52 protein-coding genes (2 of these 52 cut by a window edge) are annotated in these 57,671 nt (G+C 38.4%); 24 read left to right on the forward strand and 28 right to left on the reverse strand.

Features of this window, described 5'->3' with window-relative positions:
• The 6 genes from RM549_RS10045 to RM549_RS10070 all read right to left on the reverse strand — a co-directional run.
• Window positions 1-1,943: the 5' portion of a hypothetical protein gene (locus tag RM549_RS10045; protein ID WP_311684329.1), read on the reverse strand. Its footprint begins 640 nt before the window's first position; the window shows 1,943 of its 2,583 coding nt (coding positions 1-1,943); it begins with the start codon at window positions 1,941-1,943; its stop codon lies off the left edge, out of view.
• 15 nt (window positions 1,944-1,958) lie between these two features.
• Entirely contained in the window at window positions 1,959-2,465 is a 507-nt protein-coding gene (locus tag RM549_RS10050) for a DUF4402 domain-containing protein (protein ID WP_311684332.1), read from the reverse strand.
• Between the two features lie 9 nt (window positions 2,466-2,474).
• Window positions 2,475-7,007 (reverse strand): DUF8693 domain-containing protein, encoded by a 4,533-nt coding sequence (locus RM549_RS10055; RefSeq protein WP_311684333.1) that lies wholly within the window; start codon window positions 7,005-7,007, stop codon window positions 2,475-2,477.
• A gap of 56 nt (window positions 7,008-7,063) precedes the next feature.
• Window positions 7,064-7,891 carry a fimbrial biogenesis chaperone gene (locus tag RM549_RS10060; RefSeq protein WP_311684335.1) on the reverse strand — a complete coding sequence of 276 codons (828 nt, stop codon included), beginning with the start codon at window positions 7,889-7,891 and terminating at the stop codon, window positions 7,064-7,066.
• Window positions 7,892-7,980: 89 nt separating this feature from the next.
• Window positions 7,981-8,481 (reverse strand): DUF4402 domain-containing protein, encoded by a 501-nt coding sequence (locus RM549_RS10065; RefSeq protein WP_311684336.1) that lies wholly within the window; start codon window positions 8,479-8,481, stop codon window positions 7,981-7,983.
• A gap of 77 nt (window positions 8,482-8,558) precedes the next feature.
• Window positions 8,559-9,110, reverse strand: coding sequence for a DUF4402 domain-containing protein (locus RM549_RS10070; protein ID WP_311684337.1), 552 nt, complete (start codon window positions 9,108-9,110; stop codon window positions 8,559-8,561).
• A 531-nt stretch (window positions 9,111-9,641) separates the two neighbouring features.
• On the opposite strand from RM549_RS10070, the gene RM549_RS10075 reads away from it, so the two are divergent.
• Both RM549_RS10075 and RM549_RS10080 read left to right on the forward strand, forming a co-directional pair.
• Window positions 9,642-10,061: a DoxX family protein gene (locus tag RM549_RS10075; protein WP_311684339.1), complete on the forward strand. Its 420-nt coding sequence runs from the start codon at window positions 9,642-9,644 to the stop codon at window positions 10,059-10,061.
• 160 nt (window positions 10,062-10,221) lie between these two features.
• The gene (locus RM549_RS10080; RefSeq protein WP_311684341.1) at window positions 10,222-11,619 is read left to right on the forward strand and encodes an amidohydrolase family protein; all 1,398 of its coding nucleotides are present in this window, start codon (window positions 10,222-10,224) and stop codon (window positions 11,617-11,619) included.
• A gap of 60 nt (window positions 11,620-11,679) precedes the next feature.
• Here RM549_RS10080 and RM549_RS10085 read toward each other — a convergent pair whose 3' ends face one another.
• Both RM549_RS10085 and RM549_RS10090 read right to left on the reverse strand, forming a co-directional pair.
• On the reverse strand, window positions 11,680-12,009 hold the full coding sequence (locus RM549_RS10085; RefSeq protein WP_311684346.1) for a hypothetical protein: 330 nt from the start codon (window positions 12,007-12,009) through the stop codon (window positions 11,680-11,682).
• Between the two features lie 233 nt (window positions 12,010-12,242).
• Complete coding sequence (locus tag RM549_RS10090; RefSeq protein WP_311684351.1) at window positions 12,243-13,079, reverse strand: OmpA/MotB family protein; 837 nt, start codon at window positions 13,077-13,079, stop codon at window positions 12,243-12,245.
• 405 nt (window positions 13,080-13,484) lie between these two features.
• Between RM549_RS10090 and RM549_RS10095 the strand changes: the two genes are divergently transcribed.
• Together RM549_RS10095 and tamL are read left to right on the forward strand one after the other, a co-directional pair.
• On the forward strand, window positions 13,485-18,542 hold the full coding sequence (locus RM549_RS10095) for a translocation/assembly module TamB domain-containing protein (protein ID WP_311684353.1): 5,058 nt from the start codon (window positions 13,485-13,487) through the stop codon (window positions 18,540-18,542).
• Window positions 18,532-20,832 carry a translocation and assembly module lipoprotein TamL gene (gene tamL, locus RM549_RS10100; protein ID WP_311684355.1) on the forward strand — a complete coding sequence of 767 codons (2,301 nt, stop codon included), beginning with the start codon at window positions 18,532-18,534 and terminating at the stop codon, window positions 20,830-20,832. Before RM549_RS10095 ends, tamL begins: the two co-directional genes overlap by 11 nt.
• 7 nt (window positions 20,833-20,839) lie before the next feature.
• Here tamL and upp read toward each other — a convergent pair whose 3' ends face one another.
• Window positions 20,840-21,499: a uracil phosphoribosyltransferase gene (gene upp / locus RM549_RS10105; RefSeq protein ID WP_311684357.1), complete on the reverse strand. Its 660-nt coding sequence runs from the start codon at window positions 21,497-21,499 to the stop codon at window positions 20,840-20,842.
• Window positions 21,500-21,682: 183 nt separating this feature from the next.
• On the opposite strand from upp, the gene RM549_RS10110 reads away from it, so the two are divergent.
• The 4 genes from RM549_RS10110 (at window position 21,683) to def (ending at window position 25,002) form a co-directional block, all read left to right on the forward strand.
• Window positions 21,683-22,216, forward strand: coding sequence for an SRPBCC family protein (locus tag RM549_RS10110; protein WP_311684358.1), 534 nt, complete (start codon window positions 21,683-21,685; stop codon window positions 22,214-22,216).
• Window positions 22,217-22,309: 93 nt separating this feature from the next.
• Window positions 22,310-22,939: a hypothetical protein gene (locus RM549_RS10115; protein WP_311684359.1), complete on the forward strand. Its 630-nt coding sequence runs from the start codon at window positions 22,310-22,312 to the stop codon at window positions 22,937-22,939.
• 259 nt (window positions 22,940-23,198) lie between these two features.
• Window positions 23,199-24,266, forward strand: a complete 1,068-nt coding sequence (locus tag RM549_RS10120; RefSeq protein ID WP_311684361.1) for a hypothetical protein — start codon at window positions 23,199-23,201, stop codon at window positions 24,264-24,266.
• 94 nt (window positions 24,267-24,360) lie between these two features.
• On the forward strand, window positions 24,361-25,002 hold the full coding sequence (def, locus tag RM549_RS10125) for a peptide deformylase (protein ID WP_311684363.1): 642 nt from the start codon (window positions 24,361-24,363) through the stop codon (window positions 25,000-25,002).
• Here def and RM549_RS10130 read toward each other — a convergent pair whose 3' ends face one another.
• The gene (locus RM549_RS10130; RefSeq protein ID WP_311684365.1) at window positions 25,003-26,247 is read right to left on the reverse strand and encodes an APC family permease; all 1,245 of its coding nucleotides are present in this window, start codon (window positions 26,245-26,247) and stop codon (window positions 25,003-25,005) included.
• 214 nt (window positions 26,248-26,461) lie between these two features.
• Between RM549_RS10130 and RM549_RS10135 the strand changes: the two genes are divergently transcribed.
• The 4 genes from RM549_RS10135 (at window position 26,462) to RM549_RS10150 (ending at window position 30,081) form a co-directional block, all read left to right on the forward strand.
• On the forward strand, window positions 26,462-27,520 hold the full coding sequence (locus RM549_RS10135; protein WP_311684367.1) for a helix-turn-helix domain-containing protein: 1,059 nt from the start codon (window positions 26,462-26,464) through the stop codon (window positions 27,518-27,520).
• An 81-nt stretch (window positions 27,521-27,601) separates the two neighbouring features.
• A complete protein-coding gene (locus RM549_RS10140; RefSeq protein WP_311684369.1) occupies window positions 27,602-28,060 on the forward strand; it encodes a universal stress protein in 459 nt (152 codons plus the stop codon).
• Between the two features lie 71 nt (window positions 28,061-28,131).
• Window positions 28,132-28,452 carry a Crp/Fnr family transcriptional regulator gene (locus RM549_RS10145; protein ID WP_311684371.1) on the forward strand — a complete coding sequence of 107 codons (321 nt, stop codon included), beginning with the start codon at window positions 28,132-28,134 and terminating at the stop codon, window positions 28,450-28,452.
• A 513-nt stretch (window positions 28,453-28,965) separates the two neighbouring features.
• Entirely contained in the window at window positions 28,966-30,081 is a 1,116-nt protein-coding gene (locus tag RM549_RS10150) for an alkene reductase (protein WP_311684373.1), read from the forward strand.
• A gap of 107 nt (window positions 30,082-30,188) precedes the next feature.
• Here RM549_RS10150 and RM549_RS10155 read toward each other — a convergent pair whose 3' ends face one another.
• On the reverse strand, window positions 30,189-31,205 hold the full coding sequence (locus RM549_RS10155) for a zinc-binding alcohol dehydrogenase family protein (RefSeq protein WP_311684375.1): 1,017 nt from the start codon (window positions 31,203-31,205) through the stop codon (window positions 30,189-30,191).
• A 316-nt stretch (window positions 31,206-31,521) separates the two neighbouring features.
• Between RM549_RS10155 and RM549_RS10160 the strand changes: the two genes are divergently transcribed.
• The 5 genes from RM549_RS10160 to RM549_RS10180 all read left to right on the forward strand — a co-directional run bounded on the left by RM549_RS10160 (window position 31,522) and on the right by RM549_RS10180 (window position 36,553).
• Window positions 31,522-31,971, forward strand: a complete 450-nt coding sequence (locus RM549_RS10160; RefSeq protein ID WP_311684377.1) for a cold-shock protein — start codon at window positions 31,522-31,524, stop codon at window positions 31,969-31,971.
• Window positions 31,972-32,109: 138 nt separating this feature from the next.
• On the forward strand, window positions 32,110-33,432 hold the full coding sequence (locus tag RM549_RS10165; RefSeq protein ID WP_311684379.1) for a DEAD/DEAH box helicase: 1,323 nt from the start codon (window positions 32,110-32,112) through the stop codon (window positions 33,430-33,432).
• A 56-nt stretch (window positions 33,433-33,488) separates the two neighbouring features.
• Entirely contained in the window at window positions 33,489-34,442 is a 954-nt protein-coding gene (locus RM549_RS10170) for an EamA family transporter (protein WP_311684381.1), read from the forward strand.
• 9 nt (window positions 34,443-34,451) lie between these two features.
• Window positions 34,452-34,943 carry a peptide-methionine (S)-S-oxide reductase gene (locus tag RM549_RS10175; RefSeq protein ID WP_311684383.1) on the forward strand — a complete coding sequence of 164 codons (492 nt, stop codon included), beginning with the start codon at window positions 34,452-34,454 and terminating at the stop codon, window positions 34,941-34,943.
• A 179-nt stretch (window positions 34,944-35,122) separates the two neighbouring features.
• Entirely contained in the window at window positions 35,123-36,553 is a 1,431-nt protein-coding gene (locus RM549_RS10180) for a pyridoxal phosphate-dependent decarboxylase family protein (RefSeq protein ID WP_311684385.1), read from the forward strand.
• Between the two features lie 324 nt (window positions 36,554-36,877).
• On the opposite strand, the gene RM549_RS10185 is transcribed toward RM549_RS10180, so the two are convergent.
• The 4 genes from RM549_RS10185 to RM549_RS10200 all read right to left on the reverse strand — a co-directional run bounded on the left by RM549_RS10185 (window position 36,878) and on the right by RM549_RS10200 (window position 40,647).
• Window positions 36,878-37,609: a LytR/AlgR family response regulator transcription factor gene (locus RM549_RS10185; protein ID WP_311684387.1), complete on the reverse strand. Its 732-nt coding sequence runs from the start codon at window positions 37,607-37,609 to the stop codon at window positions 36,878-36,880.
• Window positions 37,606-38,685, reverse strand: a complete 1,080-nt coding sequence (locus RM549_RS10190; protein WP_311684389.1) for a sensor histidine kinase — start codon at window positions 38,683-38,685, stop codon at window positions 37,606-37,608. Before RM549_RS10190 ends, RM549_RS10185 begins: the two co-directional genes overlap by 4 nt.
• Before the next feature lie 16 nt (window positions 38,686-38,701).
• Window positions 38,702-39,169, reverse strand: coding sequence for a hypothetical protein (locus tag RM549_RS10195; protein ID WP_311684391.1), 468 nt, complete (start codon window positions 39,167-39,169; stop codon window positions 38,702-38,704).
• Between the two features lie 959 nt (window positions 39,170-40,128).
• On the reverse strand, window positions 40,129-40,647 hold the full coding sequence (locus RM549_RS10200) for a DUF4251 domain-containing protein (RefSeq protein WP_311684392.1): 519 nt from the start codon (window positions 40,645-40,647) through the stop codon (window positions 40,129-40,131).
• A 476-nt stretch (window positions 40,648-41,123) separates the two neighbouring features.
• On the opposite strand from RM549_RS10200, the gene hpf reads away from it, so the two are divergent.
• Window positions 41,124-41,423: a ribosome hibernation-promoting factor, HPF/YfiA family gene (hpf, locus tag RM549_RS10205; RefSeq protein ID WP_311684393.1), complete on the forward strand. Its 300-nt coding sequence runs from the start codon at window positions 41,124-41,126 to the stop codon at window positions 41,421-41,423.
• A gap of 69 nt (window positions 41,424-41,492) precedes the next feature.
• On the opposite strand, the gene RM549_RS10210 is transcribed toward hpf, so the two are convergent.
• Window positions 41,493-43,529, reverse strand: coding sequence for an aconitate hydratase (locus tag RM549_RS10210; RefSeq protein ID WP_311684395.1), 2,037 nt, complete (start codon window positions 43,527-43,529; stop codon window positions 41,493-41,495).
• A 142-nt stretch (window positions 43,530-43,671) separates the two neighbouring features.
• Between RM549_RS10210 and RM549_RS10215 the strand changes: the two genes are divergently transcribed.
• Complete coding sequence (locus RM549_RS10215) at window positions 43,672-44,262, forward strand: hypothetical protein (protein WP_311684397.1); 591 nt, start codon at window positions 43,672-43,674, stop codon at window positions 44,260-44,262.
• Between the two features lie 121 nt (window positions 44,263-44,383).
• Here the strand turns inward: RM549_RS10215 and RM549_RS10220 are convergent, their stop codons facing one another.
• The 12 genes from RM549_RS10220 to RM549_RS10275 form a co-directional block, all read right to left on the reverse strand.
• Window positions 44,384-45,100 carry a hypothetical protein gene (locus RM549_RS10220; RefSeq protein WP_311684399.1) on the reverse strand — a complete coding sequence of 239 codons (717 nt, stop codon included), beginning with the start codon at window positions 45,098-45,100 and terminating at the stop codon, window positions 44,384-44,386.
• A 76-nt stretch (window positions 45,101-45,176) separates the two neighbouring features.
• Window positions 45,177-45,764 carry a 4'-phosphopantetheinyl transferase family protein gene (locus RM549_RS10225; RefSeq protein ID WP_311684401.1) on the reverse strand — a complete coding sequence of 196 codons (588 nt, stop codon included), beginning with the start codon at window positions 45,762-45,764 and terminating at the stop codon, window positions 45,177-45,179.
• Window positions 45,761-46,015: an acyl carrier protein gene (locus RM549_RS10230; protein ID WP_311684403.1), complete on the reverse strand. Its 255-nt coding sequence runs from the start codon at window positions 46,013-46,015 to the stop codon at window positions 45,761-45,763. The genes RM549_RS10225 and RM549_RS10230 overlap by 4 nt, the downstream gene beginning before the upstream one ends.
• A gap of 123 nt (window positions 46,016-46,138) precedes the next feature.
• The gene (locus tag RM549_RS10235) at window positions 46,139-47,422 is read right to left on the reverse strand and encodes a beta-ketoacyl-[acyl-carrier-protein] synthase family protein (RefSeq protein WP_311684405.1); all 1,284 of its coding nucleotides are present in this window, start codon (window positions 47,420-47,422) and stop codon (window positions 46,139-46,141) included.
• 61 nt (window positions 47,423-47,483) lie between these two features.
• Window positions 47,484-47,930 (reverse strand): 3-hydroxyacyl-ACP dehydratase FabZ family protein, encoded by a 447-nt coding sequence (locus tag RM549_RS10240; RefSeq protein ID WP_311684407.1) that lies wholly within the window; start codon window positions 47,928-47,930, stop codon window positions 47,484-47,486.
• A gap of 20 nt (window positions 47,931-47,950) precedes the next feature.
• Complete coding sequence (locus RM549_RS10245; protein ID WP_311684410.1) at window positions 47,951-48,745, reverse strand: SDR family oxidoreductase; 795 nt, start codon at window positions 48,743-48,745, stop codon at window positions 47,951-47,953.
• Complete coding sequence (locus RM549_RS10250) at window positions 48,739-49,791, reverse strand: type III polyketide synthase (RefSeq protein WP_311684412.1); 1,053 nt, start codon at window positions 49,789-49,791, stop codon at window positions 48,739-48,741. Before RM549_RS10250 ends, RM549_RS10245 begins: the two co-directional genes overlap by 7 nt.
• 8 nt (window positions 49,792-49,799) lie before the next feature.
• Window positions 49,800-50,519, reverse strand: coding sequence for a methyltransferase domain-containing protein (locus RM549_RS10255; RefSeq protein WP_311684414.1), 720 nt, complete (start codon window positions 50,517-50,519; stop codon window positions 49,800-49,802).
• Window positions 50,516-51,640, reverse strand: a complete 1,125-nt coding sequence (locus RM549_RS10260; protein WP_311684416.1) for an NAD(P)/FAD-dependent oxidoreductase — start codon at window positions 51,638-51,640, stop codon at window positions 50,516-50,518. The genes RM549_RS10255 and RM549_RS10260 overlap by 4 nt, the downstream gene beginning before the upstream one ends.
• 76 nt (window positions 51,641-51,716) lie before the next feature.
• Complete coding sequence (locus RM549_RS10265) at window positions 51,717-52,418, reverse strand: YiaD family glycine zipper/OmpA-like lipoprotein (protein ID WP_311684418.1); 702 nt, start codon at window positions 52,416-52,418, stop codon at window positions 51,717-51,719.
• Window positions 52,419-52,428: 10 nt separating this feature from the next.
• A complete protein-coding gene (locus RM549_RS10270; RefSeq protein WP_311684420.1) occupies window positions 52,429-52,908 on the reverse strand; it encodes a lipocalin family protein in 480 nt (159 codons plus the stop codon).
• An 82-nt stretch (window positions 52,909-52,990) separates the two neighbouring features.
• On the reverse strand, window positions 52,991-53,152 hold the full coding sequence (locus RM549_RS10275; RefSeq protein ID WP_311485615.1) for a DUF1328 family protein: 162 nt from the start codon (window positions 53,150-53,152) through the stop codon (window positions 52,991-52,993).
• 490 nt (window positions 53,153-53,642) lie between these two features.
• Between RM549_RS10275 and RM549_RS10280 the strand changes: the two genes are divergently transcribed.
• From RM549_RS10280 to ppk1, 5 genes are all read left to right on the forward strand, one after another.
• The gene (locus tag RM549_RS10280) at window positions 53,643-54,593 is read left to right on the forward strand and encodes an isopenicillin N synthase family dioxygenase (RefSeq protein ID WP_311684497.1); all 951 of its coding nucleotides are present in this window, start codon (window positions 53,643-53,645) and stop codon (window positions 54,591-54,593) included.
• Window positions 54,594-54,596: 3 nt separating this feature from the next.
• A complete protein-coding gene (locus RM549_RS10285; protein WP_311684422.1) occupies window positions 54,597-54,953 on the forward strand; it encodes a translation initiation factor in 357 nt (118 codons plus the stop codon).
• Window positions 54,954-54,982: 29 nt separating this feature from the next.
• The gene (locus RM549_RS10290) at window positions 54,983-55,915 is read left to right on the forward strand and encodes a DUF1835 domain-containing protein (RefSeq protein ID WP_311684426.1); all 933 of its coding nucleotides are present in this window, start codon (window positions 54,983-54,985) and stop codon (window positions 55,913-55,915) included.
• 1 nt (window position 55,916) lies between these two features.
• Entirely contained in the window at window positions 55,917-56,786 is an 870-nt protein-coding gene (locus RM549_RS10295; RefSeq protein WP_311684428.1) for a nucleoside phosphorylase, read from the forward strand.
• Window positions 56,787-56,854: 68 nt separating this feature from the next.
• Window positions 56,855-57,671, forward strand: the beginning of a protein-coding gene (ppk1, locus tag RM549_RS10300; protein ID WP_311684430.1) for a polyphosphate kinase 1. Its footprint extends 1,235 nt past the window's final position; only the first 817 of its 2,052 coding nucleotides appear in the window; its start codon is at window positions 56,855-56,857; its stop codon lies off the right edge, out of view.

Here is a 57,671-nt window from a genome sequence, read left to right on the forward strand (position 1 = left end):
CTACCACGTGCAGATTGCACGAAGGAAGAATTCCTGTTTCCAATACGCGAAGTAAGTGCCGTCTGGGCAAAATCAAAAGTATATCTTAGTCCGATTTCAAAAATATGTGCATCACGTATAAAGTTATTTTCGTAAGCCACGTTAAAGAAGCCGCCCTTAAAAATTGGCCGTTCCAACTCCAGTATAGCATTGTTTACCCGGTTTCTGCTGAAATCATATTGTAACTGAGGAGAAAGCAGGAATTGATTTGGCAGTCGGTAAGTTTGCGAAATGGAGCTGTAAATCGTCGGATTTTTTGTCCTGTCATTGTAAATTCCGTAGGTAGTAAGGTTGGTGCTCACGCCCATGATTGCTCCGGAAAGTAATAATTGAGCTGTAGTAAATTCTGTAGTAGGCATTAGAATCTGATTGATGCTAAACCTGCTAAACATAGAGAAATTTTTGCCGCGGATTGGCGCCGACAAACTTATTTTCCGTTCTTCCAGATAATTATAGATTATCGCCGTCTGGTCCTCGTGATATTTGATGTAGTTAAGATCTACCTGAACGTTTCCCGGCGTACGATAGCTAAGAAGACCTTCACCTTTCACGCCGTACATATATTGTCCGGAAAAGAGCAAATTCGAAGCCAGCCGTACAGAAGAACTTACAAAAGGCATCACTTCACCGCTCTCCACTTCAGATAAATATTCCACACCACCACCAATTGTAATACCATTGCTTAAGCCATAATTAAAATTTAGCCGGGAAAACCTTCTGTTGTCTTCATCTTCAACAACACCGGCGCTAAGGGTGTATTCCAGCTCATTCTTCGGAACAAAATTATACGGAATATTGATCATCCTTTCTTCCACGCGCTCTTCTCCCCATGGCCCGTAAAACCGGAGACTTACTGCCGTGTTCCCATACATCAGCGGGACCTCAAACGTATAAAATCCGGAAGCGTCAGCTTCAGCAAAATCAATAAGAATATTATTTACATAGAGCTCCACAGTCCAGCGAGGTTCAGTATAATCACTAAGGATATAGCTTCCAAAAGACCTGCGGTTTTGCATTGGCGTGTTACTCACCTGCACCCCCGCAACCGGCGCAAAAAGTGAAGAAGTAGCCCTGGTAAAAATACGTCCTGCGGTTACTTGTTTAAAAATCGTATTATCGTTGTTTACATAGCGCCACTGGTAGAACTGATTGCGGCTGTCAAAGGGAACACGGGTGGAATAATTGAGCATCAGGTTGGTTTCACCACCTAGAAACATGGTTCCTAATCCCAGTGTAAGCCGATTGTCATTTTCTATATCGCTTTGCTGCGTGGTAATGACTCCCCAATCCAGAGTACCCGGTTTAAAAAACGGATTCCTGCGGGCAATAGCGGTATCTGGCGTAACTATTCCTTTGACAAGATCCAGGTTTTCGCGCATCTTTTTAAGGCGCATTTCCTTTATCGCAGGGAGCTCAAGATCTGTTTCAAGTTTCACCGAAAGACTTCGGAAAGAAAAGTTGGTGTTTAGTCCGAAGATTTCTCCGAAGTAATCAGATTTCAGGTATAATCCGGTTGGGGTTTGAATAAAGTCTGACTCCGAAAGATTGTAAGTTTGGTTCTTATAGGAGATTTCGTTGGCTACAGGATTTATCTGGTACGTGGAATCGGGATGAATGATGAATCCGGAGATAACATTATCGTTTTCTTCATTTTTTATTTTCAGGAAATCGAAAAGCTCCTTTACGGGTAAAAATGCGTCCTGGTCTTTTATTGCAATAGGAAGTTCAATTACTCCCATTTTAGGAATATTTACTTCAACTGCCAGTTCATCATATTCGGGTAAATTTTCCTGTGCGTTAAGCTTTGAAAAATTCAGTATAGAGCATAGCGCCAGTAAAAAAAAGAAAATTATTTTTTTTCCGGCTAATCCAATAAAGAAGAAAGTAGGGGAATTTTCTTGCATAAAGCGGATTTGCTCTTACTGATGATTAAAGGTTAAAGTGAAAGTACCGCTGTAACGCCCCGAAAGATTTACGGCATTAGCAGGAATATTTAAAGTTCCACCTACAAAAACAGCATTGGTGGATGGGGGATTAGCACTGGTAATAAAGGGATTCCCTGTACTAAAACTATTTATGTCCAGATAAATTTCACCTCCATTGGAACCGGTAAGTGTGATATTAGTTGGCGCATTAATTTGGATAATGGTTCCGGGATTTGCCGTAACATCAAAGAGGGCTGCAGATGGCGATTCTCCCATATTTAATAAAACAACATCTCCAGTAGGAGTCCTTACACCACTGTGATCTACAGTAACGGTGCCTACGCCAGGTCCTGCGGTAAAACTTCCGAAGTTTAGAAACTGGGAAGTGTTTACTTCTACCGTTATCGGGATTGGCGGATTCTCCTGGGCACCGGCATTTGTGGCTGAAATGATTACCAGTGCAAAGACAAAAAATCTAAAATATAAGTCCGAAAATCGCATACTGATCTTTTAGTTCTTTATAAGTACTTTTTTTGAGAAGCGACGATCGCCCACATATAGATTAATAAAATATACCCCGGGACTGGTTATCGCGCTAAACTCCACTGTTTCCTGCCCTGTGCCTTCTTTCACCTGAAGGATTTGGCCAGTTACAGCACTGGCTCTTAGCATACCTTTCTGCCCATCTTCAAGATTCAATCTCACTTTTAAACTGCCGTCTCCGGTTTCCAGGCTAAATGGTTCATCAAATGCAATGGCAGTATCTGTAATTTCCTCTTCGGAAAAAATTAGGTGGAATCTGCTGTTGTTTTCCCCTCTTTCTATACTGAAGGAATAGCTGGATTCCTCCATTAAATTCTGACCTATTTTTTTCTCCTGATCAATAAGATAAACATTGAAGTTAAGCGGAAGGTTCTGTATATCCTGAAGTGTTATAGTCATTTTTTCGCTCTTTTCAGCTTTAATACCAAGAGGGATTTTTGTGTAATTGCGGGTGTCCGGAAAGGGTAGTCCGTTAATAGATAATTGCTTTTTATCTGTACTGATGCTGTATAGGTTTGGAACGCTTACATCTGTATTCATTATTTTGTGGGCGTCTTTTTCCTTCTCAAAATCTGTGCTGGACTGCGGAGAGAAATAAATGACCATAGCATCATTATTTTCAGTATTTCCAAATCTGGCGCTGAATCTTAACAGTGGTTTTAATTCCGGTTCCCTGGTTTTCAAAAACGGCTGACTAAAGTTGTTTATCCTCACCGAATTTGTCATTCCAAAATTGGCATTTACCAAATCGGCTCCTGTATCACTATCGCTTACTTTTACAAAGAAGCCCTGCATGGATGGAATAATATTAGAAGCTTTTCCATCACTGGCAATTCCGTCGACGTAGGAAGTGTAAGTTCCGGTATATCTATTGGTACTTCCGGCGGTAAAAAAGTAAATTCCGTTATCAATATTTGTTTTGGTCCAGCCACTGGTTGCATCCCAGTCAATAGGAGAAGGGTAGGGGTTGCCCACCAGGTGGAAACCTTTAGTGTATTGCTTATTGTTATTTGCAAGGCTTTTTGAAAAAGTTCCATTATTAACTTCTCCGGTAAGTTCCACAGTTACAGGATCTGTAGTACTTCCAAAATTAACAGCGTAGCCTTCCATAGTATTTAAAGCCGAAGTGGAAGTGGTATAAGCTTCCCATCCGCTGGCATGCGTGCTGAGTGTGTCAGCAATAGGAGTTGTGATTTCCCGGTTTTCGTCGTAACGATAGAAGTTAGGGAAAGTAGCAGTTAAATCCACATAAGGCGAGAAATCTCCAACTGTAGCAGGTTGAACCGGAGAGCTGAAGTATTTGTAACCAAAGGCTACATCCATAAACCGCTGCATATCGACCAAACCTGTAACTTCTCCGCTCCCGGAGCCATCTATAAGGGCAGTTTGAACTGCGTCTGAAATTAGGGTAATGTTTCCACCAGTTTCAAAATTGCCATTTTCGGCCTTTAGAATTCCGGTGAGTTCGATAGTTGCTGTGGAAGTTACTCCTGCGGTATTGTTAATAGTCAGGTTTTGTATCCGGTTATTCGCAAAAGCTCCTGACGGAATTACCTGGGCTGTGCTCCCAACAAAGGCTATGTTCCCCGATTCAACATTTAGAGTTCCAGAGTTGGTTAGAGTTCCGGCAATCTGTAATTGATTAGTAGTAACTACTACCGAAGCATTTGCTCCTATGGTAACATTCTTTGCTAGTCCGTCACTACCAGAAGACAATACTGGATAATTAGTTAAACCTGATGGAATCAAAACGTCGGTAGTAAGAGTAGGGAGGGAGCTACAACTCCAGTTCGAAGTAGTATTCCAGTCGGAACTTGTGTCGCCGGTCCAGGTGTTGGTGGTATTAACATTAACAGTCACGGAAACATCTTCGTCATTAAAACAACCATTCGTATCTGTAACACCTGTAACGCTGTAGGTGGTAGTTTCAGTGGGAGTTACATTAACTACATAAGGACTTTGTTGTACTATAAAAGAAGTAGTTACACCTCCATAATTTGCTGTCACATTCCATGGTGCTGTGCCCGTAAAAGATGCGGATATTTGAATCGTTTCTCCCGGACAAACTGTTGAAGGTGCATTTAGAGTTGCATTAGGTAGAGGATGAACAGTGATTTCCACTTCATTAGAAAAGCTAGAGTTACAGTCAGAGTTAAGAATACTTCTTCTGAACCAGGTAGTTTGAAACAATGCCCCGGATTGGTAATCTTTTTGATCATTTGTTCCTGGAGCAGGTGAAAACCCGCTGTCAGGACCTGTAGTGCTTACCTCCCATAGATAAGAAGAATTTTCAGTCATACCTTCAGGCGTACTTCCGACGATTAAATCTGGAATAGTGCCGCTACAAAGAAGTTCAGTAGGTTCGGCATAAGTTGCCTGTACGTATAATCTTTTTACTGTTCCACTACAAGGATCTCCAAAAATAATATTTGTGGCAGGTATTACTGCGGAATTACTTCCTAATAAGTAACCTTCGACAATAGACTGACTATTAGCTGCGTGACAACTTCCCAGGCTAAAGTTTTCACAGGTACCATTTGGAGTTCCATAGCTGGCAAAATCAACCGAGGTAAAGATCATACCTTGTGGAGCTACTATATTTAAATTACCGCCCTCATTTACAGTTGCGCAAACCGAGCCTGTCTGATAGTAAGTTATTTGATTATTAGAAATTGAAGCATTGATATTTAAAATCGCGGGATTGGATTCATGGGTGACTTCATAAGGATTTACACCTATATTATTACTGCTCGAAAAGGTGACATTTCTAAAAATATAATAAGTGCCGGGCACATTAAATGGAGCGGAGGAAACATTGGGTGTAAACGAAGCAGAAGTTGCGCCGGTAATGTTGGTGCGAACACCTTCTGGACTTGTACTATAGGTCCATTGGTAACCTGTATCTACTGGACTTATTCCGGTGGGAAGTGTACCAATAGAATCTCCTGCAATAGTTGATGATGTCCCTTCCGTACAATAATTTTGGTTAATATTTGTCTCTAACTTATTCTCCATAATCTGTATGAGATTTGTGAAATCTACTCTGTTTCCTCCATAGTTTTCATAAAACTCATATTCAAGACTGCTATTCCCCTCCAGGCGAAATAAAACGTGAGGGTGGTAAACATAAGTTTGATCAGTCCAGTTATTATACACCAACTCTCCATCTATTCGTAAACGTGAGCCATCATCTGATCCCAAGTCTACCACATACAAACCATTTCTACTTGAACGCATTTTATAGCGTACAGAGAAGTTTTCAGTATGTAAAAAACCACCTGCTTCCATAGTAAAACATACCGCGTCCCCTCCAAATTCCTGAGAAAAAGTTTCTGCTTCAGAATAATAGCCTACATAGTTGTTTAAAGTAGTACCGTCATACACATGTCCGATCCAAGTATCTGTTCCGGATAAGCTTTCTTGGTTGTGGTTAAAAGATTCCCGAGGACATTCCCCTACAGAAAGCAAAGCTTCCATTGAAGGTGTCGCACATCCCGAACTATTTGTGACTACCAATCTGTATCTAAAACCATGTCGAAACTCTTGCGCATTTAGAACTTGCAGCTGAGTTCCCCCTGTCCCACTAAAAATATTATCCTGATCGTAAATATCACCCCAACCATATCCGCTATTTTCCTGCCAACGATAAGATAAATTTGCTCCTTCTGCTGCTGCCTCGAAGACAGCAGTATTTCCTGTAGGAACATGTTGATCTGTGGGCTGATTTGAGACTATAGGAGGATCATTTACAGTTAAAGTAGATGGTTCGGCATATAATTCACAACCATTCTTACTGACTTTAGCACGGTAAAAATAGTTATTCATAGAAGAGACGGCATTTAAAATATCCATCCTAGCTAAATTAACGTTTTGATGGTGCATGTCGTTCACCAAATCAGTCCAACTGTTACCACCATCCTGACTTACCTGCCATTGGAAATTTGTTTCTGAGGATTGGGTTTCAAAGTAAGTGTTCTGCCCTGTGCAAACGCTTACATTGGAAGCTTGATTTATATAGCCTGGTGAATCAATATACTGAAGTAAGGCCGACTGGGAATAAACGATCACACCTTTTGAATCGGTTATTTTCACCCTGAAACTTTTATCATGTAGCCAAGCAGCTCCATTTATAGTTAAAATTGAAGAATTAGTGCCGCTAAAATCCCAACTCTCACCTATATCATAGAAATTAGTACTTGTTCCTCCATCATTTCTTTGCCATTTGTAAGTTAGGTTTTCTCCTTGAGCAATAACAGAAAAAGTAGAAGTTGAATTGGCGCAAACGTTTTGATTTGTTGGTTGCTGTGTTATAGTTGGAGCAAAAACAGCAGCTTTTAATTCTTCCTTTTCATGTAAAAAAGGAACAGAAAAATTCTTATAAGGTCCGTAGATTGGAGTAACTTCTTCTGAAATTTCCTTGTTAATATTTGCCCACACTGATAAGTTCCCCAAAAAGAGAATGACAAAGAATAAACAAGGAATAAACTTCAGGTTCCTCATTTATTTAAAGGTTGTAGGTTAGGTAGTAATTTTGCACCATAGAATTTAGTTTGGGACTAATTCAGGTTGTACTGCTTTTCAGCATAAGTTTTTCCTTCTTCTGTTTTATAGGTGATATTCAGTTTTCCCTGGTTTAGGTTAACATCGCCTGCTTGTCTCAGCTCAAAGGAAAAATTTCTGTTGTCGTTGGGGGTATAAACAGATACTCCTTTTACCAATCCAACTTCGGTAGAATTGCCGTCAGGTGAAATATGTTCTACTTCAATATTTCCGTAGGTGGACATATTTCCCGATCGTTCTAAAACAAGGGACAATTTTGGAGTTTCTCCTCCTTTATCCAGCTCAATATTTGTGAGATTTACCTGTGTAGTAGATTCACCTTCTCTGATGATCACCGGAATGCTGATTCCAAAGACTGTTTTTATATTAATGGATATTCCTTCGCTGTCTTCAGCTTCTTCTTCTCCCAAAGCAGTTTGTTCTTCTACTGCGCGTAAATACATATGGGAACGGTATTCTCCCTGTTCCAGGTTTCCGGTACGGGTAAGTTGGACCCTTACAGTCTGAGCCTCATTAGGGGCAAGGCTAACCCTTCTCGGAAAATATCTCAGGAAATCCTCTGCGAAGCGCTGACCTTCTTCCGGTTCTTCAACCTGTTCAAAATTTCCTGACTCTGTCATTTTGTAATTCACAAAGGAAATTGCGTAAACTGCAGTATCATTTCCTGTATTAGCAAGATTGATTTCCTGTGAACGTTGCGATCCATCAAAAACAATTCTTTTTGGCATGATCATTAAATCTCCCTGGGCAAATATACTTGTGGAAGAGAAAAAGAGAATAAATAACAAAGAAAATAGAGGGACGGTAAGTAGTTTTTTATTCATGTTCTGGAGCTTATTGTGGGGTTTTTAAGCATAATTTCCTGATTCCAAAGATAATGAAAGAATATCAAAATGTTAAACAAATGTGAAAATTAATTATAGGAAACGGTTACATTAAAACCGTTAGGATTGGAGTAGAGACCGGAAAATTGATTGGCTTCCAGATTCAGGGTAGCGCCAATTCTCAGTAAATCTATTCCGTTGCCTGGAATTGGTTCGACAGTAAAATCATCCAAAATCACCGCCTGGTTGGGATTTTCTGTATTGTACAAGGTATAAGATTCAGGTAAGGTTATAGCGTAGCTGTTATTACCATGGGTTACCTCAGCTTCTGCGGGGGTAACATTTCCTGGCAATGAAGTGGAAATTTGTACTCCGATGGCAGTTCGTGAGCCGTCAGGTGCGAGGATAATGCTTCCAGGATTATAAGCACTTATTACATTCCCAAAATCCAAATCGGCTGTTTTATGGACCTCAATAGGATCGATTACTGTCACCCTGCTGATCACCGTTGCTGAGGCAGATGCCTGGGCAAAAATCTGTGCCGGGAAAAATACCGACAGCAAAAAGAAAAAGACTACTGCTTTTTTCATGGATTGGAGACTGATTAAATATAGTAAAAAACGCCGCCACATGGGCGGCGTTTTTTGAATTTTAAAACCCTAGATTTCTATTCGTAAGAAACGGTAACAGTCGCAGTTCCAGTATAAGCCCCTTCACCCTGACCAGGGTTTACAGTTAAGGCTCCTCCTACTAATAAAATTTGATCAGCACCTGTACCTTCTGCACTTGAGTAAGAACCAGGAATAGTAGTTGTATTCCCCTCACCATCAGTCTCAGTATTTGCAGTACCAAGGCTACTGGTAAAAGATACGGCCATAGCGTCACCAGTTCCACCAGTTAATGTGGTACTAGGAATAGAAATATTATAACTATAAGTATTAGCAGCCTTTACCGTAAAAGAAGCTGCCTGCACATTGGTGCTTGGTGCCAAGAGATCACCATCTGAATTATCAGTTCTTGCATCAGTTGTAGAAACAGTTACTACTCCTCCTGCAGTATTTCCAATAATTCTTCCAAATTCTAAATCTGTTCCTTGCGAAATGGAAATAGGACTAACAACTAAAGCGTTAACAGTCGCTGTTCCAGTAGAAGTCGCTGATTCCTGCGCAAAAGCAGTTGTTCCAATAAAAGCTAGTAAGATAAAAGTAATTTTTTTCATGATAAATTCGTTTTTGTAAGGTTTGAGTTTAGGGGGTTAATCAATTGTTAACGTGGCGAATGTAGACTGTAAGTTTACTGCTCCAAACTAAACTCGGCAAAATACCCAAATACTCGTTGAAATGCACTCTTAACCATTAATTTGCTGATTTATCCCTGTATTTATGTTGCGCATTTTCAAGAATTTATACTCTTTTAGGAGGTGCAGGAATCGATTGCGTAATTTTGAGGTTCAATTATTCATAGATTGGACGCAGAAATCGTTATAAACTATTTACATGTGCTTCGGCTAAGACTAATTTACAATGTATTTTTTACCAGACTTTGTAATTCCTATTTAAAAAAATGGTAAGATGATTTGCTGTAGTAGGACTACAAGATGTGTCATGAAGAATTAGATGTTCCTTCGCCAAAAGTTCAATACTTGTCGTTAAACAACATTTAAAATTTATATCTCAATTTTTTTCATTTTATTATAAGCCAGTTGTGTTATTCAAATTTAGTATCTTCATTCAAATCTTAACTCTTGCCTATGCAAAATTCATATTCAACAAGTTTAAACCTGCAGAGTGTGGATATCGCACTGCTGATTTTCAGGATAGCTATTTCAGCTTTAATGCTTACGCACGGAGTTCCGAAGCTTATTACTTTTTTTGGCAGTGAAGAAATAACTTTTGCAGACCCTATTGGTTTGGGAGAAACTGTGAGTTTTACCCTGGCAGTTTTTGCCGAGTTTGTTTGCTCGGTGCTTATAATATTTGGCTTTGCCACAAGACTGGCGGCAATTCCACTAATTATTACCATGGCCGTTGCAGCGCTTATAGTCCATATGCCAGATGGTTTTGGGAGGCAGGAATTGCCATTATTGTACATGTTTGGCTTTATCCTTTTAATGCTTACTGGTGCAGGAAAATATTCTGTAGATCATTTTTTATTGCTGAAAAAGAAATAAAATACAATAATAGGGACGGATACAGAAAATAATCAATGATACTTCTTCAGGCTGAGTTCCTTTTTATATAGTATCCAACAAATCTTAAAGTTTTCTTCGGAATCCAATTTAGAAGGTGCTTTTTGTCTTATTTCCGCTATTTTTATAAAAAACTCTAGATATGGGCATTGAAAGAAGGGATTTTTTGAAAAAAGCCGGTGCATTTTCTGCAGCAGGTTTTTTACCTGCGGAATTAATTGCTTTTACAGATCGATTGAAAACTGAAGGAGCCTCGAAAATGACAAATTTCGTCATTACCAATGTACAGGTGCTTTCTATGGATGCCGATATTGGTGATTTTGAGCGTGCCTCTGTAGCGGTGGAAAACGGAAGAATAAAGTCTGTTTCTGAAGATCTGCCGGATTTACCCGATGCTGAAGTAATCGACGGTGAAGGAGCTATTCTCCTGCCGGGTCTAATTGATAATCACTGGCATTTATGGACGTCTTTGCTTCGCAGTATGTCCGGAGATACACAAAGTCAAGGCTATTTTCCAATGACAGAGCGTTTCGGAAAGTTATACTCTCCCGAAGACATGAAACTGGCCGCAAAATATGCTGCAGCCGAAGCTATAAACGGCGGAATCACCTGCCTGAATGATTTTAACCACAATGCACGCACTCCAGAACATGTATTGGCAAGTTTCGATGCCCTTTCTGAAGCAGGTATTCGTGGTCACGTGGCTTACGGCCCCTATCGTGACCTGGATTCTGATACTCCAACAGATTTTGAAGGTATAAAGAAGGTGTTAGAAGCAATTAGGAATGATAAAAATTATGAAAAAATAAGTCTTGGCCTGGGAGCACGATCTGTTAATTCAAAGTTTATAGAGGAAGATTGGGCGCGTGCCAGGGAATTGGGTATGCGGATAAGTATTCACGCCAGTTCCAATAAAGACCAAAAAGGACAGATAGCAAAATTGGCAAATATCGGTCTGCTGGGGAAAGATGTGAATATTATTCACGGCAACGCAATTACAGATGAAGAAATTACCGCCGTTGAAGAATCAGGTGCTTCTATTACCATGACGCCTTTCAGTGAAATGCGAATTGGTTATGGATTTCCTCAGGTTGAAAGGTTGATGAATAGTAAGGTTAATCTTGGAGTAGGGGTAGACACTACCGCACTTTCGGGAAATGCCGATTTATTTTCAACATTAAAGGTACTTATGAATATCGGGAATGCACAAGCGAAAAATGAATTTGCAATAGATTCAAAGGATGTGCTAAAAATGGCAACTATTGATGCCGCCAGAGTATTAGGCATTGAAAAGGAAACAGGTTCTGTTACTCCGGGCAAAAGTGCAGATCTTATTATGCTTCGGAAAGATGATCTGAATTTTTCTGCAAGTACGCAGCCTTATCATTTAATAGTTGAAGCAGCACAGCCCGCAAATGTGGAATTTGTTTCGGTAGGCGGAAGGATTCTAAAGAGAGATGGAAAGCTTTTGCACATAGATTCAGAAGAACTTGTAAGCAAAGCTAAAGCCGCGCTACAAAGAATGAAAAAGCAGGTATAAAAAAAAGAGATTGCCTTCTTGACAACCTCCTCTATTATTAATTATAAGATATTCCTAAATTTAAGGCTTATCAGTTTCTGAATCTGGATGATCTTTAGCCTTGTCGCGATCTGGCCTGGCGCCACGTTCATTAAACTGAAAGTTTTGCTCATCTGGATTCGGATTTTTATCAGCATCCGGAAGGCTATCGTTACTCGCCGGTATATCCAGGTCTTTTGCTGTAAAATCTACCGGCTCCTCCCTGTCCAGGGCTTTATCCTGATTTTTATTCATACTGCGGCCTTTTTCATTAAGTGCCTGCTTATCTTCGCTTGTAATATCAGGATTATAAGGTAAGTCTTCTTTCTTTTCTTTTGGTTCTCTTTTTAAATCGTCGTTCGCTTTACTCATAACTTTTCTGTTTTAATTAAATGTAAAGATTGTATCCATATTAGCCATTTATTAGCGGTTAAAATCTCGTTAAAGCTTGGAGCAGACTTTAGAAAAATTCGACAGGCTCAATCTGGCTTTTTGTTTTTAACTATTTAATTTTCCAAAATCACCTGAAATCCTTCAGCATATGCAGAAACAAAAAAAGGGTAAGATCCGAAGACCTTACCCTTTCAAAAGTTGGGGGTTCCTTTTTAGATTTCTCCTTCAGAATCCAACATTGCCAAAAATTTGTCAAGGTTTGGAAGAATTACGATTCTTGTCCTTCTGTTTTTGGCCATATTATCGGGAGTATCATTTTCAACTAAAGGAGCGTAACTACTACGTCCAGCTGCGATAAGTTTTTCCGGGGAAACTCCGTATTTATCCTGTAGGATACGTACAATAGAGGTAGCACGTCTTACACTAAGATCCCAGTTGTCCTGTAGGTAAGAGTTTTCTACCATGGTTCTGGAATCTGTATGACCTTCTACCATTACTTCCATAGTAGGTTCAGATTTAATGACATCAGCAAGTTTTTGAAGCAATTCGTTCGCGTTGTTACTTACACGGTAACTTCCGCTTCCAAATAGAAGTTTATCAGAAACATCAATCATTACCACGGTTTTATCTACGCTAATATTAATGTCTTCGTCATCCCCACCTTCAGAAATTGAATTCTTTAAATTGTAAGAAACAGCAAGGTTTATCGAGTCTTCAAGAGTTTCGGCTCCCTGAAGAGCTTCAGGATCCATTTTGGCAATGGTAGACCTCATTTGTCTTTTATTATTATTAGACATTGCAGTAAGGTCATTCATTTCCATCTTCTCGTCGTTAGACTCGCGAAGGGAATTGATTTTCGCATTATAATCGGCTACACGAGATTCAACGGCTGCATATTTTCCTTCTATTTCTTCTTTTTCAACTTGTGTTTTTTGTAGTTCACTTCTGGTATTATTCAGATCACTTTCCAAAGCCACATATTTCTTTTTGGAAACACATGAACTAAACATTGCGGCTGATAATACTGTTATTGCGATCGTTTTCTTCATAATAAAAATTTAGATTAGACTTTTTCTTTTAATCGATTGTAAGCGGAGTATTTTCCAGAATAGTGCCACAGTCGCACCAGAACTTCCCGAAAGAGAGGGAGGCAGAAGGGAAATTTGCGTAAAATCCTGCATTTATAGGCTCTAAAGCGTGTACTTAGATGAAAAATGTTGGTTATAAAGACATTTATAATAAAAAAACGTGCCTTCAAAAAATGCATTAAATTGTGGAAAGCCAGCGAAAACTGTGAATTTTCGCCACAGTTTTTTCCTATCGCATTTTTCCTTATTGATCCTATTGAAAGATTTTATTTGGTTTTGTTTAATATCCCTGCGGTAGGTTTTAACAAATTTTTATTGAACCTTAAGAAAATATAAACTTTCAAAACTTCTTAATCCGCAGTCTTTATGATAGCTTTGACGATTGTACCTACAGATGATTTGAAAAAAAGTAAAAGAATACTCCTCAAAACTCTAAGAATCCTGGCTAAGATCCTGGCAGGAATAGTTATTTTATTACTTCTCGTTATCCTTTTTGTGCGAAGTCCCTGGGGGCAAGGCATTATAAAGGACAAGTTTATTTCTTCAATAACAGATAAAACAAATACGGTTATAGAGCTGGATAAACTTTTTATCACTTTTTCGGGGGATATTAGCGTGCAGGGACTTTATGTTGAAGATAAGGAGGGAGACACATTGGTTTACTCCAGATCACTGGAAGCCGATATTCCGTTATGGCCAATAATAAATGGTAACGGAATAGCTGTTGATGAACTGGATTGGGATGGGATAAGAGCGAATATTACCAGAAAAGATTCTATAGAAGGTTTTAACTTCCAGTTTTTGGTAGATGCTATGATGCCGGCCGATACTACTACAACTGCGACCACAGCTCAGCAAGACACAACAGCTACTCAGGAATTTTCTATAGGAGATGTTAATCTTTCTAATTTTTATGTTACCTATAAAGATGATGTAACGGGGATGGATACCTGGCTTAAAATGAAAAGCCTGGAAGTGGAGATGCAGGAAACCGATCTTGAAAATATCCGTTTTGAGGTTGCTTCTGCAAGATTATCAGATACAGACTTTAACTACCTGCAAACAAAACCTTTTCCTGAATCACCCGAGCAGGAAGATGCGCCCTTACCATATCTTTCTGTGAATTTATTAACTATAGATAATGTAAATGGGGAATATGAATCCATTCCCGATGGTATTCTTGCCCGTTTTGATATTGCGGAATTAAATACATCGGCACCGGTCATGGATCTCGCAAATAATATTATAGAGGTCGATAATTTGGATTTAAACAACTCCATTGTTTATATGGAAATGTCCCCCACAGAAATTAAAACGACAGATTCTACGGAAGTTGCCACACCTGCTGCAGAGGAAGGTTTCCAATGGCCGGAATGGACGGTAGAGGTAGCTGAAATTAATCTGCAATCTAACGACATCACATATCTGGCAAATAACGCCCGGCCAAAAACCGGAGAATTCAATCCTGAAGCACTGGTGCTACAGGAATTGACGTTGGAAGTGCGTGATCTGTACTTAAAAAACAAAACTGCGGGAGCAGACTTTAATCAGCTGGAATTTCAAGAATCTTCAGGGATAGCCTTTAACGAACTTGAATTTAATTTGGATGTTTCTGAAAGTGCGCTGGAACTTTCAGGATTAAATTTTGCCGCAAATGGAAATATCCTGAAAGGAGAACTTTCCGCAGAATATAGCAGTCTCGATAATTTTCTAAATGCTCCGGAAAGTGCACAATTAAGTGCTGACCTGAGCAGGTTTGAAATTGCGTTGCAAGAGATTTTCCGCTTTCAGCCAGATCTAAGGAGCAATGAATATCTGGTAAATCTCAGTAGAAAAAAAATCACCGGAAATTTACGAATAGACGGGCCGGTCGCCTACCTGCAAATTCCTTCAGCAACAGTGAATTGGGGACAAAATACAAGAATTTCAGCAAGGGGAAGTATCCAAAACCCAACAGAACCGGATGAGATAAAATTTGATTTTCCGAGCATCGAATTGGTTTCAACAAAATCTGATCTTAACCAGATTATTGAAGAAGACAGCCTTGGAATTAGCCTGCCCGAGAGAGTGCGCCTAACCGGGAATTTAAGAGGTAGCCCGGAAAATATAAATGCTATAGCCCAATTAAATACTTCAGATGGTAATATAAATCTTAATGGCAGTTTTATAAACAGGGAGGAAATTGCTTTTGATGCAGACATGGAAATTGACAGTTTGCAGCTTGGCGACATTCTTCAGAATGAATCACTTGGAGCTCTTACACTTCAGTTAAAAGCTTCAGGGGAGGGCAGTAATCTTAACACAATGGATGCTACCCTGGAATCTACCATTACCAGTTTTAGTTATAATGATTATACAATAGAAGGTCTGGAAATTTCAGGAGAAGTTGAGGATGGAAGAGGGATGATTACTTCTTCTTATAACGATGATAATCTTAACGCTAATTTGAGAACACGACTCGTTCTGGATTCTGTAGCACCGGTTTATGATTTAAGCCTGAATGTAGAAGGAGCAGACCTTGCCGGACTTGGATTTTCTACGAGAGAGATAAGAACTGCCTTTAGGCTAAGGGCAATATATGAAGGAAGTGGAGATGCATTTCAGGTAACTTCCAGTATTAAAGACGGTGTGGCTGTTTATGATGATAAAAGTTACCTTCTGGGGGATTTTGGTGCAGGTGCATACGTTTCCCAGGACAGTACAGCGGCTGCCGTAGATAATAAGATGCTGAATTTGCAAATGGAATCCAATACCAGTCCTGCCGAATTTACAGATGCCATCATGAGACATTATCGCAGTTATCTTTCTGATAATGTGGAACCTGCTGATACCATTGAGAATCCAGCTAATTTAAAACTCCGTGGAATGATTGCTCCTGCACCCATTTTAAGGGAAGTATTTCTGGTAGACCTGGAAGAAATGGATACTATTAATTTAAGTGTTGATTTTAATGAGGAAGAACGCACTTTGCTTGCAAATGTAAGCTTACCTTATGTGAATTACGCTGGGGCAGAAGTTGATAGTCTGGCATTCGACCTGGATTCGAATCCGGCTAATTTCGATTTTACTTTGGGCTTTAATACCCTTAGCTATGGTCCGTTAGCCATTATGGAAACTAATCTTGTGGGTAGGGTGGAACAGGAAACTTTATTTCTTGATTTTCAGGCCTTTTATGAAGAAGAGCAATTGGTACATATACAATCTGAAACCACGAGTAGCAATGATACCCTTAGAATTCACTTAAATCCTGAAGATGTAGTACTAAATAAAAATCAATGGTCTATTCCGCAGGACAATGAAGCATTATTTGCAGATAATTCTATCGACTTCAATAATTTTGTTTTTAGTAGGAATGATCAGGAATTTTCAATTAGAACAGATTTGCCTAATGTTGAAACGGAGCATCTAGGTTTTACTTTTGAAAACTTTAACCTGGCAGCATTGCTTTCTTATTTAAATCCCGAAGAAACTTTGGCCACAGGAAGGATGAATGGTGACCTTATTTTGGAAGAACCAACGGGAAGTACCGGAATCCTTGCAGATATGGATATTAATGAGTTCAACCTGATGGAAGTGAATATGGGAACACTTAGTCTGGACGGTGAATCACTGGGGAATCAAAATTATGATTTTGGACTTGCCACAACTGGAGGAGAAGTGATTATGGATTTAACAGGCAATTATCAGGTAATAGATACCGTAGCCCAGATTGATATGGTTCTAAATCTTGAGGAAGTACAAATGTCTGCTCTTTCAGGTTTTTCTATGGGGGCTATTAGTAGCGGGGAAGGAACTATGTCTGGCGAGGTTCAGTTAAATGGGACTACTGCCAATCCTCAATATGAAGGGAACTTGGATTTTAATGAAGCAACTTTTACGGTAGCTATGCTGGATGCGCCGTTCACTATGCCTAATGAAAATCTTACTTTTGATAATCAAGGATTTTACTTTGAGAATTTTGTGATTGAAGATGCGCAGGATAATTCATTTGTGGTGGATGGTGAAGTTAATACCGAAAGCTTTTTAAACCCATCTTTTGATTTAACTTTTAATGCCGAAAACTTTCAGGTTTTAAATTCTACTGCAGAAGATAATGACCTGTTTTACGGGACTGCCAGTTTTGATGTTGATGCTACTTTAACAGGGGATCTTAATTTGCCAATTTTAGATATGGATCTCGATATAGGTCCCAATACGGATGTTACTTATGTAATTCCCGAAAATGAAGTCGATATACAGGAGCGAGGGGGCATTGTTATTTTTGTAAATCGTGAAAATCCTGATGCTATTCTTACTCAGACAGATGAAGAGGATGAAACCATAATTCTTTCCGGATTCGATATAAGTGCTTTAATTTCTATAGATGAAGATGCTGTTTTTAATATTATAATTAGTGAGGATACAGGAGACAACTTTAGAGTTACAGGAGAAGGAGATCTCAACTTTCATATGTATCCCAATGGGCGGACCACACTTGCTGGTCGTTATGAAATGAGCGGCGGCCATTATGAAATGAGCCTTTACAATTTGGTAAGCAGGAGATTTGAAATAGCTGAGGGTAGTAGCGTGAGCTGGTCCGGTGATCCTATGGATGCAAATATGGATATCAGGGCAATTTACAGAATAGAAACTTCAGCATCATCTTTAATGGCTGCACAAACTTCGGGAGCAGATGTTAGTACCCAAAACCGTTTCCGACAGGAACTTCCGTTTTTGGTTTATTTAAATGTTGATGGCGAATTAATGCAACCGGAAATTTCCTTTGGGCTTGATATGCCAGAAGAGGAGCAGGGGGCGGTAAGCGGACAGGTTTATGGGCGTGTTCAACAACTTAATAATCAGGAACAGGAACTCAATAAACAGGTTTTCTCACTTCTTGTATTAAATCGCTTTTACCCAGATTCCGGAACAGATGGAAGTGGCGGGGGAACAGCTACAATTGCCCGGGATAACCTCAACCAGGCTTTATCAGACCAACTGAATATGTTCTCTAACAAGCTTCTTGGGGATAGTGGGGTACAGCTTGATTTCGGGTTGGATAGTTATACAGATTACCAGGGTGCGAATCCGCAGAACCGTACGGAACTCGATATTGCTGCGCAAAAATCATTTATGAACGACCGATTGATTGTAAGGGTTGGAAGTGAAGTAGACATTGAAGGTTCAAGTAGTGATCCTGCTGAAACAAATCCTTTAATAGGTAATGTGAGCCTGCAATATTTAATTTCTGAAGATGGTACCTGGCGTTTAAAAGGATTTAGACTCAACCAGTTTGAAAATGTAATTGACGGGCAGGTAATTGTAAGCGGGTTGGCACTTATTTTTACAAAGGAATTTAATAAGTTTCAGGAGTTATGGGCAGCCATGCTAAATAATGAGGAAGAAGAGGAAGAAGACAATCAGAATCAGGAGGATGAAAATTAACAGAAGTCGCCACATGAGAAAATTCAGTTTTATTTACGTGATAGTGGTTTCAATCTTTGCATTACAGTCCTGTAGTGTAGAGAAATTTATACCTGAAGATGAATTTTTGTATGAAGGTGCAAATGTAGAGCTGGATACAAGTTCCAACGTAGATGACCTAAAGGAAATAAGAACTGAACTGGAAAATGTTATACGTCCGGAACCGAATAGCAAAATCCTCGGAATGCGGCCCGGGCTGTATTTTCACTACAAAGCGCAAAGGGAGAAGCCTGGTTTTATTAATAAATTTCTTAATGATAAAATAGGAGAGGAGCCGGTTTATCTTAGTGATGTGGAAACTGTTACAACTCAGGATTTATTAATTAACCGACTTGAAAACAGGGGTTTCTTCTACAGTAGTGTGAATAGTGCTGTCAACCGGGATGAGGAAGATAAGGTCGCCAGCGTTACATATAATGCAGACCTTCCTGCGCCTTACGAACTTGAAAATTATCAGCTCGACAACGATACTCTTTTAATTTATCAGGAAATTAAAAAGCTTTTACCAGAATCCCCTTTAGAACCAGGGATGAGGTTTGATTTGCCTTTACTAAAGCTGGAAAGAGAAAGAATAGAGGCCAGCCTGAAGGAGAAAGGATATTATAACTTTAATCCTGGATTTTTGCTTTTTGAAGCTGATACCAACCAGTACGATCAAAAACAGTTCGATCTTTTTCTGCGTTTAAAAAATGAAGTGCCCGAAAGAGGAATCATACCTTACAGGATTACTCAGGTAAATGTATATCCCAATTATGTGGTGGGAAATGATTCTTTAATGAGGGATACCGTAAGTTATGAAGGAAAAAATTTTATAAGGGAAGAAGAGTTTTTTAAACCGAAACGACTAGATCCTTATATACTAATTGATGAGGGACAAAATTATAGTCCGTCAATTTCCAGAAACACCAGTAGACGTCTTGGATCAATAGGGGCTTATAAGTTTGTAAATATCCGTTATGACGAAATCGACAGTTTAAGTACCGACAGCCTTGGTGTACTGGAAGCTAATATTTTCCTGTCCCCACTAAATAAAAGAGCTATAAGGGCAGAGCTTCAGGGAGTCACAAAATCCAATAATTTTGCAGGACCGAGCCTTGCCGTGACCTTCAGCAATCGTAATTTATGGAAAGGAGGGGAAACCTTAAATATTACAGCTAATTTAGGATATGAGGTTCAAATTGCAGGAGGGGATAATGCAGGTTTAAATAGTATTAATCTGGGTTTGGATGCAGATTTGATGGTGCCGCGACTTTTATTTCCTATTGATATAGAAGATAACTGGTTTGATTATTCCATACCCAAGACAAAAATTAATCTAGGTGGTAATTACCTTTCCAGGAGTCAGCTTTATACTCTTCTTTCTGCTTCTTCCTCTTTCGGATATTTATGGAATGCAAACAGATATGTAACGCACGAACTTAATCCGATTTCGGTTAGCTATTCGCAGTTAAGTAAGACTACAGAGGAATTTGAACAGATACTTGAAGACAACCCATTCCTTAGAAGTAGTTTTGAGCAGCGCTTTATTGCGGGTCTTACCTATTCATTTACTTATAATGGTATGGTAGATGAGAGCAATACGCATCAGTTTTTTGTTAATAGTACATTGGACATTGCCGGTAATACCATAAGCCTAATTAGTGGTGGAAGTTCGGGTGAGGGAGGAGAACCGAATAAATTCCTGGGAATGCCTTATGCCCAATACGCAAAGGCAGATGTAGATTTTAGATATCATTTTAATTTTGGAGGTGAACAAAAGATTGCAACCCGACTTTTTGCAGGACTGGGTAAAGCTTATGGGAATTCTGATGTTATGCCATTTCCAAAACTATATTTTTCCGGCGGACCATATAGCGTGAGAGCTTTCAGGATCCGTTCGTTGGGACCGGGAACTTACACATCTGAGAATGATATCACCTTTTTTGACCAGACAGGGAATTTAAGGTTGGAAGCAAATATTGAATATCGATTCCCTATTATTCAATTTTTAAAGGGAGCAGTTTTTGCTGATGCCGGAAATGTTTGGAATACTGAGGAAGACAATGCTTTGCCAGGTGGACATTTTGAATCAGATTTCACAAACGAACTGGGAATTGGTGTCGGTGCCGGGCTTAGGGTAGATATTCAGAATTTTGTAATTCGTTTTGATCTTGCTGCGCCTATGCACGATCCTTCCCTTCCTGAAGGGGATCGTTGGACGTATGATTTTGGCAGCCCTATTCTTAATTTCGCAATTGGTTATCCTTTTTAGCTTCAGCTTAATGTTGCTGTTTAGGTCCAAAACAGAGATCCCCTGCATCACCCAGGCCAGGAACAATATATCCTCTTTCGTCTAATTTTTCGTCTATCGTCGCGATCCAGAGATGGCTGTTTTCAGGAAATTCTTTGCTCACATATTTAATTCCTTCCTTTGCTCCAATAATAGAAACCAAATGAATTTCCTTTGGATTACCCATAGTTTCCAGTGCACTAAGAACATTTACAAAAGAACTTCCCGTAGCTAACATGGGGTCAGCCAGAATAAGGATTTTTCCCTCTAAAGAAGGGGATGCCAAATATTCAACAAGGATTTCAAACTCCTCATCGTCGTATGGGTGATGCCGGTATGCAGAAATAAATGAATTTTCTGCATCATCAAAATAGTTTAATAATCCGGTGTGCAGTGGCAATCCTGCTCGCAATATAGAGCAAATCACAATTTCCTCTTTTGGAAGGTCCATTGTAATTTCACCAAGTGGAGTGGTAATATTTTCCTGCCCATAACTTAGATTTTTGCTCAGTTCGTACCCCAAAATCTCCCCAAGTCTCTCAACATTTCTTCTGAAACGTAAGCGGTCTTTTTGAACGGAAATATCCCTGAGTTGTGCGACAAATTTGTTTGCTATAGATTCTTTTTCCAGGAGGTGATGTACAGTCATGATATATTTAATTTAAGCAGGTAAGAATGAGTACCAATGTACTATGTCAAAAAGTATTGGACAACTTCTTTAGAGGATTTATCACGACTTTTGAGAATAAAAGTTCATTTGCTTTTTCTGCTCTGCATTTTATTTTCCATTAATTAGTATCTTTAAAATCTATAAACCATTCAGAAAAATGAGATGCAGAAATATGGCAGAATTACTTCTCCGGGTACTGTAAAGTTTGAGCGGACTTTTCAGAATAAGATTCTGGAAGTATGGAATTACTTAACAGATTCTGATAAACGTGGTCTTTGGCTTGCCTCCGGAAATATGCAGTTGGAAGTAGGAGGGGAGGTTAAACTTGTTTTCCAACATAGAAATTTATCCATGCAGGAAGATTCTGTTCCAGAAAAATTTAAAGATAAATCTGATGGAGAAACTTTAAATGAGAAAGTAGTGCAACTCGATCCCCCGGAAGTATTAGGTTTTACTTGGAATGACGACTCACTTGTCACTTTCGAATTGAGTAGCAGAGAGAATAATACGCATCTTCTTCTAACCCACGAAAATCTTGGAAAGAATCAAGGTACATTAATAGCTGTCTGTAGTGGATGGCATGCCCACTTGAATATTCTATCAGATCGTCTGGAAGGTCTTGAGCCAAAAGGATTCTGGACAACTTATAATGAGATAGAAGCTGAATACGTTCAGCGGATTGCAGCTGATGATTAATTTTTAAAATTTTGTTCATTAAAGCAATATGTTTGGCTGTATTTTTGTTATGATGTGCGTAGGTCATTTGGCCATTATGTGAAAAGCCTGAAAATGAAATATTTATATACTTTATTCTTAATAGTAGGGATCACTGTTGGAGCCCATGCTCAAATTGAGATTCCAAGATCTACAAATACCGGCACCCTTTTACCCGCTGAACCAGAGAACAACAATTCTGGTACTTTTTCTTCATTTCGTCTAAATAAAGATGAGGATAAAGAGAATGATTTTTTAAAAGAGGAACCAAAGAAGCTGGATTTTAGGCAAACAAAAAATGAATTCCTAACAGCCGGTGACGCCGTTGAAGAAAAATGGAAAAAAGATAAAGAAGCTAAAGAAGAATACAGGGCAGATCAATATATGGGTGATTTTACAACTAAAGGCGCCTATGTAGAATTATATTGCCGTGATCATGAATCTGTAGATGGGGATCGTATAAGGGTTTGGGTTAATGGAGTTGTAGTGGAACCTAGTATTTTGCTTGATGGTGGTTATCGTCCTATTCTTGTGACCTTGGATAGCGGACTTAACAATATCGAATTTGAAGCTCTTAATCAGGGACACTCGGGACCAAATACTGCAGAATTGAGGGTATTTGATGCCGAGGGACAGCCAGTCACCCGAAACGTGTGGAACCTGCTAACCGGAGCAAAAGCCAGCATTATAGTTCTTAAACAATAGCACCAAAAAATTCCTTATTTTCCTTAGAATACTTAAGCATTCCTTTATTATCTACAGGATTTTTTGTTAGTGGGAGGTGCTAAAGTGAATGCCAAAAAATTCACATTTTCGCACTACAAATTCCTTAAATTTAAAAATTATTAAAAATTGTACTATAAGAATGTTAAATTAATGACTGTTTAACGTTTAATTATCCTTTATTCTATCCTTTCTATTTTTTGTTGCCTTAATTTAGAAGAAACCAACTAAAAATATATTTATGGATACAACACGTACAACGCGATCAAGAACAGGTTTTAATAATTTAAGGGATAAGGTTACCAGGAGTTCCTGGGGCGCAATTTTTGCCGGTGCATTAACTGCTTTGGCAATAAGTTTTCTTTTAAATTTACTGGGATTAGGGATTGGACTTACTTCCATAAATCCCATGACAGAATCTGATCCTCTTGCAGGACTTGGAACCGGAACAATAATCTGGTGGGGCTTATCCAATTTAGTAGCTTTGTTTGTTGGAGGTTTGGTAGCAGGACGAATGTCTGGTTTTCCTTCTTCAGCAGATGGTGGAATTCATGGATTTCTTGCCTGGGCACTTTATGCAATTGTGACTTTCTATTTTCTTACATCTACAGTAGGATCAATAATGAATGGAATGGGAAACATAGTCTCCGGATTATTTGGAGGTAATAATAACCAGTCCAAACAAATTACTGTGCAGGTACAGGAGGCCCAACAACAAAGTCAGGATCAGGCTAACTTTTCTGTTGAAAAGGCTAAGCAGCAGGTGCTACAGGTTTTAAATACTGCAGAAAGATATGATGTGGTTCCGGAAGGTGCATCTACAGATACCCGCCAGATGCTGGAGAATCCGCAGGTAGATCCTAAAGGTTTAATTAAATCTATGGAAATTGAAGAATTTTTTAACGACCTTAATTTCAATATGGATGACAACGGAAATCTAAATATTGAACTGGAGGGAGATGGGGAATATATTCAGAAGGAAGAATTAAAAACTTACCTGACTGAAAATACAGAACTAAGTGAATCAGAGATTGACGGAATGATCCAGAAGTGGGAAGAAAATATACAGCAAGCTATAGATAAAGCCGAGCAGGCTTATGCCGATGCTAAACAAAAGGCTATAGAGCTGAGTGATAAAATTACAGATGCGATTGGGAGATTTAGTATTATTGCTTTTGGAGTATTACTTCTGGGTGCATTAGCTGCTTTCTTTGGAGGTAGTTTAGGTTCTCCTGAGTTTACTGTTAATGAAGAGCACAGGATTAAAGAATCCGAAGACGATGATCATGTTCGTAGGGATAGAAGATAATCCTTAACAAATAAGTAAGACAGAAGCCGCAAATTAATTTTTGCGGCTTTTTTAATGAATAGCCGTAGCTTTGTTCAAGTATTAAATTTAATGTATGAAAAATATACTCTCCGTATTGTTTCTGGTAGTTCTAATTGCCGGTTGCTCCAGTATGAGGAATAACAAACAGGCAGATAGTTCCTTTACACAAGAACAGGTAGAAATGATAATGGCTGCAGATAGTTCCGAACCCATGCGGGTGTTTAAAATAACAAATCATAGCGATTCAATTTTATTGAGAACCAAAAGTAAAGATGTAAATGTAGATCCTTCAGACCCTGTCCTAAGAAGGTTCGTAAAGCGGCTTTATCAAACTGTTACAGATAGCATGTCTTTGGGAGCGGGAATTGCAGCTCCACAAGTTGGAATTCTGAAGAACATTATCTGGGTGCAGCGATTTGATAAGGAAAATTTTCCATTCGAACTTTTTCTCAACCCCAAAATTGTTCAGTATTCAGAATTAAAACAGGATTGTCTGGAAGGTTGTCTTTCCATTCCCGATCGTCGTGATACCACAAAGACGAGGTCTTATGCTGTTTTAGTAGAATATGATAAACTGGACAACACCCACCATGTAGAAATGGTAGAAGATTTTACAGCTGTAATTTTTCAGCATGAAATAGATCATTTAAACGGAATACTTTACCTGGATCATCTTAAAAAAGAAATAGAGGATGCTGCAAGCGGCAACCGCTAATTAAAGATTTCCCTGTAAAAGGTTATAAATATTGAATCCAAAGAGGATAATAATTGTCACCAGCGCAATTACTGTAGGAACAGGAATATTATTTACGTTTAATGGAATGTGGAAATAAGGCTTTTCCTTCTCTTTGTCGCGGTTTATATAGCGCAGTCGCAGCAAAGCAACGTTAACCATTCCAAAGACAATAAAAATAAATATGTTGCTTATACTGGCAACCACTTTCAGGTTTCCTATTAATCCAAATATTATGGCCACTATGGCAATTACTATAATAGCATAATTAGGTGTTTTTGTACCTATACCTTTTAGAGTGGTAAAACGTTTCATCCATTTTATTTCACTGTCCCGGGCAACATCATAAACGAGTCGGGACGTCCCCAAAATGTTACTTAAAATAGTTTTACTGGTGGCAAAAAGTGCTACAATTACCAATATTGTTGCGCCAATATTTCCCAGTTTAGTTTCTATTACTGCAGCAAGAGGCCCATTGGCATTTGCCAGTTCTTCCCAACCCATAACGCTTATGGAGCAAATTGCGATAAGAACATATATAAGCAGTACTGTAAGACCGCTAAGCATTACCGCCTTGGGCATATTTTTTTCCGGTTCCTTTGTTTCCTCAGCCATTTTCACCAAATCTTCAAAACCTATATAGCTAAAGAAAATAAGGGCACCTCCAGCCATTATCCCTGTCCAGCCTTCGTCATTCATTTTTATAAGGCTACGGGAACCGATATCAGGAATACATACCACTACAACTAGACCTAGACCCAGCAAAGTGACTATAGTAGCAAAAGAATTGTAATAGGAACTGTATTTAGAGCCAAGAATATTAAATAAAGCCATTAATGCAACAACTACGATTACAATTATCCAGGAGGGAACTTCTATCAGCCGACCAAGGTAATCGGCAAAGCTAATGGAGATAGCGGCGGCGGCTACTATTCCGGTGAAAACCATGAAAATTGACATATAGAGGGCGGTCTTATTTCCCAATCCCTGTTTAATATATTCAAAACTCCCGCCGGCATCCGGAAAGCGACTTACAAATTCTGAATAAGATAAGCCGGTAAGTAATGCCACAAAAGCAGCTATAACAAAACTAAGCCATAGCATATTCCCTCCAAGTGCAGCTGCCTGCCCAATTATTGCATAAATACCCGCTCCAACAATTCCACCAACACCAAACATTAGTACATCCCATAAACCGAGGGAACGTTTTAATTTCTCTTCTGCCATACCAAAAAATATCTGTTTTTATTAATATAAGTTTTTTCAAGGAACAGCAGTAAATATGGAAAAGCCCTTAGCAAAATAATAACAAACGAAATATGTTAATTAATTGATTCATAATAATTAACGTATTTATAGTAAAAGTAAAGACTGTATTTATCCTTAAAGATTTGTTAAAGGTTTCCTTGTTATCAGTTTAGCCATTTTAATAAGCCTACTATTGTTCAAAACAATTTTTCTGAAAACAATTCAAGTAAATTCCCTGCCAATAAATGATGTATTAAGAAATATATCTGAAGCCTTCGATGTTCCTCTGCAACAGAACTGCGAAGAGTATTATATTAAGGTTCCTTCAAATATGGGAAAAGGAACTATAAAGGGTATTAATTTTGGCAATGGACTGGGTTTTATAATCTACGACTGTACTTTTCAAAAGGATTTTGAAATTCATTTTGTAAAAACCCAAGTACATCCTTTAAAATTTATCTATGCTCTACAAGGTTCTGTAGGACATAGATTTGGTAATGAAAAGGTTGTTCACAACATTAAAAAATTTCAGAATGCGGTGGTAGCCAGCGAACGGAGTAATGGCCATATACTCAGTTTTTTGGCAGGGGAAAAAGCTGTAATTACTAGTATAGAAATTCAGCGAGATGAGTTTCAATCCAAAACCTCCTGTGAAGTAGAAAGTATGGAGGAGGAATTTAAAAAATTATTTACAGACGAAAAGGCTAGCCATCAGTTTTTATATGAAGGGATGTATAGTCTTCATATTTCTGAAATGTTTAAGGAAATTGAAAATTTTAAAGAGAAGGAATTTCTTAAAAAACTTTTTACTGAAGGTAAGATATATGAAATTATAGCCCTTCAAATGCTCCAGTATCAGGATGATTTAAAAGATGTTGGTAACCGTTCTTTATTGCGCCTGTATGAAGTAGAGCAAATAGAAAAGGCGGCAGAAATTATTAAACTAGATATCATCAACTTTCATAGTATAGAAGTGATTTCGAGAGAGGTGGGGCTCAATGCAAATAAACTGCAGCAGGGTTTTCATGATTTGTACTCCCATACTGTAAATGGCTATGTTAATAAGGTTCGCCTGGATCTTGCCCAAAATCTACTTATTAATACAGATTTAAGCCTTGCTGAAATTGTAGACCGAATCGGTCTTATCAATAAAAGTTATTTTTCTAAAATTTTTAAGGATAAGCACGGGATTTCACCATCAAATTACAGGAAGAAGAATAAGAATTTTCATAATAATTCCCAGTCAGAATAAGTTTTTAGAATTTTTACATCCGCCTTTCTAAAGCGATGACTATTTTGTAACTTCAGGTATAATTACCAACCTCAATTTGTTATGAAAAAAGTTCTAATTGCTATAGATTATAATCCCGTTTCTGAACAGGTGGCAAAAGCAGGTCACGATCTTTCAAAAAAATTAAATGCTGAAGTTTGCCTTATGCACGTGCTAACAGACGTAAGCTACTATGGCATGCAGTACCCTACTTTTATGGGTTATGACGGCTATAATCTTGCTACAGATATGAACCTGTCACAGGAGATGAGGAATTTCGCTGAAGAATTTCTAAAAACTGCCACAGATCATCTTCAGGATCCCACAGCAAGTTATCATTTAGCAGAAGGAGAAACCGACACCGCGTTACTACATTATGCCAAAGAATGGAATGCAGATTTAATCGTGATGGGCACCCATAGCCATTCCACCCTCGAGAAACTTCTTGTAGGAACCATTGCTTCCCGAGTCCTGGAGAAAACAGACATTCCTGTTTATATGGTTCCAATTAAAAAAGAATAATTAAAGGAAGAACCTTAATTTAGTGACCCCTAAAATGGCAATTTTCATACTTTAGTTACTTTAAACTTTACATGCAAAATCAAATCCTGCAACACATTGCACAGGTTATAAAACTTGATCCTTCAGAAGAAACTGAATTTCTAAGCGTACTTTCAGAAAGGAAACTATTAAAAAAAGAATTTTTATTAGAACCTGGACAGGAAGTCCTTTCAGAGTTTTATGTAGTTAGCGGTTGCCTGGAAGCATATTATCAGGATGAAAGTGGCAACAGGCACATTATTCAATTTGCAGTGGAAGACTGGTGGATAAGCGATTTTGAAGCCTTCTTTAGCGGAAGAAAGGCTGAACTTTTTGTTGTTGCTATCGAAAATTCACTTTTACTGGAAATATAGAAAAGCACGCTCGACACCCTGTACGAAAGAATTCCGAAATTTGAACGTTTTTTTCGTATTAAAACCACGAATGCCTTTGTCGCTTTGCGCAGCAGGATTTTGTCTGCGCTTCAAAAAAACAATAAGCAGCGTTATATTGAGTTCTGCGAACAATATCCAAAAATTGAACAACGGGTTCCCAACTCCCATATTGCCAACTACCTTGGAATTAAACCCGAAAGCCTTAGCAGGATTCGTAAGGAAATCCTTCAGGCTTAACAATGTTTAACAGCCATTACTAACATAAATCAAGGGGCCTCTGGAGGCCTTTTACTTAATTTTGCTTGCAGAAAATATGCTTCTGATGAAGAATACTTTTTCTTAATTCAGCGAAAATAAGATTCCGGATTTTTTTTCCGGATGTCATACCGGCTTCATGGGAATTAAATTGCTATGAAAACTTTACGATTCTGAAGTCGGTTTTGCTGAAAAATCTGAAGAAATTCCATGTTTTCGAATACTTAAAACAAATTTATGAGCAAGAAACAGGCATTATTACAAAATTATAATCTTAGCGGAATCGAGCTGGCCAACAGAGTGGTAATGGCACCTATGACGCGGAGCAGGGCAACTAACGCCGAAAATAAACCTGAAGAAGGTTTGCACGATATTTATTATAAGCAAAGGGCGGGAGCCGGATTGATAATCACCGAAGGGGCGCAAATCTCCAAAGAAGCTGTAGGCTATGTTAATACGCCGGGAATTCACAGTGAGGCCCAGGTAGAAGGCTGGAAAAAAGTGATCAAAAGTGTTCACGAAGCTGATGGTAAAATCTTTATTCAGCTTTGGCACGTGGGCAGGATGTCACATCCCGATTTCCACGATGGAAAAGCCCCGCTGGCCCCTTCAGCTATTAATCCCGAAGCTAAATCTTTCACTCCGGAAGGTTTTAAAGATACTGTCACTCCAAGGGAAATGACGTTAGAAGATATTCAACGAACAATTCAGGACTTTAAAAAAGCCGCGAAAAATGCTATGGATGCTGGTTTTGACGGTGTGGAAATTCATTCTTCCAATGGTTACTTATTGCACCAATTTTTCAATGGGACATCGAATCATCGTACAGATGAGTATGGCGGTACAAAAGAAAAGCGGGCACGAATCCTTTTTGATGTTATTGATGCCATTAAAGAAGTAATGCCGGAGAATAAAATCGGGTTAAGACTGAATCCTTCACTAAACGGAATATTTGGAATGACGATGGATGAAGAGACGATTCCTACTTTCGATTATATTATCGAAAAACTTAACGAATACGATCTTTCTTACCTGCATTTGTCAGAACCTTTTAACGATGTTTCTGATATTCCTTATGCAGAGACACAGATCGCTAAACGTTACCGTCCAATATACAACGGAACTATTATTATTAACGGTGGTTTTGATCAGGAAAAAGGAAATAAAGTGATAGAAGATGGCGATGCAGATCTTGTTGCTTATGGAAAACTTTATATTTCCAATCCAGATCTTGCAGAGCGTTTTGAACAAAATGTTCCGTTATCAGATTGGGATGAGGATACATTTTACGTTCCCGGAGAAAAAGGCTATTTAGATTATGAAACGAAAGCCTGGAAAGAAGAAGTAGAATAGACTTTTTAATATATTATTAGCAAAACGTCCTGTACCATATTGCATAAAAAAGTCCTTCTGAAATTCTTCAGAAGGACGATAATTGGCATTTTTGGCACAGGACTTTTTTAGTATTTAATAACGTTCTTGCCTATAGATTTGCCCGATTCCTGAAGTCGATGAGCTTCCCTGAAGGTTTCAGATTTTAATCCGTGAAAAGTTTTATTTAAAGTTGATTCCAAAACTTCTTCCTCCAGCAGGCTGGAGATCCGCTCCAGGATTTCATGCTGTTTGTACATATCATCAGTTTCAAACATAGGCCTGGTAAACATCAGCTCCCAGTGAAAAGCCACACTTTTGTTTTTAATTTTGTTTAAATCGACAGGATCTTTGGTTTCCACAATAGAGCAAATATGCCCTTGCGGTTTGATAAGAGCTGCCATAGCATCCCAATGGATATCTGTGTTTGAAAAATTCAGGATATAATCTACCTGCTCAAATCCTTTACTCTTCATCTCCTGTTCAAGATTTTTATGGTTTACCACCACATCTGCACCTCTTTCGCGACACCATGCTTCGGTTTCGTCGCGGGACGCTGTTGCGATTATTTTAAATTGAGTAAGTTTCTTCAGTAATTGGATTCCGATAGAGCCAACTCCGCCGGCACCTCCAATAACCAGGATAACTTTATTGTTACCACTGTTTTCGGTAATTGGAAGCCTTTCAAAAATACATTCCCAGGCGGTTAAGGAGGTTAGGGGCATGGCCGCAGCTTCTTCCCAGGAGAGATTCTGAGGTTTATGTCCCGCGATCCTTTCGTCTATAAGTTGATATTCTGCATTACAACCTTGCCTGCCAATAGCTCCGGCGTAGAAAATTTCGTCTCCTTTTTTAAAGTTTTTGACATTCTCACCAACTTCCTCTACAGTTCCAGAAGCATCCCAACCAATAATTTTCGGCTTTTCCATCTCTTTGTCTTTAGCAGCATTTTTCCTGACTTTAAAATCTACAGGATTTACAGAGACTGCTTCAATTTTGACCAGTAAATCATTTTCTCCAGGTGTTGGTTTTTCAGTTTCAAATTCAATAAAACTATTGGGATCCTCTACAGGAAGGCTTTTTTTATATCCTACGGCTTTCATCATAACTAATTTTTTATTCAGTTTAAAATACAAATTAGATTTGGGACATGCAATTCAATCTTTGTTTTGCTGAACCATACTTGCTTTAAGCGTTATGCTAACCAGACAACAATTAACGATAAAATTGTTAGGGCTCAATAAATTACATTTTTATTTAAGTACTATTTTAATATAATTAAAACGCTTATATTTGCACAAGTCAATGGATATACAATCATATTTCTTTCCTAAATTTCAAGATAAAAATGGTCTATATTTTTATTTTTCCCATATAATTACTAATTTATACTTATAAACTAAAAACAATTTAAATAGACGAATGGCAAAATCTCAACAAACATTTAATAAAATCGAAAAAGAAAAACAACGTGCAAAGAAGCGCGAGGAGAAGCGTAAGAAGAAAGAAGAGCGCAAATCAAGCTCCAAAGGAAGTTCTTTTGAGATTGCCTATGTTGACAAAAATGGAAATCTAACAGATACTCCACCAGATCCTGCAGACAAAGTAGAAATTGATGCTTCCGAAATTGAAATCGGGGTTCCAAAGAAAGTGGAAGGTGAAGAAGAGGATAAGCATGCGCCAAAAGAAGGAAAAGTTTCTTTCTTTGATCACTCCAAAGGTTTTGGATTTATCATAGACAGCAATTCTCAGGAGAAGCATTTTGTGCATGTTAGCGGATTGATCGATGAGATTGATGAAGATGATAAAGTGACTTTTGAACTTGAAAGAGGAATGAAGGGCATGAACGCGGTTAGGGTAAAGAAGATCTAATTACCCCCAGCTCAAATCAAAATCACAGGATTATTCCTGTAAAATATATACCTGAAAGCTCCATTTTGTGGAGCTTTCTTTTTCTTTATACCTTTTTGGGGAACTTCTCCGGAATAATATTCACAATAGTCAACTCAGATGGCAACACCAATTAAAAATCAGCAGGAAATACTCGGGAAGCTCGGAATTAAAGAACTTAATCCGATGCAAAAAGAGGCGTTGGTTTCGATAAAAACGAAGAAAGATACTATTCTTTTGTCCCCAACAGGAACGGGTAAAACCCTGGCTTTCCTGTTGCCGGTAATTGAAGAACTGGACGCAACGCTGGAAGAAGTACAGGTTTTAATCCTTGTGCCGTCCCGCGAACTGGCCATCCAGATAGAGCAGGTAACACGGGAAATGGGTTCGGGATTTAAAGCCAATGCTGTATATGGAGGCCGTGCCTTTTCCAAAGATAAAATTGAACTCAGCCATCCGCCGGCGATTCTTATTGGTACGCCCGGCAGAGTGGCAGATCATTTGCGACGGGAAACTTTTTCGGTGGACAATATTAAAATCCTGGTGCTCGATGAATTCGACAAATCCTTAGAAGTTGGATTTGAAGCCGAAATGAAGGAAATCATCAATTCCCTTCCGCAGCTCAAAAAGAGGATCCTGACGTCTGCAACTCAGAATATTAAAATTCCTTCTTTTGCAGGTTTAAAGGAGCCGGAAACCATTAATTATTTGAAGGAAGGCGTTGCCGGATTACATACAGAAGTAGTGGTTGCTCCAAAACGCGATAAGCTGGAAACGTTGCTAAAACTGCTGCAAAGCACCGGAAATGAACCCGGAATTATTTTCTGCAATTTTAAGGACAGTATTCAGGAAGTCAGTGATTTTCTGGAAAGGAATGGAATGCAGCACGCGTGTTTTTCCGGCGGAATGGAACAAAAGGATCGCGAAAGAGCGCTGATAAAATTCCGGAATGGGACATATCGTCTCATTATTGCCACAGATCTGGCTGCACGAGGAATCGACATTCCGGAAATAAAATTCATTATTCATTATGAACTTCCGCATAGAAAAGAGGAGTTCACCCATAGAAACGGAAGAACTGCCAGGATGCACGGCGAAGGTACAGCCTATGTGCTTCAGTATGAAAAAGAAAGTCTTCCGGAGTATATCGCGCCGGACAGTTACACCAAAAATTTGGAGAGTGATTCCCAGGCTTCAAAGCCAAAGCAAACAAAATGGACAACATTATTTATTTCCGGAGGGAGAAAAGATAAAATTTCCAAAGGTGATATCGCCGGACTATTTCTGAAACAGGGAAATCTCATCAAAGATGAATTAGGAGTAATTGAGCTCAAACAGGATTGCGCTTTTGTGTCTGTGCCGCCAGCAAAAGCCGAAAAACTCGTGCAAGAATTGAATAATACAAGGCTTAAAAAGAAAAAAGTAAGGATTTCCCGGGTTTAAAATTTTCCTCAAAAGTTATCATTAATATTGTAGCTGCTTTAGAAGCTATCTGTTTTATGAAAAATGTTCCTAATCCCACGCTGATCATACTGGCATTTTTTTCGGTATATGTAATTTGGGGATCTACTTATTTACTTAATAAAATTGCGGTAACCGAGCTGCCTCCTTTTATGCTGGCGTCCATAAGATTTGTCACAGCCGGCACCCTCATCTTCATTATCTGTAAAATTACGGGAAAGAGTCTGGCCATAAGCAGGAAGCAATTTTTCAATACAGTCATTGCCGGTTTCCTTTTCCTGGCTTTTGGAAACGGCGTGGTGGTCTGGGCGCTGAGACATGTAGATACAGGATTTGCTGCTTTGGAAATCTCGGCTCAACCTCTGGTGGTACTTTTATTAATGAGGATCATTGACGGGAAAAAGATTCCGGCGATGTCTATGGTGGGTGTGGTGCTTGGAATAATTGGAATCTACCTTTTGGTAAGTCAAAAGCAGGTGCTAAGCCAGGAAAATTCCGTTTTAGGCATGTCTATGATTGCTTTGGCATTAACAGGTTGGGCCTACGGAAGCTTGTTTGTTGGCAGGGCGAATTTACCATCCAATTACTTTGTCAATACCGGCTACCAGATGTTTAATGGCGGACTTTTACTTTTTATAGCAAGTATGGTTTTTGGGGAAGAATGGAGCGCTCCGGCAGCATGGAGCAGTCCCACGCAAATTTCGATGATTCTACTTATCTTATTTGGAAGCATTGTAGCCTTTACTTCTTTCAATTATTTACTGCGAACAGTTTCTCCGGAAAAAGTAGCTACATCAACATATGTAAACCCCATAATTGCGCTTATATTGGGATGGTATTTCTTAAATGAACAAATTACCACTCAGTCTGTAATCGCGGCGATGGTACTTTTAACCGGAGTTTACTTTATAAATACCCGCAAGAAATTCCTGCTCTATTCTCGGTTTGCAAATAAAATTGGAGGTAAACGATATGAAGAATTGAGACTCTGAATTATTCTTATGGCTGCAGATTCTAAAATAGCTTTGGGTGGCGGGTGCCATTGGTGTACAGAAGCCGTTTTTCAGTCTTTAAAAGGAGTGGAAAAGGTTGAACAGGGTTACGTAGCATCAACAGAATCGCATTCCGCGTTTTCTGAAGCGGTTATTGTTCATTATGACTCAAAAAAAATTCCTTTAGAGCGTTTAATTGAAATACATCTGCATACCCATAATAGTACTTCCAACCACAGTATGAGGTCTAAGTACCGGTCGGCCGTTTATTTTTACAATTCTGATCAAAAAGTTGAAGCCGAAAAAGCATTAATGACTCTGCAGGCAAGTTTTTCTGAAAAAATTGTCACTAAAGTGTATCCTTTTGGTGCTTTTGAGCCTTCCAGGGAGCAAATACAGAATTATTACCTCAAAAATCCGGAAAAACCCTTCTGCAAAGCCTATATCGAGCCCAAATTGAAGCTGCTTTTGCAGGAATTTTCAGAAGATTTACAAAAATAGCTTTAGAATTGAGGATTATTTAAGTAGAGTAGGGGATGCCTCCAAAATGGCAATTATCGACCTGTAGAAAATAGTTGCTTCCGAAGGAATTCTTTATCATTGGAATAATAGGAGTACGATAATTGGCTTTTTAGGCACTGCTCTTATTTTCGCTATTTTTGTGCTGAAAAGAATTCTAAATGGACGATTTAAAAAAGCAAATCCGGGCACTAAGCGAGATTTCGGGTGCGTTGGAACCTTCTGAAGATGAACGGAATAAAATATTAAAAGAAGTACAGCAATACGCCAATACTTTTTTAAATAATTTACCTACTACTAAAACTTATTCTTCGGAAAAGGCAAAAAAAGAGAATTTTTCTATTACTTCTGAAGTAAAACCGCTTAAGAAAATACTCGAAATTTATAATTCTAAAGTTGCCGCAAAAGGAATCCATCCCGCTTCGGCAGGACATTTGGGATATATTCCCGGCGGCGGAATTTACGCCTCGGCGCTGGCAGATTACCTTGTGGATATTACCAACGAATACGCCGGACTATCATTCGCATCTCCCGGCGCAGTGGCCATGGAGCACGAGCTTTTGGACTGGATGAAATCGCTCTTTGGATTTCCTGAATCTGCCGTTGGAAACCTGACTTCCGGTGGTTCTATTGCCAATATGATTGGCTTAACTTCCGCGCGTGACAAACACCAAATAAAAGGTGCGAAAATTGAAAAAAACGTGGTGTATCTTAGTCCGCAGCTACATCATAGTTGCCTTAAAGCGCTGCGAATTATTGGACTTGAAGATATTATCATCCGCCACCTTCAGCTGGATTCCAATTCAAAAATAATTCCGGAGGATTTTTCAGAAAAACTTCAGAAGGATAAAGAAAATGGTCTGGAACCTTTTCTGCTAATTGCTTCAGCAGGAACTACAGATACCGGTGCTGTAGACCCATTAAAAAAACTTGGCAAAATCGCGAAGCAAAATAACCTTTGGTATCATATTGACGCGGCTTACGGCGGATTTTTTATTCTTTCAGGACAACGGAAAATGCTATTCGACGGAATTGAAATGGCAGATTCCTTGGCTGTGGATCCTCATAAAAGTCTCTTTTTACCTTTTGGAATCGGTGCAGTGTTGGTAAAAGATAAAGAAGCGGTTTTCCATTCCCATCACTACAGTGCCAACTACATGCAGGACGCTCATGCGGATACTTCCAGGGTAGATCCCGCAGATGTTTCACCCGAACTTACCAAACATTTTCGTGCGCTACGATTATGGCTACCGCTACAGTTACACGGAATAGAGCCTTTTACAGCCTGCCTGGAAGAGAAATTACTGCTTACCCGCTACTTCAGAGAACGAATACAGGAATTAGGTTTTAAAATTGGACCCGAACCTGATCTTTCGGTAACTTATTTCTGGTGGCCGCAGGATCAAAATGAAAATTATTTTAATCAACAATTACTGAAGGAAATCCATAAAAATGGCACTGTTTTTCTGAGTTCTACATTAATTGACGGGAAATTCGTGATCAGGCTTGCCGTACTTTCTTTCCGTACAAAAATTGAAACGATCGATAGGGCAGTGGAGGTGTTGGTTTTAGCAGTTAGAAAGTTGTCTTAATTGTTTGAGGTTTGTTGTTTGTTAAAAAGGAAAAAAGAGTTAACTAACCCCTCGACTGCGCTCGGGGGGACAATCGTTTCCAACCCAATTTCCTTTTTTTCTACATTTTTCTGTCGCTGTAGAGGTATCAGTTCGATCGGAGTTGGAAATCGATTTCAGGGACAGCCTCTATATTTCCGATATTCCAAATTGAATTTTATTAAGAAAAAGAAGTATTGCAATAATTAGTATTATGGTAAAAATACTGATTCCAAAGACAGTATAGGTTTTTCGGGAATTTGCTTTAGTTTTTTTCATTTTGTATAAATTTATCAAGGTTATTTTTTATAAACTCAACTGTTCCTTAAAAAGGTAGGATTGTCTTCTGGAGATTTCAATTTCATCTCCGGAATTCATTTCGATTTTAAGTTTTCCGTTAAACCAGGAAACTACTTTTTTTACATGATTAATGTTGATTAGCTGTTGTCTGTTTGCCCTGAAAAATACATCAGCTGGCAATTTTTCTTCAATCTGTCCCAAGGATTTATAGATCAATGGTTTGTTGTTTTTAAAAAATACGCGGGTGTAGTTTCCTACTATTTCAAACATAAAAATATCCTGAATCTTTACCAGCCAGCAATTCTCTCCATCTTTAATAAATATCTGCTTATCGAGGCTTAAAACACCTTCAGTTTTAGAATCTGATGATGAGCTGTCACTGGTTTGTTCTATTACTTTTTCTATACATTTCGTAAACCTTTTTTGATTAATTGGTTTCAGTAAATAATCAAAAGCATTGTATTCAAAAGATTTAATGGCATATTCATCAAAAGCAGTGGTAAAAATAGTTACAGGAACATCATCTAACATTTCAAGTAATTCAAATCCGTCCTTTTCCGGCATATTAATGTCCAGGAACAGGAGGTCCGGGTTTTTATCAGTAATCAGCTTAAAACCTTCGTCTACATTTTCGGCTTCGCCTACAAGTTCAATTTCTTTATGAATCTTAAGGAGCTCTTTTAATTCATTACGCGCCAGGCGTGAATCTTCTACAATAACTGCTTTTAATGATCTCATGCTACCGGAATTTTAATAATGGCGACCACCTGATTTTCCATTTCTTTTAAACTGAAAGTCGCTGCTTCGCCATATAGTAATTCAAGACGTTGTTTAATATTTTTTATGCCCAGTTGGGTGCTGTCTTCGCTGGTTCTCAAAGTTCCTGTATTAGCGACTTTTATGAGTAAGTTTCTATCGTTTAATTCTGTTGAAAGATTTACCGTTCCTCCTTTTTTTAAATTCGAAATTCCGTGTTTAATGGCATTTTCGATGAGGATCTGGATAATCATTGGTGGAATTTGAGTATTTAGAGATGTTTTATCTATATCTTCTTTAAATTGAAGACGATCTTCAAACTGAATTTTAGATATTTCAATAAAATTTCTGACCATCTCTAACTCATCTTCCAGTGCAATGGAATCCACATGACTTTTAGTTAAGGAATAGCGCAAAGTTTCAGAAAGGCTTGTCAGCATATTTCTGGCTCTTTGTACATCTTCCAGCATTAATCCACGGATATTGTTTAAACTATTAAACATAAAGTGCGGATTTATCTGCCCTTTCAAAGTATTTAACTGTGATTCCCTTAGGTTAGATTCAAGTTGTAATCTCATTTCCCTGCTTTTGTTCAACTCCATTAAACCTTTTATCGCAACATAAAATACTGTCCAGATAATAAAGTAAATACAGTAATTTAAAATAAAAATAATTTTGTTGCTCATTTCCTGGGATGGATGGTCAAGAACATCAAGCCTATTATAAATAAGACTATAGGCGAATTTTATATATAGCTCATAAGTTAAATAGAAGAGGAGAGTTCCTGCAATGAGTAAACCGAGAATTTTGAAAAGATCCTTTACATTAAGGGCATCAAACTGAATAAATTTATTGATTGTTCTTTTAATCTGGTGGGTAAAGAAAATTGAAAGAAAAATTACTACCGAAAAATCGGTGATCACCTGCCACAATTTCAACTTTAATTCATTACCACTGGCCCAGTAACCAACCGCCATAACACTGGATAAAAACGACCAAACCAGTATTTGAAGTACCCAGTAGGATATTGTTTTTGAACTTAAACTTATTTTTTTCAATTAGCTGGTATTTTTTTCAGTCAGGCTTGTTTTGAAGTTCCAGTGCGTTCAATTCCTTTTTCGCTCTTTCGAACATATTTCTCCCCGAAATTGCAAATAAATAGGTTATTATCATAAAGCTTATCAAGATAAGCATGTTTATTTCTTTGCCATACAAATAAGCAGGAATGACTGTGAGATTCCAAATAAACAAAATGGTGGTTTCGTATTTTTCTCGTTTTATGAGATAAGCCCGGTAGCATTCTACCTGGTGGTAAAAATCTTCTTGATTTGGGTTAAATTTTTTAAGCAACAAATGAGTTATTGAATACCATAAAACCAATACTGCCCCTAGGATAAGAGGGAGGATATAGATGATATTTCCTCTCATTTTATAAATTAATAGCGAGGAGAAGATAATTAATATAAAAGAGGAAAATTTCGCTGCTTCAGATCCCTTCAGCAGGTATTTGAATTTTTCTACAGGATTAGCTTTTTCTTTCATGTTAATGATTTTATAGATTAATTGTTATTTGAATGGCGAACTCAACAACTTCCTTTAAAACTGCTGTAACTAATGTGATCATAACTGGATGTTTTTTGATTGATAAGTCAAAGATAAAAGAGGATTAACCATTTTTAACTGAAAATATGATGAGTGGTAAATTAGAGGTGCTGAGTGTGAAATGTTTAAGGTTGAAGGATTAAGGGGTAAAAATGGAAAGAGGGAAGAGTGAAAGGTTTAAAACCTAAGTTCTGTTGTGAGTTGTGCGTTGTCTGTTATCAGTTATAGAGATGAAAAAGCAGAATAGATAAAGGGTAAAATTTTGAACTGTAAATCGAAAAAAACGTATGTCCGTTCGAGCGGAGTCGAGAACTGGGAAACAGAAAACAGAGAACATGCTCGGTTAGGAATGATGAATAGACTAAAGTTTTGAAGAAGAGAATAGGACTCCGCACTCTAAAACATTATGTAAAACAGAACTCTTTAAATTCTAATCCGTCCTAAGGAAAAGCTAAGTTTTTGCTATGGTCTTATTTCCTGATTATCTTAAAGTTGAAACAAAAAAGAGAAAAATTATGCTACACAAAATAGATTTAGGAAGCGAAAATGTGGGCGGATTTATATGGGAAGGAGATTTCGATACATATTTTTACATTCTTTCAATTCTTCGGGTATATTAGATAATCAGTAATAAAATGTAGAGTTCTCGATAGAAAAAACCAAAATTATCAAAACATTTAATTGAACTATAATTTATATTATGTAAAATAGAATATTTTTCTACCCTCATGATTCCATTCAAATGTGTTTACTGCCCTCTTCTTATAAATCCTGTGCCCTGGCCAGATTTTATATCCGTTATAAAGGTCACGACTCTAAAATTTTAAAACCTCGGTACGACGAGTGAATCGAATTAAAAAGCTTTTCAAGCTGACACCAAGATTTGCAGTTTTCACATTCTATTCATTCTCTTCCTTCAGTGGTTTTGCTTCACCCCTGTAACTAATAGCATCTCGTTGAGAACTATTGAGCGAGGTTTCTGCATTTCCATTGGAATGAAGATTTATATAAAATTTTAAATTTTCAGTTCCTGCGGTAGCTTCAAACTGTATCCTGATATTCCTGTTCTGCTGATTTTCTATTATTTCAAGTTTTTCTGTAGGTCCATCATACTCTATTCCGCCGCCTTCACCGTATCCGCCACCGGACTGGCGTTCTCCGAAGTACGGAAGGAAAAGATCTACATTGTCTCCTTTAAAACGGATATAATTGGGATTTCCAATTAAGTTTATTCTTCCACCCCTTAGTGGAATTGCCCATTGGTTCTCAATCTCGAAACCGCTACCGTTTACCTGTTCTTTTAGCTCTTCATAACCTCTTAAGTCAGCATCCGTTGGTTGATTTCTACTACCGCCACAAGCCATTAATGTAACGCACAGGATAAGCAGCAGATATCGAAATTTGGCTATTTTCTTCATTTATATTTTTTCTAAAGTTCTTGTTGGGAGGCAAAAAATTTCTTTTACAAAAAGGTATTAAAATTTTTCCTTTTTTCCTTCGGCATAAGGTTGAAAATTGACATTTTTAATCCCGGTTTGGTATCTAATAATAAGTTCTCTGTTACTATAATTTTTAAGTGTATTAATTTAAAGTGAAACCTTCATTTTCTTAAGAATATAGGAAAAAGAATAGATTTCAACTAAGGAATTAGGTGAAATATAGTTAGTAACTGCTCTCGGGGAAGCATTGACTGAATTTTTCGAAGAAATTCAGACCCGATTTCCTTTCCGCTTTAACTATTTTTAAATCATATCTTTAAAATGGCAATTTTCGTACTTTAAGGCAGTCTCTTGTTTCTTCTAAAGCAATCATAAATCTTTCCAAAGAAACCCATAATTGGCTTGGTAGACTATCTGAAATTAATTTTCTTGTAGGTAAATAAAAATGAATATTTATGGAAACTAATTTTGAATATGTTGGTATCCCAAAGAGTGAAGCTCTGGAGGAATACACCCAAAATAAACTGGATAAACTGGAAGTAAAGTACGATTTTATTGTACGTGCTGAAGTCCATTTTAAAAAGCAGGAAAATGAAGATCCTAAAGGTTATATCTGTAATATTAAATTAAGTGTACCCGGGCCACAGATTTTCGCACAATCTAATGAAGAGTCTTATGAGGCAGCAGCGGCAGAATCTGTTCGTGATGTCGAAAAGCAGCTGAAAAAGCTGAAATCGAAGATGAGCACCAGATAGCATCAATTATATGTATAAAAAACCCTTCAGTTTAATTTCTGAAGGGTTTTTTCTTTTTAGTGCGGTCATTTATTTTATCTGTTGCCGCTCATTATCTGTAACCGTATTTTTATCTACAGCATGAACTTCTTCATTGGTTAGCTTCGATTTGAATTCATTTATAATACCTCCTTTTAAAAGGATTTCGATTTGCCGTTCACTCATCGTGTGTTTGGCTTCAAATTCCACAGGATCTTTGCTTTTATCAGCTTTTTGAATGCGGACTTTAATATTCTTCCGGTTCTTTACGCCTTCACGAAGATTTTTAAAGCTAATCATGTCGCCCTGTTCAATTTTTTCATAGTCGGCTATATCTATAAATTCCAGTGGTAAAATCCCGAAATTTACCAGGTTTTGCCATGCAATTCTGGCATAAGAATTTGCGATAACCGCTACCTGACCAAGATATTTTGGCGCCAGTGCCGCATGTTCCCGGCTGGAGCCCTGTGCGTAATTATCTTTAGCCACTACAATGTGACCTTTAAATTCTTCTTTGGCCTCCTGTGCCCTATCGTAGAAAGTCTTATCTATCACCGAATAGGAGAATTTACTAATTTCGGGGAGGTTACTTCTAAATGGCAAAACTTCGGCTCCCGCACGTAGAATTTCGTCTGTAGAGACGTTGTCCCCCATCTTAAGTAAAACCGGAACATCTGCACTGTCTGCGAGCGGCTCGATTTCCGGAAGGGTTTTGATATTCGGACCTTTTTTAAGTTCAACTTTCTCTCCATCTTCTGCCGGCGGTACTAGCATATCTGTATTAATGATTTCCTTTTCCGGTTGTTCATATTTCGGATACGTCATTCCGAACATTTCTTCCAGATCACGCGGATCTGTAATTTTTCCCGTCAAAGCTGAAGCTGCCGCGGTTTCGGGACTACATAAATGCACCTGGTCATCTTCGGTTCCCGATCTACTTGGGAAGTTTCGTGGCATTGTTCTTAAACTGATAGTACCGGAAGCCGGCGCCTGCCCCATTCCTATACAACCCATACATCCTGACTGGTGGAACCTTGCCCCTGCTGTGATTAGATTGGCAAAAGCTTTATTATCTATTAAATTCTGAATTACCTGACGTGATGTGGGATTTATATCAAAAGACACGTAATCCACAACGCTCTTATCTTTAACAATCGCACCTGCTATCCAAAAATCCCTGATTCCCGGGTTTGCTGATGATCCTATCACCACCTGCCCAATTTCTTTTCCTGCCACTTCACTTACCGGCACAACGTTTCCGGGGCTTGTTGGTAATGCAATTAACGGTATTAAGTCGTCCAATACAATTTCGTCATGTAAATCGTATTCGCAGCCTTCATCTGGCAACAATTCTCTCCAGTCTTCTTCGCGATGTTGTGAACGTAAAAATCGTTTGGTCTCCTGGTCACTGGGGAAAACTGTTGTAGTTGCACCCAGTTCGGCTCCCATATTTGCAATTACATGACGATCCATTGCACTTAAAGAGTCCAGGCCTTCGCCATAATATTCTATAACTTTTCCAACACCTCCTTTTACATCATACCTGCGCAACATTTCCAGAATTACATCTTTTGCGCTTACCCAATCTGGTAATTTTCCGGTGAGTTTCACTCCCATTACCTGTGGCATTTTAACAAAATAAGGTTGTCCTGCTATGGCCGCGGCCACATCAAGACCTCCGGTACCTATCGCAAGCATTCCCAAAGATCCGGCAGACGGAGTGTGACTATCAGATCCTACCATGGTTTTTCCAGGCTTCCCAAAACGTTCCATGTGTACCGGGTGGCTCACTCCGTTACCCGGACGGCTATACCACAATCCAAATTTTCGTGACGCCGAAAGTAAAAAAGCATGATCATCTGCATTTTTAAAATCTGTCTGTAACAGGTTATGATCTACATACTGAACAGCGACTTCGGTTTTTGCTTTTTTCAGGCCCATAGCTTCAAGCTCTAGTTGTACCAGTGTACCCGTAGCATCCTGAAGTAGTGCCTGGTCTATTTTGATCCCGATTTCTTTACCCGGGGTCATCTCCCCTTCCAGAAGATGCTCTTTGATTAATTTTTGAGTGACATTTAATTTCGACATAGTTGGATATTTTATCTTCAAATTATTAAAATAGAATTGGAAGTACATTCCATTTAACAATATCTTATATCTAAATGTAGAAGAAAAAAGTAATTTGTTCCGGAATTAGAAAGTTGAACCAAATTACCCAAAGAAAATATTTATGGACATCATAATTAAACGCGCCCTTGTAGGAGGAGCAGTTTCTACACTGGTAATGGGTATTGGAACATTTATTTTAGGTGAAATTTCAGGATACAGAGCAATGGATATGCTGTCCACCTCGCTCTCGGGAATAAATATGTTATGTAATACTGTAATCCTGGCCTCTTCAACAATCCTGGCATTAATGCTTACTTTACTTAGTATAAGTAGGTCTGCAGATTCCCGGTTAACCAAAAAGCATTATAGAAATGTACTACATATCGCTAAATATGATACAATTCTTATTGTGGTAGCCACCATAACCTTCCTGATGTTGAATTTACCAATTATAGAAAGTAATGAAGTGCCGGAAAACTGGTACGTAGCCATATATTATACAAGCCTGGGTATGGCCTCTGTGCTGGGCGGCGGATTAATTGCTATTGTTACAATGCTTTATGGAACTATAGCAAGTATAATCCTTATAGTAGGGTTAAAAATTACTGATCATCCTCTTGTGGACCACGAGGAAGCCGAAGATGCAAAAGAAGAGCAGGAAAAACAGGAAGAAGAGAATAAAAAAGAAGAGAAAAGAGAGAGTACAAAATAATAAGGGCCATTTGAAAATATATCTTGTCTACATCACTCACGACTCTGTTACTGAGAACAAAATGATGAGTGAGCCAGGTTATACTTTGAAATGACCCCTACCTTTTATAAACTGTTGTTGATTAACTCTTACCTAAATTACCCAAAATGTCTATCTGTTGCCCTTCCTCAATATTAAATCCTGGCTTTCCTTTTCTTGGAAAAAGATAAGTAAACGGCTCGTTAAAGGCATTCCAGCTTTCGGCAAGACCATAATCATTATTTTTACTTTTATTTTCTGGTCGTTTAAAAGTATTTAAATCTGAATCATAATTAGATCCTACAGCATCCTCTCCCGGAAATAACATTCCGTCGTTAATTTCAGAATGTACCAATATAGATTCTCCGCCATTCCCCGGCAGATCAACAATTTTAAGGGCGAAATCTTTTAAAACTGTTCCTTTGGCAGTAATATCTTTTGTTTTAAAATCATCTTTAATATTGTTTCTTGGATGCGCAAAGATTGGAGCACCACCTGCATCCTCAGATAATGTAGCAAGATCTGCATAGGCAGACTCTGCAACACTGTCACAGGTAAGCAAAATACCTTTTATTTTATAACCATCAGTTACTAATTTTTTAACGGCGTCTTTCGTAGATTCTTCAACTACATCAATCAGGATCATATCCTGTCTGTTTATATGTCTAATTGCATATCCCTGGTTAAAAACACCATCTTTTTCTTTTCCTTTAATTATAAATGTATCTGGAATAAGTTTAAGAAATTTTCCAGTTTCTCCTTGCTGAATAAATTCAGCAGACTGACTATTTAGTATCTCCATCTTATCAACAGTCTTCATACGCTTTTTGATTTTTTAATTAGTACTTTCAATATACAACATCCACAGAGGTTTTACAAAGAGAATTTGGAAGGGTTTAACTGGTTTTTAGGAGAGAATTAACGGCAAATGCGTAAGCAGAATAATCGCCATGATGGGAGAGGGAAAAAGGCATATTATAATTTTTTCCATTGAAGAAGAGATGCGGAATGTATTTCTCGTCTTTCGCTATTACCAGATCCTCCGAGGATAATTTTGTTTGACTGGAAATTGCAAAAATCAGTTCCCGGTTTAGGTTTTTATGTTCTGTAATTAATTTCGTTTTTACTTCGGGATTTTCTGCGGAAGCCACACAGTGTATCACTTTTTCTGAAATATGAGCGGTAATGCAATAATGCCAATTATCGACCTCTACAACTCCTGAAGATGCCGAACCTTCTGAAGTATTTAAACTACACCCGAAGGATTTCGGATTAAATTTTCTGGGCAGGGAAAATCTTCTTTGATGCGCTTTGTAAGCAGCTTCCTTCATCGTCCAAAGGAGCCAGAAACATTGCTCCGGATTTTTGGAATGCTGCAATATTTCCTGCTCAGTTTCAGAAAATATTTTGGAATGAAGCCGGGGTCTCTTCCAGTTGCTTTCTTTGGCTGCCAGCTTCAGATCCACAATGTCGTTTCCGATCATTTTTCGGCCAATTTCCGTTCAATTATTTCCTTTGCATCACCAACCGTTAGCATTCCGTCCATAGAATCATTATCAATTTCTATTTTGAATTCATCTTCCACATCCAGCACCACATCTACCAGGTTGGCAGAGTTAATTTTAAGATCATTAATAAAATCTGTCTTTTCATTAAAATCTTCCAGCCCCTCCTTACGCTGTACATAAGGAGTAACAATGGTTTTTAGTTTTTCTATTATTTCTTTATCTGTCATTATTACGGATCTTTATTTCTTATTGTTATTCTGTATTGTATAATGTCTATTGTAGACTGTAGGCTTGCAACTGAGAACCGACAACTCTAAACCTCATTTTTTGAATTTTCTCCTTCTTATTTCTTACCTCGTACTTGGAGCAAATTTCCTGAAAATCACCACCGCATTCACATCTCCAAAACCAAAACTTGCCTTCGCAAGAACTTCTGTTTTCTTCTGAATCGTTTGCTCCGGAATTTTCTCACTGTCTATCAGTTCTAGAATTTCAGGATTAAGATCTTCGCAGTTTATATTCCCAAAAATATAATCATTTTTCAGCTGAAGCACACTCGCCACACACTCGATGCTTCCCGAAGCACTTAAACAATGTCCCACCATTCCCTTTAGCGAATTGATCACAGGAAAATTTTCTTTTTCACGTTTTAGCGCTTTTGTCCAGTTCAGGATTTCTACGGAATCTTTGGAGGTTGCTGTTAAATGTCCGTTTATAGCATCAACTTCCTGTGGGTCGATATTTGCCATTTTTAGGGCACCACTTATACAGCGTTGCACCGCCTCGTTATTGGCCGCAGTCATACTTCCGCCTGCACGTTGTCCGCCGCTGTTTACTTCTCCGCCTAAAACTTCGGCATAAATGTTTGCACCTCTTTCCAAAGCAGATTCCAGATCTTCCAGAACAAGGGCTCCGGCGCCGCTGCCGGGTACAAAACCTGCCGCCGTTGCGCTCATCGGGCGCGAAGCTTCTTCCGGACGATCATTATATTTTCCCGGTAAGATCCTCATGGCGTCAAAACCGCCCCAGATATATGGGCCGTCATCGCTACAGCTTCCCACCAGCATCCGTTTTGCTTTTCCTGCCTGGATCCGTTCAAATCCCATCAGCAAAGCTTCGGTTCCTGTTGTACATGCCGAAGAATTTGTGGTTACCTGGTTTCCGCAGCCTAAAATGCCTCCTAAATAGGCACTTATCCCGCTGGCCATGGTCTGAATTACGCTGGTACTCCCCAATCGACGGGTTTTTCCGGCGTCGATAAGATGAATTGCTTCTCTGAATTTATCCACACCTAAAATTCCGGTTCCGAAAATAATTCCGGAATCCCAATCGGGAGTGTCTTCTTTAGAAATGCCAAGCCCTGCGTCTTTCCACGCATCTGTTCCCGAAATTACTCCGTAAACAATTCCGCTGCTGTTTAATCCGCGTAACTGTAACGGACTAAAATATTCCCTGATTTTTTCTTCTGAAATTTCCGGCTTCCCTCCTATCTGGCAACTGAAATTAAGTTCTTCTAGCTGTGGATGAAAAGTAATACCTGATTTGCCATTTCTAATCGCCGACTCAAAAGCCTCCACTCCCACTCCGTTTGGAGAGGCTACGCCCAGACCGGTTATGACTACTCTTCTTTTCAACCTCAATATATTATTTTGAATGATTAATTTTAAAATTTGAATTCCGAATTTTCACTACTCACTACTCACTACTCACTTTCATCATCCCCGCAATTGTTCCTTTGCAAACCAGTTCATCTTCAGCATTAAACATCTCCACATCACATTTAAGTTTATTAAACCGGAAATATTTCTTCTGTGAAGCCACTTTCACTGTTTCTCCTGGAAAAACCGGTTTAAAAAATTCAACTTCCGAAGAACTGAGTGCTATTTGATGATTTTTAGCTTCAGAATGTTCTTTGTTCAGAAGAAAAATTCCGAAGCAAACGAGTCCGATCTGCGCCATACATTCGGTTAAAATCACTCCGGGAGTTACGGGATTGTCTTTAAAATGACCTTTATAAAAAAAGGATTCCGGCGGAAAAGTGTAGTACCCAAAAAGGCAATTTTCGTCCACCTGTGTAATATTGTCTACAAACAAAAACGGATCTGAATATGGCAGCTGGGAAAGAATTTTTTTTACGTCCACAGAATTAAAGATAGAGGATTTTACATTAAATGTTCACCGCCATTTACAGGAATAATAGTGCCTGTAATCCAGCATGCTTCATCTTTGCTCAAAAGATAAACCACGTTGGCCACATCTTTGGGAACGGTAAGCCGCTTAAACGGATTGTGCTTTAGCGCATGATTTTTTAATGTTTCGTTACCGGGAATCATTTCAAAAGAACGCGTTACCGTAATCCCCGCCTGGATGCAATTTGCCCTTATGCCGTGCGGTGCAAATTCTAATGCCATGCCGCGGGTAAGCGATTCCAACGTTACCTTGGCAGCAGAAACGGCGGCATAATTCTTCCATGCCTTCTTGTTTCCCTCACTGGTAAACGAAATAATCCTCGCATCTTTAGCAAAAAGCCCGGCACGAAAAATGTCCTGGGTCCAGTCGTAAAGGCTTAAAGCCATTGCATCTATAGTGAGCTGAAAATCTATATTTTCCAGTCTCTCTTCCTTACCATCCATTGGCTTTAAATTTCCCTTAGCAATACTGTGAACCAGCGTTCTGATTTTACCTTCTGTACCAAGAATTTTAGAAATTTGGTTAACCAAATCAGCTCTTTTTTCTTTCTGAATAGCATCTACATTAAAGCTTTCCAGCTGTACGCCAGATTCCCTGATTTCATCAAAAGCTTCTTCAATATCCGGAATTTCAGAACGGCGGTCGCGGTGTACAATAATAATATTTATGCCGTGTTTGGCAAGTTTGCATGCGCTGGCATATCCCAGTCCGCTACTGCCACCCAGGATAAGCGCCCAATAATTAAGATCTTTAAATTCTGCTACCATTGTAATAAAATTCTTTGTGCTGAAAACCCCGGGCCGAAGCTGAGCATTATTCCCTGCTCACCTTTTGGAATATCTTTTTCCATAAAACGCTGCAGTACGTAAAGTACCGTTGCGCTGCTCATATTTCCATATAAACGTAAAACCTCGCGGGTATCATCAATATTCTTTCCTAAGGTACCAAAAAGATCAGAGACTGTTTGTACGATTTTCTTTCCCCCGGGATGAAAAATGAGATGGTCCACTTTTTCTATCGAGCTGTTATTTCTTTCGAGAAAAGGAAAAATAATGTCAGAAAAATGTTCTGAAATAGTTTCGGGAACCCTTTGGTCCAGAATCATTTGAAGTCCCTGATTGGTAAGATCAAAGCCCATCATTTGCGTGGCATCATAAAAATGATACATTTCTTCAGCAAGGATCTCAGGACCTTCTATGTTCTCTTCAGAAGACATTAGAACACAGGCTGCACCATCACCAAAAATCGCGGCACTAACCATGTTTGTCATACTGTAATCTTCAAGCTGAAAAGTAGCCGTAGGACTTTCTACAGCAATCACCGCAGCTCTTTTACCCGGATTGGCTTTTAAAAAATTGTGAGCGTAAATCATCCCAGAAATTCCGGCAGCACAGCCCATTTCTGTCACCGGAAGCCGCGTAATATCCTGTCTTAGATTAAGGTCATTTATTAAATAGGCATCCAGCGACGGAATCATAATCCCTGTACAACTTACGGTAATGATATAATCCAGCGAATCTGGCTGCCACTGCGCATTATCGAGGGATTTTTGCAGTACATTTTTTCCGAGTTTTTTTACTTCCCGCACATATATATTGTTCTTATCTTCAAAAGAAGTGGAAGTAAAAACTTCTTCGGGTGCCATAATAGAATACCGTTTGTCCACACCTGCCCCTTCAAAAATCTTAAGAATTTTTCTTCGGAATCTATCATCCTGTCCCTCAAGCCAGGTTTCTACTAATGGCAGTACATCTGAAGTTTCCCGTGAATACTCAGGAAGTTCTTTTTCTACCTTTACAATTTTTACACTCATAATCTTTTCTACTGTTCTTTTTCAATAATCCACCGGTACCGAAAGGCCCATTTCCAGTTTACTTCCTGCTTGTCTGAAGGAATATACGAAGCCAATTCTGCAATTTCCGTTTTTTTAAATCCTCGTAAAATAGAAATAAGTCCATCTTTACGGGCAATTTTATTATTTATAAATACGCTGCAAAAAGCCTGAAACAGCCTGTACGCTGCTTTACTCCTGTGAAGGTCGTTAATGACAATTCCAATGCGCACCTGCCGGTAAAAACAATTTAATAATTCTATAATATCCGGATTTTTAAAATGGTGCAGCGTTAAAGTACAAAGGATAATATCGTATTCCTGTCGCTTAAATTCCTCACTAAAAATGTTTAGCGTTTTAAACTGTAATTCCGGGAAAGCTTCAGACATTTTTTCTGCAATCTCTATGGCATGCGGATTAGCATCTATTCCTGTAAGTTTTAATTTTCGGTCGTTTTTTCTTCCCCATTTTGCGATTTCCCGAAGAATAGCACCATTTCCACAACCAACATCTACAACTTCAATTCCCTTTTCCTTTGGAACCTTCTGAAAAAGCTTTTTCACTCCCTGGATGGTAATATTATTTCCCCCGAGCCATTTATTAATATTATCAAGATCGCGCAATGTCTTTTTTAATTCTTTGCCGCTTAGCTCGAAATCATCCATGATCTCCTCTTCATCTGTCCTTCTGGAAGTATCTATTCTGTTCATGCTACAAACTTTCCGTGGGTTCTTTTAATAATATGAGGTAAGATAAATGGCATTTTACTAATCAGGTTTTGTGATACTTCAGTCACGCCTGGATTCAACAAAACTTTCTGTAGTATTCTACCTGTCAACAATCTGGTTTTAAATTCTTTATTCCACTTCATCTTATAGTTTTCTTCAACTTCAGATTTGCTAAGTAATTCTCTATTGCAGAACGCAAGAATAGCTTCAGAAGCCATTTTAGCACTGTGGATCGCCATGGCCATTCCATTTCCACAGAGGGGATGGATTAGCCCTGCAGCATCACCTAACATGAGGATATGATTTTCAATAAGCGCTTTCTGTTCAAAAGAAACCTGCGCGATTGTAATGTCCTTTTTAAATATTTGTTCGGCACTCTGAAAGAAAGAATTGAGGTGCGGATTTCGACAAAGAACTTCCTTCTTATAATCTTCCGGAGATTTATGGGTTTTAAAACTTTTGTAAGTAGCCAGGTAGCAAACATTAATAGCTCCGTTTTCAACCTTCGACAATCCGCAATATCCTCCTCTAAAGTTGTGCAGGGAAACCAGATTGTCGGGATAATCTTCATGCCGATAATGTGCCTTTACAGCCAGCCATTCGGATTTCTTCTGAATAAAATCACGGCTTAGATTTTTATCAAGGATAGATCGTTTTCCAAATGCACCAAGAACGAAATCTGCCGTAAATTCTTTTCCTTCTGAAGTTATTATAGTGAAGATATTTTCTGAATATTCCACATCTGTGACTATTTCAGGAATAACTTCCGTTCCTCTTTTTATAGCCGTTTCGTACAGATAATTATCCAGGGCGTACCTGCTTAGTCCAAGACCACCCATTTCTAATTCCGAAGAAACAGATTTCCCTGATGGAGTGCTGTAATTGAGCGAATTTATTTCTACAGGTGACAACGATGTTAACGAAATGCCGAGAGATTTGAAATAAGGAATAATTTCTTTGGATAAATATTCACCACAAACTTTATGACGCGGAAAATCATCTTTTTCAAAAAGAACTACTTTTAAGCCTTTGGATACCAGATGGATTGCTGCGCTTAAACCAGCTAATCCCCCGCCCACAATAGCAATTCTATTCATTCTCATTGTATGAAGATAATTAAAAAGAATAAAAAAATCCCGGCGATTAACCGGGATTATACATTGTTTAAGATACTTCTAATTAATTTTCTGAAGTTGCCTGCTGTGCTTCTTGTTTCAATTCTTCACTGGCAACAATGGCCACCTCTACCCTACGGTTTTTAGCACGACCTTCAGCCGTGGTATTATCGTATTTAGGCTGAGCTTCACCATACCAGTCTGTTGTTAGTCTGCCCTGGGAAATACCACCATTGGTCACAAGATAATTTGTAACTGCTTGAGCGCGGTTTTTAGAGAGTGTAAGGTTATAACTCTCTGCCCCCCTGTCATCTGTATGTCCTTCCACAAGAATATTCGTGTCTGGATATTCTTTCAAAATATTTGAAAGTTTATCCAGTGTCTGTTCTGATTCTCCACTAATATCAGACTTATCTGTTGCGAAATATACACCGCTGCTTTCATCAAAAGTAACGTTTATACCTTCACCTACACGCTCTACCTCGGCACCCGGAATTTCCCGTTCAATTTCCTGAGCCTGCTTATCCATTCGGCTACCTATATAACCACCAGCAGCACCACCAACTACACCGCCAATTATTGCTCCAAGAGCACTATTTCCATCTCCGGTGTTATTACCTATAACTCCCCCAATCGCAGCACCACTACCAGCTCCAATTACAGCTCCTTTTTGCTTATTACTGGCATTTCTTGTAGCATCACAGGCAATTAGCATGCTGGCTGCAAAAAATATTGCAGTAAACTTATTTATCATTCTTCTTCTCATAATTGTTTTTTTAAAGTTTAGTAAAATTCATTCTAATTACAAAAGGCTTACCTTCAAGAGTGACCGTTTGCTCCCAAACCATATCGGTTTCACTTAGATTTCTAAGATTAAGTCTGAATCCCTCTCCTCCTGTGGTAGATTTTGCATTTTCATCTGTTGGTTTTAGAAGAAAATCATAAACTCCCTCGGGAGTATTTTCCTCGTCTATAGACCAATTAAAATGTCTTTGGGCAGTGCTACAACCAGTACCCTGAAGGGTATAAGTACCTTGATTATTATTAGATACAAAATTCCAGGTACTATTTTCAAAACATGAGGCCGAGGCATCATTTAATAAAGTAACATTAAATGTACCGGTGTTTTGAGGATAAGTAACACTTGTAAGTGCCCAGTCGCCTTTAAATGTTTTCCGGGCTTCTTTAGCCACTTTACTGGGACCACAAGAGACAATAAGCATTGCAATTGTTACAATAGTTAGTATTTTTTTCATTGCTGATTTAAGTTTATTAAATTAAAAAACCAATGTAGATCTGGTTTGATCTACATTGGATACTGTAAATATGGTTTTTATCTTATCTTCTAAATAACCTGCTTAGCAGAGATATTACAAGAAGGACTACAAAAATCCAGAAAATAATCTGGGCAATATCAGCAGCTCCCTCGGCAATACCACCAAATCCAAAGATTGCAGCGATAATAGCGATAATTAAAAAGATGATAATTAAACGTATCATAATATTGGTTTTTATCGATTAGCTAAGTCTAAATTAAGTCAGCAGGTTACGGCGAACAAAAGATTATTAATACTTTAACAGAGGATATGTTAAGGAATATTAAATAAATGGAGTGTAAGATGTTAAATTATTAATATTCTATTAATTTACTATCATTTTTTATGAATCTCGAATGCTCTTCAGCATAGCCGCTGGACCTTTGAGCGAAGAATCGGGATAAAGATATTTCCAGCCTACAGGTAAACGATAGTCATCATTTTTTAAATTTAAACCTTTTGAACAACCTTGCCCTTATTTAATTCAATTTATTTATGAGGATTCGTGTAAAAAGATCGGAGTCAGAATTTTTTCATTTTTAAAGATCCAGTATTTTTTGAAGTCGGGAGATTAGTTTCAAAATGCTAATGAAAATTTAAAAACTACGGCTTCTCGCTTAATTTATTTAACTTTGGTTGACTTTTACTCAAAAAAATACCACACACCAATGGCTATGAATAATATTCCCAGTGTAGATCTGGCTGATTTCCTGTCTGATGATCCAAACAGAAAACAAAAATTTGTTGATGAAATTGGAAAGGCTTATGAAGAAATAGGTTTTGTTGCACTAAAGAATCACTTTTTAAGTGATAATCTTGTAGATGAATTATATAAGGAAGTGAAATCTTTTTTTGATCTTCCACTGGAAACCAAGAAGAAATATGAAATAGAAGGATTAGCAGGACAACGCGGCTATATATCCTTCGGAAAAGAACATGCAAAAGGGAAAAAGGAAGGCGATCTTAAGGAATTCTGGCATTTTGGGCAGGAACCTTCTGATGATGCTAAACTTACAGAAGAATATCCCGAAAATGTGCAGGTTGAGGAATTGGAAGATTTTAACCATGTAGGAATGGAAGCTTACCGGATGCTCGAGAAAACCGGCATTTATGTTTTAAGGGCTCTTTCCCTTCATATTGGGCTTAAAGAAACTTATTTTGATCACTGGGCTAGCAACGGAAACAGTATTTTAAGGCCTATCCACTACCCTCCTATTACCGAGGAACCAAAAGGAGCTGTTCGGGCTGGGGCTCATGGGGATATTAACCTCATTACCTTGTTAATGGGTGCATCTACCGGAGGACTGCAGGTTCTTAGAAAAGATGGAGAATGGATAGATGCTATTCCCCAGGAAGATGAACTGGTAATTAACGTTGGTGATATGCTGGAACGGCATACCAACAATAAACTTCGTTCTACCGTTCATCGCGTAGTAAATCCTCCTAAAGAGGAATGGGGCAATCCCCGTTACTCTATTCCCTTCTTTTTGCATCCACGAAGTGAAATGCCTTTAGATTGTCTTGAAGAATGTATAGATGAAAATCATCCAAAGCAATATGAGGATATTACTGCAGGTGAATTTTTACACCAGCGACTTGTAGAAATTGGATTGATCAAGAAATAAGTTATGGCCAAGAAAAAAATGGGACTTGAAGATCTGGGAGGATTCGTTTTTTCTACCAATGAAAATTTTGATGAAAACGAATTAACAGATAATGAGCATCAGGAAAATTTAAATCCTAAAGATCAGAAATTAGAAGCGCATTTTAGCAATAAAGGGCGTGGAGGAAAAACCGTGACTATTATTAAAGGCTTTGTTGGACCAGAAGAGGAATTGATTTCGCTAGGGAAAAACCTGAAGAAAAAATGCGGGGTTGGCGGTTCTACTAAAGATGGTGAAATTATTATTCAGGGAGATGATCGTGAGAAAATCATGGAGATTTTAAATAAAGAGGGATATAATGTGAAACGTGTTGGGGGATAAACTCCCGACACGTTTTTTTAAACAAAACGATGAGCAGTAAAACCATACATATTACAAACGGGGACGGCCTTGCCGGTAAAATGCTGGAACTTGATATTCCGGGAGAAGTGATTGTATGGCGGGAACTTCTTTGTGAAGGCCCTACTGTTCAGGATGTGGGAGGTAAGGAATTTGTAAAACTCAGGAAAAAATTTGTGAGCGGGACTTACGGTATTTCACCTGAAGATTATAAGAAAAAATTTGTTTCCCAGCTTGAAAAACTTCGAAAATTAAAGGATTATGAGGAAGTCATTCTTTGGTTTGAGTTCGATCTTTTTTGTCATATAAATATGATTGCTGTTATTAGTTTTTTCCTTCAACACAAGAAAGAAGTGCCTATGTACCTTGTCTGCAGTAAAAAACTGAAGGGCGAAAAAGGTCATAATCCACTTACTCAGCTCAATGCAAAGCAGTTGTACAACCATTATCAGAATAAAATTCCTCTTACTTCTGATGATCTTCAAACGGCAAATTTTATATGGGAATTATATTGCAGCAATAATCCGCTGCAATTAAAGGCTCAGATAAAAAAGCATAGCAACTTTGAATATTTATCCAGCTGCATCCGGGCACATATAGAGCGTTTTCCGAACAGCAAAACCGGAATAAATTCCCTGGAACGGAATATTCTTAACATCATCCAGCGAAATATGATTTCTTCAGAAAATCAGCTTCTGGGATATGCGCTGGAATATCAGGGCTATTATGGCTATAGTGATAACCAGATGCAGCGACTCCTTGCAAAAATCAGGGATTTTTATCTCGTCGAAAATGACCGCGTCATTTTATCCAAAAAAGGAGATGCAGTTATGGAAGGAACCAAAAATTTCTACAGAGAACTTAATAACAATGAATGCCTGGGTGGAGCGAAAATGTATGACTTCTTATACGAATCCGAATCCCACAGATTACTAAAACTTTGATATGGCTTTAGCAGCTTCAGAATTTATTCTAAATATAGACGGCAGTATATATCACCTTAATCTTTTACCAGAACACCTTGCAGATACTGTAATTGTGGTTGGAGATCCCGACAGAGTGGATAAAGTAACAGCACATTTTGATACTATTGAATATAAAGTAAAAAAGCGGGAGTTTCATACGCAAACCGGAACTTATAACGGCAAGCGAATTAGTGTGCTTTCTACCGGAATAGGAACAGATAACATCGATATAGTATTTAATGAACTGGATGCGTTGGTAAACATTGATTTTGAAAAAAGAACGCTTCGGAAAGAGCTAAGGAAACTTGATATTATCAGGATTGGAACTACCGGTTCTATTCAGCCAGATGTTCCCGTAGATTCTTTTGTGCTGAGTAAAGCCGGAATTGGATTCGATTCGCTGCTCCATTTTTATGACAGTGCACATATTCAGGATCAGGGATTTGCTGAAGCACTTGTAGAGCATCTGGATTGGTTTCCGAAGAAATCTGCGCCATACGTCGTGGGAAATGATGAAGAACTCGCAAAAATACTTGATTCTGAAGAAGTGCATAAAGGAATTACAGCTACCAACGTTGGATTTTACGGACCACAGGGAAGAATTCTAAGACTTGCACTTCAGGATCCTGAAATGAACCAGAAACTATCTGATTTTTCTTATAAAGGCCAGAGAATAACAAACCTGGAAATGGAAACTTCCGGAATTTATGGTTTGTCAAAATTGCTTGGTCATAGAGCTGTTTCAATGAATGCTGTTATTGCAAACCGGGCAACGGGAGAATTTAGCGAAAACCCAAAATTAGTAGTGGACCGGCTAATAAAATATTGCCTGGAGAAGCTTACGAAGTAATTTCTAAATTAACAGAAAATTATACCCATAGAGGTGCCTTCTTTGTATTTTTGAGATAAAACAGATATATGGAGGAACCTAGCAAAAGCCGTTTTAGACATCGTGACCTTAACTGGTTAAGTTTTAATGAAAGGGTTTTACAGGAAGCCGCCGATAAAATAAATCCGCTATACGAGCGTATCCGTTTTTTAGCAATTTTCTCTTCTAATCTAGACGAATATTTTAGGGTAAGGGTTTCTCAACTCAGGCAAATGAAAAAGGTGAAGAAAAGCCTTAGAAAACAGCTTGCCTTAAAGCCTACAAAACTTACCAAAGAAATTCTTGAAGAAGTAAAACAACAACAAGAGAAATTTGGGGATATTTATAATAAACAAATTATACCCGAACTTGCCCACCAGGGTATTCATTTAATTGAATCTTCCCATTTTAATGCCGCCCAAAAAAATTTTGTGGTAGATCATTTTCAAAAGGAAATTTCTGCACATATAAAGCACCATATTCTAAATCTTGATGAAGAAAATGAACTTTTTTTGGAAAATGCAACGCTATATTTTTTTGTAACTTTTCAAAATGAAGATAAAGTTGGTCTGGTAAATATACCTGTAGACGCTTGCGGCCGTTTTGTTGAAATTGAGGGTGATAAACAAAATTCTATTACTTTTCTGGACGAAATTGTGCGTTTTGAGCTGCACACTATTTTTCCCAATGAAGAAATTACCGGAATCTACGAGATTAAACTTTCCAGGGATGCTGAACTTTACATCGATGATCTTTATGATGGACCCCTGGCCGAGAAAATCTATGATTCCCTGAAGCAGCGAACCAGCGGACAACCTACAAGATTGTTATATGATTCAAAAATGCCGAAAGAAGTTCAGAAGAAGG

Source organism: Autumnicola patrickiae (assembly GCF_031846525.1).
GTDB classification, from domain to species: Bacteria; Bacteroidota; Bacteroidia; order Flavobacteriales; family Flavobacteriaceae; genus Autumnicola; species Autumnicola patrickiae.

Excerpts from the sequence above, each read along its gene's own strand:
- RM549_RS10050 (WP_311684332.1), bottom strand. The coding sequence starts at position 2,465 with ATGCGATTTTCGGACTTATATTTTAGATTTTTTGTCTTTGCACTGGTA.
- RM549_RS10055 (WP_311684333.1), bottom strand. The coding sequence starts at position 7,007 with ATGAGGAACCTGAAGTTTATTCCTTGTTTATTCTTTGTCATTCTCTTT.
- RM549_RS10060 (WP_311684335.1), bottom strand. The coding sequence starts at position 7,891 with ATGAATAAAAAACTACTTACCGTCCCTCTATTTTCTTTGTTATTTATT.
- RM549_RS10065 (WP_311684336.1), bottom strand. The coding sequence starts at position 8,481 with ATGAAAAAAGCAGTAGTCTTTTTCTTTTTGCTGTCGGTATTTTTCCCG.
- RM549_RS10070 (WP_311684337.1), bottom strand. The coding sequence starts at position 9,110 with ATGAAAAAAATTACTTTTATCTTACTAGCTTTTATTGGAACAACTGCT.
- RM549_RS10075 (WP_311684339.1), top strand. The coding sequence starts at position 9,642 with ATGCAAAATTCATATTCAACAAGTTTAAACCTGCAGAGTGTGGATATC.
- RM549_RS10080 (WP_311684341.1), top strand. The coding sequence starts at position 10,222 with ATGGGCATTGAAAGAAGGGATTTTTTGAAAAAAGCCGGTGCATTTTCT.
- RM549_RS10085 (WP_311684346.1), bottom strand. The coding sequence starts at position 12,009 with ATGAGTAAAGCGAACGACGATTTAAAAAGAGAACCAAAAGAAAAGAAA.
- RM549_RS10090 (WP_311684351.1), bottom strand. The coding sequence starts at position 13,079 with ATGAAGAAAACGATCGCAATAACAGTATTATCAGCCGCAATGTTTAGT.
- RM549_RS10095 (WP_311684353.1), top strand. The coding sequence starts at position 13,485 with ATGATAGCTTTGACGATTGTACCTACAGATGATTTGAAAAAAAGTAAA.
- tamL (WP_311684355.1), top strand. The coding sequence starts at position 18,532 with ATGAAAATTAACAGAAGTCGCCACATGAGAAAATTCAGTTTTATTTAC.
- upp (WP_311684357.1), bottom strand. The coding sequence starts at position 21,499 with ATGACTGTACATCACCTCCTGGAAAAAGAATCTATAGCAAACAAATTT.
- RM549_RS10110 (WP_311684358.1), top strand. The coding sequence starts at position 21,683 with ATGCAGAAATATGGCAGAATTACTTCTCCGGGTACTGTAAAGTTTGAG.
- RM549_RS10115 (WP_311684359.1), top strand. The coding sequence starts at position 22,310 with ATGAAATATTTATATACTTTATTCTTAATAGTAGGGATCACTGTTGGA.
- RM549_RS10120 (WP_311684361.1), top strand. The coding sequence starts at position 23,199 with ATGGATACAACACGTACAACGCGATCAAGAACAGGTTTTAATAATTTA.
- def (WP_311684363.1), top strand. The coding sequence starts at position 24,361 with ATGAAAAATATACTCTCCGTATTGTTTCTGGTAGTTCTAATTGCCGGT.
- RM549_RS10130 (WP_311684365.1), bottom strand. The coding sequence starts at position 26,247 with ATGGCAGAAGAGAAATTAAAACGTTCCCTCGGTTTATGGGATGTACTA.
- RM549_RS10140 (WP_311684369.1), top strand. The coding sequence starts at position 27,602 with ATGAAAAAAGTTCTAATTGCTATAGATTATAATCCCGTTTCTGAACAG.
- RM549_RS10145 (WP_311684371.1), top strand. The coding sequence starts at position 28,132 with ATGCAAAATCAAATCCTGCAACACATTGCACAGGTTATAAAACTTGAT.
- RM549_RS10150 (WP_311684373.1), top strand. The coding sequence starts at position 28,966 with ATGAGCAAGAAACAGGCATTATTACAAAATTATAATCTTAGCGGAATC.
- RM549_RS10155 (WP_311684375.1), bottom strand. The coding sequence starts at position 31,205 with ATGATGAAAGCCGTAGGATATAAAAAAAGCCTTCCTGTAGAGGATCCC.
- RM549_RS10160 (WP_311684377.1), top strand. The coding sequence starts at position 31,522 with ATGGCAAAATCTCAACAAACATTTAATAAAATCGAAAAAGAAAAACAA.
- RM549_RS10165 (WP_311684379.1), top strand. The coding sequence starts at position 32,110 with ATGGCAACACCAATTAAAAATCAGCAGGAAATACTCGGGAAGCTCGGA.
- RM549_RS10170 (WP_311684381.1), top strand. The coding sequence starts at position 33,489 with ATGAAAAATGTTCCTAATCCCACGCTGATCATACTGGCATTTTTTTCG.
- RM549_RS10175 (WP_311684383.1), top strand. The coding sequence starts at position 34,452 with ATGGCTGCAGATTCTAAAATAGCTTTGGGTGGCGGGTGCCATTGGTGT.
- RM549_RS10180 (WP_311684385.1), top strand. The coding sequence starts at position 35,123 with ATGGACGATTTAAAAAAGCAAATCCGGGCACTAAGCGAGATTTCGGGT.
- RM549_RS10185 (WP_311684387.1), bottom strand. The coding sequence starts at position 37,609 with ATGAGATCATTAAAAGCAGTTATTGTAGAAGATTCACGCCTGGCGCGT.
- RM549_RS10195 (WP_311684391.1), bottom strand. The coding sequence starts at position 39,169 with ATGAAAGAAAAAGCTAATCCTGTAGAAAAATTCAAATACCTGCTGAAG.
- RM549_RS10200 (WP_311684392.1), bottom strand. The coding sequence starts at position 40,647 with ATGAAGAAAATAGCCAAATTTCGATATCTGCTGCTTATCCTGTGCGTT.
- hpf (WP_311684393.1), top strand. The coding sequence starts at position 41,124 with ATGGAAACTAATTTTGAATATGTTGGTATCCCAAAGAGTGAAGCTCTG.
- RM549_RS10210 (WP_311684395.1), bottom strand. The coding sequence starts at position 43,529 with ATGTCGAAATTAAATGTCACTCAAAAATTAATCAAAGAGCATCTTCTG.
- RM549_RS10215 (WP_311684397.1), top strand. The coding sequence starts at position 43,672 with ATGGACATCATAATTAAACGCGCCCTTGTAGGAGGAGCAGTTTCTACA.
- RM549_RS10220 (WP_311684399.1), bottom strand. The coding sequence starts at position 45,100 with ATGAAGACTGTTGATAAGATGGAGATACTAAATAGTCAGTCTGCTGAA.
- RM549_RS10225 (WP_311684401.1), bottom strand. The coding sequence starts at position 45,764 with ATGATCGGAAACGACATTGTGGATCTGAAGCTGGCAGCCAAAGAAAGC.
- RM549_RS10230 (WP_311684403.1), bottom strand. The coding sequence starts at position 46,015 with ATGACAGATAAAGAAATAATAGAAAAACTAAAAACCATTGTTACTCCT.
- RM549_RS10245 (WP_311684410.1), bottom strand. The coding sequence starts at position 48,745 with ATGGTAGCAGAATTTAAAGATCTTAATTATTGGGCGCTTATCCTGGGT.
- RM549_RS10250 (WP_311684412.1), bottom strand. The coding sequence starts at position 49,791 with ATGAGTGTAAAAATTGTAAAGGTAGAAAAAGAACTTCCTGAGTATTCA.
- RM549_RS10255 (WP_311684414.1), bottom strand. The coding sequence starts at position 50,519 with ATGAACAGAATAGATACTTCCAGAAGGACAGATGAAGAGGAGATCATG.
- RM549_RS10260 (WP_311684416.1), bottom strand. The coding sequence starts at position 51,640 with ATGAGAATGAATAGAATTGCTATTGTGGGCGGGGGATTAGCTGGTTTA.
- RM549_RS10265 (WP_311684418.1), bottom strand. The coding sequence starts at position 52,418 with ATGAGAAGAAGAATGATAAATAAGTTTACTGCAATATTTTTTGCAGCC.
- RM549_RS10270 (WP_311684420.1), bottom strand. The coding sequence starts at position 52,908 with ATGAAAAAAATACTAACTATTGTAACAATTGCAATGCTTATTGTCTCT.
- RM549_RS10275 (WP_311485615.1), bottom strand. The coding sequence starts at position 53,152 with ATGATACGTTTAATTATCATCTTTTTAATTATCGCTATTATCGCTGCA.
- RM549_RS10280 (WP_311684497.1), top strand. The coding sequence starts at position 53,643 with ATGAATAATATTCCCAGTGTAGATCTGGCTGATTTCCTGTCTGATGAT.
- RM549_RS10285 (WP_311684422.1), top strand. The coding sequence starts at position 54,597 with ATGGCCAAGAAAAAAATGGGACTTGAAGATCTGGGAGGATTCGTTTTT.
- RM549_RS10290 (WP_311684426.1), top strand. The coding sequence starts at position 54,983 with ATGAGCAGTAAAACCATACATATTACAAACGGGGACGGCCTTGCCGGT.
- RM549_RS10295 (WP_311684428.1), top strand. The coding sequence starts at position 55,917 with ATGGCTTTAGCAGCTTCAGAATTTATTCTAAATATAGACGGCAGTATA.